This window comes from Metapseudomonas phytobenefica, from assembly GCF_043392685.1.
Classification (GTDB): Bacteria; Pseudomonadota; Gammaproteobacteria; order Pseudomonadales; family Pseudomonadaceae; genus Metapseudomonas.
Map to the genome: position 1 here is coordinate 280,976 of NZ_JBHZGM010000001.1, position 56,417 is coordinate 337,392.

The 56,417-nt window shown below is 65.3% G+C and carries 50 protein-coding genes and 1 other RNA gene (2 of these 51 running past the window's edge); 17 read left to right on the plus strand and 34 right to left on the minus strand.

Annotated features, from left to right (window positions below; all coding sequences use genetic code 11):
* The 4 genes from ACFW0B_RS01295 to rlmF all read left to right on the plus strand — a co-directional run.
* Positions 1–757, plus strand: partial view of a valine--tRNA ligase gene (locus ACFW0B_RS01295; RefSeq protein WP_449146148.1) — the end only. 2,093 nt of this gene lie to the left of the window's left edge; 757 of the gene's 2,850 nt are visible here — the last part of the coding sequence; its start codon lies beyond the left edge, outside the window; the stop codon is at positions 755–757.
* Between the two features lie 53 nt (positions 758–810).
* A complete protein-coding gene (locus ACFW0B_RS01300) occupies positions 811–1,107 on the plus strand; it encodes a winged helix-turn-helix domain-containing protein (RefSeq protein ID WP_449146149.1) in 297 nt (98 codons plus the stop codon).
* A 41-nt stretch (positions 1,108–1,148) separates the two neighbouring features.
* Positions 1,149–2,978 carry an SLC13 family permease gene (locus tag ACFW0B_RS01305; protein ID WP_449146150.1) on the plus strand — a complete coding sequence of 610 codons (1,830 nt, stop codon included), beginning with the start codon at positions 1,149–1,151 and terminating at the stop codon, positions 2,976–2,978.
* Between the two features lie 171 nt (positions 2,979–3,149).
* A complete protein-coding gene (gene rlmF / locus ACFW0B_RS01310; protein WP_449146296.1) occupies positions 3,150–4,139 on the plus strand; it encodes a 23S rRNA (adenine(1618)-N(6))-methyltransferase RlmF in 990 nt (329 codons plus the stop codon).
* A gap of 90 nt (positions 4,140–4,229) precedes the next feature.
* Here rlmF and ACFW0B_RS01315 read toward each other — a convergent pair whose 3' ends face one another.
* Both ACFW0B_RS01315 and sbcD read right to left on the minus strand, forming a co-directional pair.
* Positions 4,230–7,658: an AAA family ATPase gene (locus ACFW0B_RS01315; protein WP_449146151.1), complete on the minus strand. Its 3,429-nt coding sequence runs from the start codon at positions 7,656–7,658 to the stop codon at positions 4,230–4,232.
* The gene (gene sbcD, locus ACFW0B_RS01320) at positions 7,655–8,875 is read right to left on the minus strand and encodes an exonuclease subunit SbcD (protein WP_449146152.1); all 1,221 of its coding nucleotides are present in this window, start codon (positions 8,873–8,875) and stop codon (positions 7,655–7,657) included. Before sbcD ends, ACFW0B_RS01315 begins: the two co-directional genes overlap by 4 nt.
* Positions 8,876–8,986: 111 nt before the next feature.
* Here sbcD and ACFW0B_RS01325 point away from each other — a divergent pair, with 111 nt between their 5' ends.
* Both ACFW0B_RS01325 and yejK read left to right on the plus strand, forming a co-directional pair.
* Positions 8,987–10,321: a TAXI family TRAP transporter solute-binding subunit gene (locus ACFW0B_RS01325; protein WP_449146153.1), complete on the plus strand. Its 1,335-nt coding sequence runs from the start codon at positions 8,987–8,989 to the stop codon at positions 10,319–10,321.
* Between the two features lie 63 nt (positions 10,322–10,384).
* Positions 10,385–11,392, plus strand: coding sequence for a nucleoid-associated protein YejK (gene yejK / locus ACFW0B_RS01330; RefSeq protein ID WP_449146154.1), 1,008 nt, complete (start codon positions 10,385–10,387; stop codon positions 11,390–11,392).
* A 101-nt stretch (positions 11,393–11,493) separates the two neighbouring features.
* Here the strand turns inward: yejK and ACFW0B_RS01335 are convergent, their stop codons facing one another.
* The 8 genes from ACFW0B_RS01335 to ACFW0B_RS01370 form a co-directional block, all read right to left on the minus strand.
* Complete coding sequence (locus tag ACFW0B_RS01335) at positions 11,494–12,429, minus strand: glutathione S-transferase family protein (RefSeq protein WP_449146155.1); 936 nt, start codon at positions 12,427–12,429, stop codon at positions 11,494–11,496.
* Between the two features lie 36 nt (positions 12,430–12,465).
* Positions 12,466–12,783, minus strand: a complete 318-nt coding sequence (locus ACFW0B_RS01340) for a GIY-YIG nuclease family protein (protein ID WP_449146156.1) — start codon at positions 12,781–12,783, stop codon at positions 12,466–12,468.
* Between the two features lie 48 nt (positions 12,784–12,831).
* On the minus strand, positions 12,832–13,317 hold the full coding sequence (locus ACFW0B_RS01345) for a nuclear transport factor 2 family protein (RefSeq protein WP_449146157.1): 486 nt from the start codon (positions 13,315–13,317) through the stop codon (positions 12,832–12,834).
* A 368-nt stretch (positions 13,318–13,685) separates the two neighbouring features.
* Positions 13,686–14,318 (minus strand): helix-turn-helix transcriptional regulator, encoded by a 633-nt coding sequence (locus ACFW0B_RS01350; protein WP_449146158.1) that lies wholly within the window; start codon positions 14,316–14,318, stop codon positions 13,686–13,688.
* A 79-nt stretch (positions 14,319–14,397) separates the two neighbouring features.
* Positions 14,398–15,522, minus strand: coding sequence for an NAD(P)/FAD-dependent oxidoreductase (locus ACFW0B_RS01355; RefSeq protein ID WP_449146159.1), 1,125 nt, complete (start codon positions 15,520–15,522; stop codon positions 14,398–14,400).
* A gap of 10 nt (positions 15,523–15,532) precedes the next feature.
* Complete coding sequence (locus tag ACFW0B_RS01360; RefSeq protein WP_449146160.1) at positions 15,533–16,489, minus strand: ornithine cyclodeaminase family protein; 957 nt, start codon at positions 16,487–16,489, stop codon at positions 15,533–15,535.
* A gap of 173 nt (positions 16,490–16,662) precedes the next feature.
* Positions 16,663–17,667: a DUF481 domain-containing protein gene (locus tag ACFW0B_RS01365; RefSeq protein WP_449146161.1), complete on the minus strand. Its 1,005-nt coding sequence runs from the start codon at positions 17,665–17,667 to the stop codon at positions 16,663–16,665.
* 128 nt (positions 17,668–17,795) lie between these two features.
* A complete protein-coding gene (locus ACFW0B_RS01370) occupies positions 17,796–18,794 on the minus strand; it encodes a DUF481 domain-containing protein (protein WP_449146162.1) in 999 nt (332 codons plus the stop codon).
* On the opposite strand from ACFW0B_RS01370, the gene ACFW0B_RS01375 reads away from it, so the two are divergent.
* A complete protein-coding gene (locus ACFW0B_RS01375) occupies positions 18,793–19,179 on the plus strand; it encodes an MGMT family protein (protein ID WP_449146163.1) in 387 nt (128 codons plus the stop codon). The genes ACFW0B_RS01370 and ACFW0B_RS01375 overlap by 2 nt on opposite strands.
* Before the next feature lie 87 nt (positions 19,180–19,266).
* Entirely contained in the window at positions 19,267–21,006 is a 1,740-nt protein-coding gene (locus ACFW0B_RS01380) for an AmpG family muropeptide MFS transporter (protein WP_449146164.1), read from the plus strand.
* A 57-nt stretch (positions 21,007–21,063) separates the two neighbouring features.
* Here ACFW0B_RS01380 and ACFW0B_RS01385 read toward each other — a convergent pair whose 3' ends face one another.
* Both ACFW0B_RS01385 and ACFW0B_RS01390 read right to left on the minus strand, forming a co-directional pair.
* Positions 21,064–21,891: a mechanosensitive ion channel family protein gene (locus ACFW0B_RS01385; RefSeq protein ID WP_449146165.1), complete on the minus strand. Its 828-nt coding sequence runs from the start codon at positions 21,889–21,891 to the stop codon at positions 21,064–21,066.
* 116 nt (positions 21,892–22,007) lie between these two features.
* On the minus strand, positions 22,008–22,487 hold the full coding sequence (locus ACFW0B_RS01390) for a YajQ family cyclic di-GMP-binding protein (RefSeq protein ID WP_449146166.1): 480 nt from the start codon (positions 22,485–22,487) through the stop codon (positions 22,008–22,010).
* 224 nt (positions 22,488–22,711) lie between these two features.
* Between ACFW0B_RS01390 and ACFW0B_RS01395 the strand changes: the two genes are divergently transcribed.
* Genes ACFW0B_RS01395 through ACFW0B_RS01410 form a run of 4 tightly spaced genes read left to right on the plus strand, consistent with a single transcriptional unit; the run spans position 22,712 to position 27,224 of the window.
* The gene (locus ACFW0B_RS01395) at positions 22,712–23,674 is read left to right on the plus strand and encodes a GGDEF domain-containing response regulator (RefSeq protein WP_449146167.1); all 963 of its coding nucleotides are present in this window, start codon (positions 22,712–22,714) and stop codon (positions 23,672–23,674) included.
* Positions 23,671–24,582, plus strand: coding sequence for a putative 2-dehydropantoate 2-reductase (locus ACFW0B_RS01400; protein ID WP_449146168.1), 912 nt, complete (start codon positions 23,671–23,673; stop codon positions 24,580–24,582). The genes ACFW0B_RS01395 and ACFW0B_RS01400 overlap by 4 nt, the downstream gene beginning before the upstream one ends.
* Positions 24,583–24,628: 46 nt before the next feature.
* Complete coding sequence (locus ACFW0B_RS01405) at positions 24,629–26,647, plus strand: sensor histidine kinase (protein ID WP_449146169.1); 2,019 nt, start codon at positions 24,629–24,631, stop codon at positions 26,645–26,647.
* A 1-nt stretch (position 26,648) separates the two neighbouring features.
* A complete protein-coding gene (locus tag ACFW0B_RS01410; protein ID WP_449146170.1) occupies positions 26,649–27,224 on the plus strand; it encodes a cob(I)yrinic acid a,c-diamide adenosyltransferase in 576 nt (191 codons plus the stop codon).
* 119 nt (positions 27,225–27,343) lie between these two features.
* Here ACFW0B_RS01410 and ACFW0B_RS01415 read toward each other — a convergent pair whose 3' ends face one another.
* The 4 genes from ACFW0B_RS01415 to secA all read right to left on the minus strand — a co-directional run bounded on the left by ACFW0B_RS01415 (position 27,344) and on the right by secA (position 33,171).
* Entirely contained in the window at positions 27,344–28,288 is a 945-nt protein-coding gene (locus tag ACFW0B_RS01415; RefSeq protein ID WP_449146171.1) for a Nudix family hydrolase, read from the minus strand.
* Entirely contained in the window at positions 28,285–28,923 is a 639-nt protein-coding gene (locus tag ACFW0B_RS01420) for a glutathione S-transferase family protein (protein WP_449146172.1), read from the minus strand. Before ACFW0B_RS01420 ends, ACFW0B_RS01415 begins: the two co-directional genes overlap by 4 nt.
* Positions 28,924–29,094: 171 nt before the next feature.
* Positions 29,095–30,312 carry a bifunctional glutamate N-acetyltransferase/amino-acid acetyltransferase ArgJ gene (gene argJ, locus ACFW0B_RS01425; RefSeq protein ID WP_449146173.1) on the minus strand — a complete coding sequence of 406 codons (1,218 nt, stop codon included), beginning with the start codon at positions 30,310–30,312 and terminating at the stop codon, positions 29,095–29,097.
* 117 nt (positions 30,313–30,429) lie between these two features.
* A complete protein-coding gene (secA, locus tag ACFW0B_RS01430) occupies positions 30,430–33,171 on the minus strand; it encodes a preprotein translocase subunit SecA (protein ID WP_449146174.1) in 2,742 nt (913 codons plus the stop codon).
* Between the two features lie 267 nt (positions 33,172–33,438).
* Here secA and ACFW0B_RS01435 point away from each other — a divergent pair, with 267 nt between their 5' ends.
* Positions 33,439–33,894 carry a DUF721 domain-containing protein gene (locus ACFW0B_RS01435; protein ID WP_449146175.1) on the plus strand — a complete coding sequence of 152 codons (456 nt, stop codon included), beginning with the start codon at positions 33,439–33,441 and terminating at the stop codon, positions 33,892–33,894.
* 71 nt (positions 33,895–33,965) lie between these two features.
* Here ACFW0B_RS01435 and lpxC read toward each other — a convergent pair whose 3' ends face one another.
* The 18 genes from lpxC to rsmI form a co-directional block, all read right to left on the minus strand.
* A complete protein-coding gene (lpxC, locus tag ACFW0B_RS01440; protein WP_028628442.1) occupies positions 33,966–34,877 on the minus strand; it encodes a UDP-3-O-acyl-N-acetylglucosamine deacetylase in 912 nt (303 codons plus the stop codon).
* A gap of 112 nt (positions 34,878–34,989) precedes the next feature.
* Positions 34,990–36,177, minus strand: coding sequence for a cell division protein FtsZ (gene ftsZ, locus ACFW0B_RS01445; RefSeq protein WP_449146176.1), 1,188 nt, complete (start codon positions 36,175–36,177; stop codon positions 34,990–34,992).
* A gap of 47 nt (positions 36,178–36,224) precedes the next feature.
* Positions 36,225–37,475, minus strand: a complete 1,251-nt coding sequence (gene ftsA, locus ACFW0B_RS01450) for a cell division protein FtsA (RefSeq protein WP_449146177.1) — start codon at positions 37,473–37,475, stop codon at positions 36,225–36,227.
* 21 nt (positions 37,476–37,496) lie between these two features.
* On the minus strand, positions 37,497–38,360 hold the full coding sequence (locus ACFW0B_RS01455; protein WP_449146178.1) for a cell division protein FtsQ/DivIB: 864 nt from the start codon (positions 38,358–38,360) through the stop codon (positions 37,497–37,499).
* Between the two features lie 4 nt (positions 38,361–38,364).
* A complete protein-coding gene (locus ACFW0B_RS01460; RefSeq protein WP_449146179.1) occupies positions 38,365–39,312 on the minus strand; it encodes a D-alanine--D-alanine ligase in 948 nt (315 codons plus the stop codon).
* A complete protein-coding gene (gene murC / locus ACFW0B_RS01465) occupies positions 39,309–40,763 on the minus strand; it encodes a UDP-N-acetylmuramate--L-alanine ligase (protein ID WP_449146180.1) in 1,455 nt (484 codons plus the stop codon). The genes ACFW0B_RS01460 and murC overlap by 4 nt, the downstream gene beginning before the upstream one ends.
* Entirely contained in the window at positions 40,756–41,826 is a 1,071-nt protein-coding gene (gene murG, locus ACFW0B_RS01470) for an undecaprenyldiphospho-muramoylpentapeptide beta-N-acetylglucosaminyltransferase (RefSeq protein WP_449146181.1), read from the minus strand. Before murG ends, murC begins: the two co-directional genes overlap by 8 nt.
* Positions 41,823–43,031, minus strand: coding sequence for a putative lipid II flippase FtsW (gene ftsW, locus ACFW0B_RS01475; protein WP_449146182.1), 1,209 nt, complete (start codon positions 43,029–43,031; stop codon positions 41,823–41,825). Before ftsW ends, murG begins: the two co-directional genes overlap by 4 nt.
* Positions 43,031–44,377, minus strand: coding sequence for a UDP-N-acetylmuramoyl-L-alanine--D-glutamate ligase (gene murD / locus ACFW0B_RS01480; protein ID WP_449146183.1), 1,347 nt, complete (start codon positions 44,375–44,377; stop codon positions 43,031–43,033). The genes ftsW and murD overlap by 1 nt, the downstream gene beginning before the upstream one ends.
* A 6-nt stretch (positions 44,378–44,383) precedes the next feature.
* A complete protein-coding gene (mraY, locus tag ACFW0B_RS01485) occupies positions 44,384–45,466 on the minus strand; it encodes a phospho-N-acetylmuramoyl-pentapeptide-transferase (protein ID WP_449146184.1) in 1,083 nt (360 codons plus the stop codon).
* A gap of 2 nt (positions 45,467–45,468) precedes the next feature.
* On the minus strand, positions 45,469–46,833 hold the full coding sequence (locus tag ACFW0B_RS01490; RefSeq protein ID WP_449146185.1) for a UDP-N-acetylmuramoyl-tripeptide--D-alanyl-D-alanine ligase: 1,365 nt from the start codon (positions 46,831–46,833) through the stop codon (positions 45,469–45,471).
* A complete protein-coding gene (gene murE, locus ACFW0B_RS01495; protein ID WP_449146186.1) occupies positions 46,826–48,289 on the minus strand; it encodes a UDP-N-acetylmuramoyl-L-alanyl-D-glutamate--2,6-diaminopimelate ligase in 1,464 nt (487 codons plus the stop codon). Before murE ends, ACFW0B_RS01490 begins: the two co-directional genes overlap by 8 nt.
* Positions 48,289–50,022, minus strand: a complete 1,734-nt coding sequence (locus ACFW0B_RS01500) for a peptidoglycan D,D-transpeptidase FtsI family protein (RefSeq protein ID WP_449146187.1) — start codon at positions 50,020–50,022, stop codon at positions 48,289–48,291. Before ACFW0B_RS01500 ends, murE begins: the two co-directional genes overlap by 1 nt.
* Positions 50,019–50,312, minus strand: a complete 294-nt coding sequence (ftsL, locus tag ACFW0B_RS01505; protein ID WP_449146188.1) for a cell division protein FtsL — start codon at positions 50,310–50,312, stop codon at positions 50,019–50,021. The genes ACFW0B_RS01500 and ftsL overlap by 4 nt, the downstream gene beginning before the upstream one ends.
* Positions 50,309–51,256: a 16S rRNA (cytosine(1402)-N(4))-methyltransferase RsmH gene (rsmH, locus tag ACFW0B_RS01510; protein WP_449146189.1), complete on the minus strand. Its 948-nt coding sequence runs from the start codon at positions 51,254–51,256 to the stop codon at positions 50,309–50,311. Before rsmH ends, ftsL begins: the two co-directional genes overlap by 4 nt.
* On the minus strand, positions 51,253–51,708 hold the full coding sequence (mraZ, locus tag ACFW0B_RS01515; protein WP_449146190.1) for a division/cell wall cluster transcriptional repressor MraZ: 456 nt from the start codon (positions 51,706–51,708) through the stop codon (positions 51,253–51,255). The genes rsmH and mraZ overlap by 4 nt, the downstream gene beginning before the upstream one ends.
* Positions 51,709–52,028: 320 nt before the next feature.
* Positions 52,029–52,387: RNase P RNA component class A (gene rnpB / locus ACFW0B_RS01520), an RNA gene on the minus strand.
* Between the two features lie 40 nt (positions 52,388–52,427).
* The gene (gene rsmI, locus ACFW0B_RS01525) at positions 52,428–53,300 is read right to left on the minus strand and encodes a 16S rRNA (cytidine(1402)-2'-O)-methyltransferase (protein ID WP_449146191.1); all 873 of its coding nucleotides are present in this window, start codon (positions 53,298–53,300) and stop codon (positions 52,428–52,430) included.
* Positions 53,301–53,420: 120 nt separating this feature from the next.
* On the opposite strand from rsmI, the gene ACFW0B_RS01530 reads away from it, so the two are divergent.
* The 4 genes in view from ACFW0B_RS01530 to ACFW0B_RS01545 are tightly spaced (at most 28 nt apart) and all read left to right on the plus strand, a layout consistent with a single transcriptional unit that may run on beyond the window.
* A complete protein-coding gene (locus tag ACFW0B_RS01530; RefSeq protein ID WP_449146192.1) occupies positions 53,421–55,232 on the plus strand; it encodes a penicillin-binding protein activator in 1,812 nt (603 codons plus the stop codon).
* Positions 55,229–55,597: a YraN family protein gene (locus ACFW0B_RS01535; RefSeq protein WP_449146193.1), complete on the plus strand. Its 369-nt coding sequence runs from the start codon at positions 55,229–55,231 to the stop codon at positions 55,595–55,597. Before ACFW0B_RS01530 ends, ACFW0B_RS01535 begins: the two co-directional genes overlap by 4 nt.
* Positions 55,598–55,625: 28 nt before the next feature.
* Positions 55,626–56,219 carry a phosphoheptose isomerase gene (locus tag ACFW0B_RS01540; protein ID WP_016490999.1) on the plus strand — a complete coding sequence of 198 codons (594 nt, stop codon included), beginning with the start codon at positions 55,626–55,628 and terminating at the stop codon, positions 56,217–56,219.
* A protein-coding gene (locus tag ACFW0B_RS01545) for a BON domain-containing protein (protein WP_449146194.1) crosses the window boundary here: on the plus strand, positions 56,216–56,417 show its start. 329 nt of this gene lie beyond the right edge of the window; the window shows 202 of its 531 coding nt (coding positions 1–202); the start codon lies at positions 56,216–56,218; its stop codon lies off the right edge, out of view. The genes ACFW0B_RS01540 and ACFW0B_RS01545 overlap by 4 nt, the downstream gene beginning before the upstream one ends.

The window sequence follows — 56,417 nt, forward strand, 5'->3', positions numbered from 1 at the left end:
GACCCTCTACGAGTTCATCTGGGACCAGTACTGCGCCTGGTACCTGGAGCTGGTCAAGCCGGTGCTGTGGGACGAGAACGCCTCCATCGAGCGCCAGCGCGGCACCCGCCGCACCCTGGTCCGCGTGCTGGAAACGGCCCTGCGCCTGGCTCACCCCTTCATGCCCTTCATCACCGAAGAAATCTGGCAGCGCATCAAGGGCCAGGCCGGCAAGAGCGGCGACACCCTGATGCTGCAAGCCTGGCCGGTGGCCAACGAGAGCCGCATTGACGCCGCTGCCGAAGGCGACATCGAATGGGTCAAGGCGCTGATGCTCGGCGTGCGGCAGATCCGTGGCGAGATGAACATCTCCATGGCCAAGCGCATCGACCTGCTGCTGGCCAACGCCAATGACGAAGACCGTCGCCGCCTGGCCGACAACGAGCCGCTGCTGAAGAAGCTGGCCAAGCTGGAGAGCATCCGCGTGCTGGCCGCGGGCGAAGAAGCGCCGATGTCCGCCACCGCCCTGGTGGGCGAGATGCAGGTCCTGGTACCGATGGCCGGCCTGATCGACAAGGACGCCGAACTCGCCCGCCTGGACAAGGAAATCCAGCGCCTGGAAGGCGAAGTGAAACGTGTCGGCGGCAAGCTGGGCAACGAAGGCTTCGTCGCCAAGGCGCCCGCCGAGGTGATCGAGAAGGAACGCGCCAAGCTGGCCGAGGCCGAACAGGCCCTGGCCAACCTGACCGAACAGCGCGCGCGCATCGCCAGCCTGTAACCCCCGACGAGGCCCGCAATTGCGGGCCTCGTTCCATCTGCTGAAGGACATCCATGGAAACCAGCAAGACCAAGACCAGCTTCTACCGCCGCCTCTACGTCGCCTGGCTGATCGACAGCGGCACCGCCACCAGCGTCCCGGCCATCATGGAAGCCACCGGCATGCCTCGCCGTACCGCGCAGGACACGCTGCTGGCCCTGGGCGAACTGGACATCGACTGCCAGTTCCAGCAGGAGGCCGGCGAGCGCAACAACGCCGGGCACTACGAGATCCGTGACTGGGGCGCCATCGACAAGCGCTGGATCGCCGCTAACCTGCAACAGATCAAGGCCGTTCTGAACTACCCCTGACAGACTGCCGCTCCCCGCCAAGGAACCTCCGGGAGTACTGCTTGAACCACGAATTGATCCTGGTGCTGGCCCTGCTGCTCGCCGCCATCACCCTGTTCGTTCTCAACAAGCCACGCATGGACGTGGTTGCCCTGCTGGTCATCGTCGCCCTGCCGCTGACCGGCGTCCTCGATATTAGCCATACCCTGGCCGGATTCAGCGACCCCAGCGTGGTGCTGATCGCGGCTCTTTTCGTCATCGGTGACGGCCTGGTCCGAACCGGCATCGCCTACCGCCTCGGCGACTGGCTGGTGGCGCGCGCCGGCAGCAGCGAAACGCGCCTGCTGGTGCTGCTGATGCTGGCCGCCGCCGGCCTCGGCTCGGTGATGAGCTCCACGGGCGTGGTGGCCATTTTCATTCCCGTCGCCCTGGGCGTCGCCGCGCGGCTGAAGATCCCCCCTGCGCGGCTGATGATGCCGCTGGCCTTCGCCGGCCTGATCAGCGGCATGCTCACCCTGGTCGCCACCGCCCCCAACCTGGTGGTGCACAGCGAACTACGCCGCGCCGGCCTGGACGGTTTCGGCTTCTTCAGCCTGACCCCGGTGGGGCTTGCGGTTCTGGCGCTGGGCATCGTCTACATGCTGTTGACCCGGCACTGGCTCACGCCCCGGGGCGCGGACGAGGCCGCTGCCGCGCCGCGCCTGACCCTGTCCGACCTGGCCTCGGCCTACGCGCTCAACGAACGCGAGCGGCGCCTCAGGGTGCGCGCCGACTCGCCCCTGGTGCGCCAGTCCCTCAACGAACTGGAGCTGCGCAAGCAGTACGGTATCAACGTGATCGCCGTCGAGCGCCAGCGCCGTTTCCGTACCCTGCTGCTGATGGCCACCGGCAATACCCTGCTGGAGCCCGGTGACGTGCTCCTGGTAGATCTCGCCAGCCCCGCCATTGGCCTGATCGGCGCCTATCAGGAGCTGGGCCTGGAACCCCTGCCGCTCTCCTCCTCCTACTACAGCCTGCACGCCCACCAACTGGGGCTGGCCGAAGTGGCGCTGCCGCCGGAATCGAAGCTGCCGGGCAAGACCATCCAGGAACTGGGCTTCCGCTCCCGCCACAAGCTCAATGTGGTGGGTCTGCGTCGCCACGGACAGGCGCTGGACGGCGTGCTGGTGGACGAAAAGCTGAAGGCCTCCGACATGCTGCTGGTAGCCGGCGAATGGAAGGCCATCCACCAGTTGCAGGGCCAGAGCCGCGACTTCCTCGTGCTGAGCCTGCCCGCCGAGGTGGACGAGGTAGCGCCCACCGCGCGCAAGGCGCCCTACGCGCTGCTCAGCCTGGCGGTGATGATCTTCCTGATGGTCAGCGGCCTGGTGCCCAACGTGATGGCCGCGCTGATCGGCTGCCTGCTGATGGGCGCCTTCCGCTGCATCGACCTGGACAGCGCCTATCGCGCCATCCACTGGCCGACCCTGATCCTCATCGTCGGCATGCTGCCCTTCGCCCAGGCCCTGCAACAGACCGGCGGCATCGACCTGGCGGTGAAGGGGCTGGTGGCGGTGCTGGGCAACGCAGGCCCCTACGCCATGCTCGCCTGTCTGTTCACCGTCACGGCACTGATCGGCCTGTTCATTTCCAATACCGCCACTGCCGTGCTCATGGCCCCGGTTGCCGTCGCTACCGCCCAGCAACTGGGGATGTCGCCCTACCCCTTCGCGATGATCGTCGCCCTGGCGGCCTCGGCGGCTTTCATGACGCCCATCTCCTCCCCCGTGAACACCCTGGTGCTGGGCCCCGGCCAGTACCGCTTCGGGGACTTCGTGAAGGTCGGTGTGCCCTTCACCATCCTGGTGATGATCGTCAGCGTGCTGCTGGTGCCGCTGGTGTTCCCGCTCTGACCATCCGCAAGGCAACCGCAGGTTGGGCTGAGGTACGAAGCCCAACACCTCGGAGCCGGGACCCGCTCGTTGGGCCTCGCCGGGCTCGGACCAACCTACAGGCACACCGCAGTGCCCACTGGAGGCCTCGGCTGTGGGAAAATGCCGCGTTTTCCTGCCGACGCCACCAGCATGCCGCAACCACCCAAGAGCCCCCGTCCCGCTCCCGCCAAGCCGCCCGCCGCCAAGGGCCAGTTGCACCCGCGCAACCGCCACCAGGGCCGCTACGACTTTCCCCGCCTGATCCAGCGCAGCCCGGAGCTGGCACGCTTCGTCATCACCAACCCCTACGGCAAGGAGAGCATCGACTTCGCCGACCCGGAGGCGGTCAAGGTTTTCAACCGGGCCCTGCTGCGGCAGTTTTACAGTATCCGCCACTGGGACATCCCTGCCGGCTACCTCTGCCCGCCCATTCCCGGACGCGCCGACTACCTGCACGGCCTGGCCGACCTAATGGCCGAGGGCAACGGCGGGCAGATTCCCCGTGGCAAGGGCATCCAGGCGCTGGATATCGGCGTTGGCGCCAACTGCATCTACCCGCTGATCGGCCACGCCGAGTACGGCTGGCACTTCACCGGCGCCGATATTGACGGCACGGCCCTGGGTTCGGCCCGCGCCATCGTCCAGTCCAACCAGTTGGACAGTGCCATCGCGTTGCGCCAGCAGCTCCAACCGAAAAACATCTTCAAGGGCCTGATCGCACCGGGCGAGCGCTTCGATATCAGCCTCTGCAACCCGCCCTTCCATAGCTCGCTGGAAGAGGCCACCCGCGGCAGCCAGCGCAAATGGAAGAACCTCGGCAAGCTCGACCCCAAGCGCAAGCTGCCGGTGCTGAACTTCGGCGGCCAGGGCGCTGAACTCTGGTGCGAGGGCGGCGAAGCCGGTTTCCTTCAACGAATGGTCGACGAGAGCGTGCAGTTCAAGGACCAGGTGCTGTGGTTCAGCAGCCTGGTGTCCAAGGGCGCCAACCTGCCCGGCATGCAGGCCCGCCTGCAGCGCAGCGACGCCGTGGACATCCGCGTGGTGGAAATGGCCCAGGGCCAGAAGCAGAGCCGCTTCGTCGCCTGGACCTTCCTCGATGCCGCGCAGCGCGAGGCCTGGCGCAAGGAGCGCTGGGCATAACGACTCCTACAACGCGGGCACATGTCGCGGCTCTTCCTGTGGGGGCGAATTCATTCGCGAATAAATTCGCTCCTACATTGACCGACTGACCTACGCGCCCACCGCGAAGCAGGCATCCAACCGGCTGTAGCCCATGCCGACGCCCTTGTGCACCTTGAGCTGCACCGGGATACGCTCCTTCATCGCTTCCACATGGCTGATCACGCCGATCATCTTGCCGCTGGCGTTCAGGGCATCCAGGGCGTCGAGGGCGACCTCCAGGGTCTCTCCATCCAGGGTGCCGAAGCCTTCGTCGAGGAACAGCGAATCGATGCTGGTCTTGTGGCTGACCAGATCGGATAGCGCCAGGGCCAGTGCCAGGCTGACCAGGAAGCTCTCGCCGCCGGACAGTGTCTTGCAGTCGCGGACGACGTCGGCCTGCCAGGTGTCCACCACTTCCAGTTCCAGTTCGCCACCCTGGCGCCGCGCCAGCTGGTAGCGGCCATGCAGGCGCTGCAATTGCAGGTTGGCCAGGTGCACCAGGTGGTCCAGGGTCAGGCCCTGGGCGAACTTGCGGTACTTGGCGCCGTCGGCAGAGCCCACCAGGCCGTTGAAACGCTGCCAGAGGTCGTACTCGGCTTCCTGTCGCCCGATCTCGGCGAACAGGGCCTGCTGGCTCTGCCGGCGCTGCTCGTCGCCACTGAGCTGGGCACGGATTTCCCCCTGGCGCTGGCTCAACCCGCGCATCCGTTCGGCCAGGGCCTGCCATTCAGCCTCCAGCCGTTCGCAGTCCAGCTCGCTCTGCGGCGCAGCCTGCAAGCGCTCTGCCTGGGCACGCGCATCGGCCAACAGGGCCTCGGCATCCCCCAGCTCGCGATTCAGGCGCTGATGCAATGCCAGCAAGGCGTCGCGCTCGGTATCGTCCAGCAATGCGGCCAGGAAGGCCGCCTCGTCGGCAAAGGGGCTGCTCGCCAGGCCCTGGCGCCAGGCATCCAGTTGCAAGTGCAGCTGGTGCCGGGATTCCTGGACCCGCTGATCCTGGCTGCGCTCGCTGCCCTTGAGCTGGTTGAGCCGCTGCTGCGCCGCCTCCAGCTCGCCCTCCACAGCGGCAAGCGCCGCCTGGGGATCGTCAACCGGCGCCAGGGGCGTCTGCCCGGTGTGGCCGGACGCCTGCCAGCGCCCCTGCCACAGGCGCGCCTGTTCGCGAGCGGTTTCCAGTGCGTGCTGCTGGTCACGCAGCTGGCCGTCCAGTCGCTGGCTCACCGCCTGGTCCATCTGCCACTGCTGCCATTCGGCCTCGCGCTCGGCCAGCCAGGCATCTCCGGCCTCCGGCAGGCTGTAGCCCAGGGGCGCCAGGCCAGCGGCCAGCTGTTCTCGAGCCTCGCGCTGCTGGGCGTCCAGCTGTTCCAGGCGCTGGCGGGTGGCTTGCTCCTGCTGGTGCAGGCCCTGTTGTTCCTTTTCCAGCAATGCAAGCTGGCTGGTGCAGTCATGCAACGCCTTGCCGCGCTGCTGGCGCAGATCACGGGCCGCAGCCAGCGCGGACTTGAGCGCGTCCAGTCGGGACAGACGGTCCTGCAGCGCCTGCAGCCGTTCGGCATGGCCCAGCAGCTCGGCCTGCAAGGCGGCCAGGTCGGGTAGTTGCAGTTGCAGCGCCTGGCACAGTTCGCGCCAGCGCTCGACAACTTCGCGCTGCTCTGCCTCGCCGCCTTGCAGCGTCTCGTTGAGCTGGGCCACCTGGGCATCCAGAGCGGCCAGGCGGCTGCTCAGGGTTTCGCCCTGCTGGCGCACCTCGTCCTGGGCGGCCTTGCAGTCCTGCAGGCCCTGCTGGGTGGCCGACAGGTTGAGCGCCTGGTATTCGGCGATGGCCGGGTGTTCGTGGGAGCCGCACAGTGGACAGGCTTCGCCGGGTTGCAGGGCCGCGCGATAGGCCTCCAGCTGCTGGATGCGCTGTTCCTGTTCGAGGAGCTTTTCCTTGTCGGCAATCTGCTGCTTGAGCTCGGCGAAGCGACGACGCAGGCCATCGCGCTGTTCGCTCAAGGCCTTCTGCTCATCCTGCAAGGGCAGCAATTGCTCGCGCGCCCGCGACTGCCGCTCAGCCAGTTGCCGGCGCTGCTGGGAAAGCTGTTCCAGGTGCTCCAGCTGGCGGCCACGTTCCAGCAATTGCTGCCACTGGTTGCGCAGGGCAGCATCGTCCTGACCATCCAGCAGCGCGTCGAGCCGGCCCTGGGCTTCGGCCTCCGCCTGCTGAGCCTGCGCCTGCTCAGTGCGGGCGTTTTCCAATGCGCTACGAGCCAGTTCGAGGCGAGCCGTCAGTTCACTGGCCTGGCGAGTCAGGCCAGACTGCGCAGTGCGCTGCTCGGCCAGCTCCGCCTCGCGCCGGGCCAGGACGCCGAATTCCGCCTTCCAGGCCCCCAGATACTCGCCCAGGCGGGCCCGCTGAGGTTGCTCGGCCAGACGCCTCTCCAGGGCTTCTCGCTCGTCCTGGAGGCTTTCTAGGGCATGCTGCCGAGTCTGCACCCATTGCGCGCCCAGCTGCGCCCCCTGCCAGAGCTGGTCGAGGATGCGTTCGGCCAGCCCCTGCAGGTCGTGGCGGGTGACCCGCAGCTCGCTTTCATGCTGGTTCAGCTGCTGCTGCGCCCGCTGCCAGTCGCGGTGCAGCGGCAACAGCCTGCTGGCCGGCTCGCTGGCGGCAAGACGCGCCAATTGCGGCTGCGCCTGCTCCAGAGCCGCGCGGGCCGCAACACCCTGCTGCAAGGCCGCCTGCTGGCGGGCCAGCGCCTTGTCCAGCTCGTCGCGCCATTGTCGCTGGCGCTGCAGGACTGTCTGTTGGACCTGCAGCTTCTGTTCTTCCGCCGCGAGGGTTGTGGACTCCTGCTGCAAGGCCGCGCGCGCCTCTTCGCTGAGCAATTCCACGCCTTCGGCGCGGGCGCGCAATTGATCCAGCCCGGCCTTCACTTCACGGGTCCGTTCGAACACCCGCTGGGAAATTCGCCCGTAGATTTCGGTGCCGGTCAGTTCTTCGAGCAGTTCCGCGCGCTGGTTGGCGCTGGCTTCGAGGAAGGCGGCGAAGCCGCCCTGGGCCAGCAGCATCGATTTGGTGAAGCGCTCGAAGTCGAGCCCGGTCAGGCTTTCGGTCAGCTTGAGCTTGTCGTTGATCTTGTCGGTGAGGATTTCGCCATCCAGCACCCGCGCCAGCTCAACCTTCGGCGGCTGCAGGCCGCCATCGGCCTTGTCGCGGGCGCGGCGCTGGCTCCAGAAGGCGCGATAGGCCACGCCCTTCACTTCGAACTCCACTTCCGCCAGGCAGTCGGCGGTGTGCCGGGTCATCAGCTCGTTGATGCTGGCCGACACCGTGCCCATTCGCGGGGTGCGGTGGTAAAGCGCGAGGCAGATGGCATCCAGCAGGGTGGTCTTGCCGGCTCCAGTGGGGCCGGTGATGGCGAACAGGCCGTTGCCGGCGAAGGGCTCGCCGGTGAAATCGATCTTCCACTCGCCCTTCAGCGAGTTGAGGTTCTTCAGGCGCAGGCTGAGGATCTTCATGCCTGTTCCTCCCGCAGCCCGGCCAGCACTTCACGGTGCAGCCCCAGCAGGTTGCGGCGCAGGGCGTCGTCCAGTTCCTCGCTCTCCAGGCGCTTGTCGAAGACCTCCTCCGGGTTCAGCTCATCGAGGGTCTCCCGCCCTTCGCGGACCAGGCCCGGCTGGGCGTTGCCACGCTCGCGGCGGATGCGCAGCACCTCCACCGGCAGGCCCTCGTACAGGGACGCCAGGCGCGCCTGCAGGTCGCTGAGGTAATCGTCGGCACTGAGCAGCACTTCCAGCCACACCGGGCGCTCCGGCGTCCCCTCGCGGGCCACCTCGGCCAGTTGCGCAGGCAGCTCCGCCAGGGCGCCACGCAGGGAATACAGGGCCTGGAAACGCGGTACCGGCAGCGCTTCCACCTTGTGCAGGCCGATGCTGTCCAGGTCCACCAGCAGCACCTCCTTCTGCTGCCGCGCTTCGTCGAAGGACAGCGGAATGGGCGAGCCGCAGTAGCGGATGTGTTCCAGGCCACCGACCTTCTGCGGCCTGTGGATATGTCCGAGAGCGATGTAGTCCGCCGCCGGGAAGGCGCTGGTGGGAAAGGCTTCCAGGGCGCCGACGTAGATCTCCCGCACCGACTCGCTGGCGCTGGCGCCCACAGTGGTCAGATGCCCGGTGGCGACGATGGGCAGGCCGCCGCCCAGCTCGGCGCGACGCTGCTCGGCCAGGGCGAACAGGCGCTGGTAGTGATCCTGGATCGCCTGCTGCAGGGACAGCTGCTTGTCCGCCGCGCTCTGCCCGGCCTGGCTTTGCAACACATCGCGCGGGCGGATGAAGGGAATCGCGCAGAGGATCGCCCCCGGCGCGCCGGAACGGTGTTTGAGCACCAGCACCTGCTCGTCGAGTTCGCCCCCTACTGACGGCACTACGCGGGTATCCAGCTGCGCCAGCAGAGTGCGGCTTTCACCGAGCATGGCCACCGAATCATGGTTGCCGCCGAGCACCACCAGGCTGGCGCCGGCCTCGCGCAGTTCGACGATGAACTGGTTGTACTGCTCGCGGGCGTAGCTGGGCGGCGCGCCGGTATCGAAGACATCGCCGGCGATCAGCACCGCGTCCACCTGGCGCTCGCGTACCTGTTCGATCAGCCAGCGGCAGAAGGCCTGGTGCTCGGCCTGGCGGGTCTTGCCCATGAAGTGCTGGCCCAGGTGCCAGTCGGAAGTGTGGAGGATGCGCATCGTGGATCACTGTGGTGGAACGGAAATGCCGGCAACCCTGTCATTTCCGTGGCTGCCTGGCAACCGCAGAGCCGCTATCCTTCCCAGCATCCGCTGCAGACAGGGACTGACATGCAACGCATCTTCCGCGACCTCAAGATCATGATCCTGGCCAACCTCTGGTTGATCCCGGTAATGGCGGCGCTGGTGGGCGCCCTCTTCTATTTCGTCGCCCCGCCGCCGCCCATGCACGCGCGGCTGGCCACCGGCGGCCCCTCGGGCGGTTACAACGCCTTCGGCCAGAAACTCAAGGAAGAACTGGCAAGGCAGGGGTTCGAGCTGGAACTGGTGCGCAGCCGCGGCTCGCTGGACAACCTGGCCAAGCTGCAGCGCGGCGAAGTGGAAATCGCCCTGGTGCAGAGCGGCCAGGAACTGACCCTGAGTGCGAAGGAGCGCGAACACCTGCACGGCCTCGGCGTGATGTACCAGGAGCCGCTCTGGCTGTTCAAACGCAAGGGGCTGGAGATCGACCGCATGGCCGACCTGCTGCAATTGCGGGTCGCCATCGGCGCCGCGAACAGCGGCACCCGCTCGGTCAGCGACGCGATCCTCGCCGCCAACCAGATCAGCCCCGAGCGCTACCCGCCGCAGTGGCAGGCCATCAGCGGCAGCCCCGCGGCCAGCGCCCTGCTGGCCAGCGAACTGGACGCCGGCTTTTTCCTCGGCCCGGCGGAAAGCGCCGTGGTAAAGCGCCTGGCGGCCAGCCCCGAGCTAGATCTGGTCAGCCTGCGCCGCAGCGCCGCCTACCGCGCGCGCCTGCCCCACCTGACCAAGCTGGAGGTCGGCGAAGGCCTGCTCAACCTGGCCAGCAACAGCCCCTCGCGGGACATTCGCACCCTGGCGCCGGTGGCCACCCTGGTGGCCAACGACGAATTCCACCCCTCACTCACCCCGCTGATTCTCGAAGCGGCGCGCGAGGTGATGAAGAACGGCACCCTGCTCGACCCGCCCGGCACCTACCCCAGCCCCAAGCCGCAGACGCTCTCCAGCCTGAGGGAAGCCGATTACTACTACGAGAAGGGCCTGCCGATCCTGCAGCGCTACCTGCCGTTCCGCATCGCTTCCCTGGCTGACCGCTACATCATCCTGCTGATCCCGCTGATCGTGATCATGATCCCGCTGTCCAAGGCCGTCGGCCCGATCTACCGCTGGCGCATCCGTGCGCGCATCTACCGCTGGTACAAGTACCTGCGCGAGATCGACCGCAAGCTGGACAAGGGCACGCCGCCGGAAGAGCTCGCCAGCGAGATCGAGCATTTGGAGAAACTGGAGCAGCGCCTGGCCAAGGTGGAGGTGCCGCTGTCCTACTCCAACGAGCTGTACGACCTGCATCTGCACCTGCGCCATCTGATCGAACGGCTGCAGGCGGTGCAGAGACGGCAGGCAGCCGGGGAACAGGTCGGGTAAACTGGCGAACTTTTTCCACCCGGCGCGTCATCGCGCCGGCTGTGCCCCCGAGAGCGAAGATCCATGCCCATCCGCCACTGCATCGTTCACTTCATCGACAAGAAGCCCGACGGCAGCGCCGCCGTGCTGCATGCCCGGGATAGCGAACTGGGCGAGTCCCAGGCCATGGAAAACCTCCTGGCCGACCTCAATGAGAGCTACAACGCCAAACAGGGCAAGGCCTGGGGATTCTTCCATGATGAATCCGGCGCCTACCCCTTCAGCGGCTGGCTGAAGGAATACCAGGACGGCGCCCGCGACTTCACCGCCTTCAGCCGCCAGGCCGTGGAGCACCTGCAGAAGCTGATGGAGGAGTCCAACCTCTCCACCGGCGGCCACGTGCTCTTCGCCCACTACCAGCAAGGCATGACCGACTACCTGGCCATCGCCCTGCTCCACCACAGCGAAGGCGTGGCGGTGACCGACGCCCTGGAAGTGACGCCGGCCAAGCACCTGGACCTGGGCCAGCTGCACCTGGCGGCCCGCATCAACCTGTCCGAGTGGCAGAACAACCAGCAGTCGAAGCAGTACATCTCGTTCATCAAGGGCAAGAACGGCAAGAAGGTGTCGGACTACTTCCGCGACTTCATCGGCTGCCAGGAAGGCATCGACCCGCCGAGCGAAACCCGCACCCTGCTCAAGGCCTTCAGCGACTTCGTCGAAAGCGAGGACCTGGCCGAGGAACAGGCCCGCGAGAAGACCAGGACCCTGGTGGACTACGCCACCACCCAGGCCAAGCTGGGCGAGCCGATCACCCTCGACGAACTGTCCGGCCTGATCGACGAAGACCGCCCACGCGCCTTCTATGAGCACATCCGCAACAAGGACTACGGCCTGTCCCCGGAGATTCCGCCGGACAAGCGCACCCTCAACCAGTTCCAGCGTTTCACCGGCCGCGCCGAAGGCCTGTCGATCAGCTTCGAAGCGCACCTGCTGGGCTCGAAGATCGAGTACGACGAAGGCCGCGACATGCTGATAATCCGCCAGCTGCCGACCCAGCTGAAGGATCAGCTGAAGCGCCGCAAGGACTGACGCTCCGCCCCCCAATGAAATAAGCCCGGCGATTGCCGGGCTTATTTCTTTTCTGTGTGAGCGAATTCATTCGCGAATGAATTCGCTCACAAGAGCAGCGATCACACTGCCTCTATGCGGAACCCCAGCCGTGGGAAGTGCACATGCACCACGCCGGCGCGTTCGTCCTCGCGGCGCAGGATGATTTCCTCGCGGCCGGCGAACAGCAGCTCGCCCTCCACCGGATCGACACCATAGTCGGTGGCCGCCACCCGCACCTGCTGGCCCGGAACGAAACCATTGGGGTCGCGGAAGTCCTCGCTGGGCAGCGTCGCAGGCGCAACGCTCCGGGCGATTTCGATCGCCTCCGCGGCAGACAACGGACTGCTCGCCCCCTCACCGAAACCCAGTACCCGGCCTAGCCAGGCAGCCACCTCCGGATAGTCGTCCACCAGCGGCGCGGTCACCGGCGTGCCCTTGAGGAACCACAGGCAGTGGGCCAGGGAGAAATCGGCGACCGAGGGCGCGCCAAAGAGGAAGTCGCCTTCACTGCGCTCCAGTTGCTGTTGCAGCCGCCCCATCAGCACCGGCCAGTTGCTGCGGGCCTGCTCCAGCGGCACGCGGGTGCTGCTGCCACCGGAGAACAGCCTGGCGCGGTCGGCGAGGAAGGCCTGTTGCGCAGCCGGCGGTAACTGGCCCATGCGCACGGCGATGGATTCGGGCTGGAACACCAGGGCCACGGCGTGCTGGAAGATCACCGAATCCGCCCACAGGGCGAAGCTGGCGACGTTGAACTCCTGGCCTTCCGGGAACAGCGCGGGGCCGGCCTTTTCCTGTTCCAGGCGACGGGCGATCAGTGCGGTGTCGCAGTAGATATCGGCCCCCACCTGCAGCACCGGGGTCTTGCGGTAGCCGCCGGTCAGCGCCATCAGGTCGGGCTTGGGCATGATCCGCGGGATCTCTACCGAGCGCCACGATAGCTGCTTGTAACCGAGCATCAGCCGCGCCTTCTGGGCGAAGGGCGACTGCTCGTAGTGATGCAGGATGAGTTCGGACATGGCAGGTCTCCGCTGCGATTGAGATAAGGCCGGAGCTTATCCGGCCACTTCTTCGGAGCCTATACCTTCGGCACGCGCCCAACCCTCTATCAGCGACTCTTTGACTGCCTTCTTCATGCGCTTGATAGCGATTTCGCGGCGCAAGGCCTCGCGCTTGTCGGCGCAGGCTTCGACAAACACCAGGGCGCGGGCCGGGCTGGAATGGAAGAACCGCGCGCCCTTGCCGCTCTGGTGCTGGGCAAAACGCCGCTGCGGGTCGTCGCTGATGCCGCAGTAGAGGGCACCGTTCTCGGCACGCACCAGATACACGTACCAAGGCTTGGCGGCGGGGGCGGATTCGGTTTGTTCGGGCATTGCGGGGTCCTGATGGGGGGCCGCCGCATTAGGCATTGCCTCGCCTCGTCAAGACAAGTTCTTCAGCGCGCCGGCGCGGTAAGCCGCCAGGCCCCGCGCAGCCTGTTTGCGAATGGCCTCCTGCACAGGCGGCGCCCAGCCCAGCAGCAACCCCTTCACGCCCAGGGCCTGACGGGCCCAGCGCCAGAGATCGAAGCTGTCGTGGTGCTCGATGATCTTGCCGTCGGAGAAAAGGAATCGCGCATGGATGCGGTTTTCCACCATGCGCCCGGTCTGGCTGAACAGGTAGGTGGCGACCCAATTGGCACGACCGTAGAGGTCATCGGCTTCGACGCCATCGAAGGTCAGGCTGAACTGCTGGGCGCGGCTGGCGAGCATGCGCCACATATCCCCGGCTTCCTGCCCGTTGAGGTCGGTGAACACCGGGTCGCTGAAGTGCACGTCGGGGCTGTAGCAGGCGACCATGGCCTCGGCGTCGAGGCGCTGGAAAGCCTGGTAGAAGCGGGTGATGAGCTCGGCGTTGGGATGGGCCATGGACTACTCCGGCAAGGACTGTATGGCTAGCAGTATTGACCCGAATGGTTCAGGTTGCGATTAGCGGCCGGGCGACCTTTGCCAGTCTGTTCAAGCAGTTATTTCCCGTTGGAGCGAGCTCTGCTCGCGAAGGGGGGCGCAATCGCGAGCAGAGCTCGCTCCTACAAGGTCGGCGCCTGATTCCGCAAATTCGTGGGCCACGCTACATCGGTCCACCACCGGAGGCGGGCTCTGCTTCGAATGGTGGAAGTGAATAGCGACTTCCACCCTACAAAAAGCCATCCTGCCTGCCGTCAGATCGCCCCATCCCGCTTCAGTCGGGCAGGATGGGATGCAGCCCACCAGCACGGCGCAGAGCCAGGATTGCCCTAGACCGACTCTTCCTTCAGTTCCTTGAGGTGCTTGTAGACCGTGGCGCGGCCCATGTTGAGGACGTTAGCCACATAGTTAGCCGCGCTCTTGCCCTTGAAGGCGCCTTCGGCGTGCAGCGCCAGGACCAGCTCACGCTTGTGCTCTCGGGTCAGCAGGTTGAGGCCGAGCTGGCGCTGGCGCAGCCAGTTGTGCAGGAAGGTGTTGATGCGTTCCTGCCAGTCGTCGCGGAACAGGGCATCGGGCTGGGGAATGACCTTGCTGGAGGAGAGGAACAGGTCGAGGGCCGCCTTGGCCGCCTCGAACATGGAGATGTTCAGGTTGATGCAGAGCACGGCGACCGGCGCGCCCCGGGCGTCGCGCAGCACGGTGCTGATGGAGCGGATCTTCTGCCCGTCCCAGTTGAGCTTCTCGTAGGGACCGATGTTCCGCTCGTCCACGTCTTCGCCGAGCATGTCTTCCAGGGCTGCATCGTCGCCGACGCAGCGCTTGGAGATGTTGTTGGCGATGTAATCGATCTTCTGCGTGCGCAGGTCGTGCAGCACCACCTCGGCGTGGGGGAAGAACAGCGTGGCGATGGCGTCGGCAATGGCCCGGTAGTTATCCAGGGCGAAGTCTTGGCGGGCGGTCATGGAGCGGCTCCGGGAGCGGGAAGAACGGTGCCGGGCGCAGGGCCCGGCGCAGCGAGTGTGGCGCAAAGCGCCAATGTCGTCACCCCAGCCGCGCGGGGGACAGCATCGCCTCGCTCAGGCCGAAGCGCGCCAGGTGCTCCGGCAGCGGCTGGCGCAGGATCAGGCAGGCGCTGGCCTCGCCCATGGCGGCGGACGTCTGGATGCCGTAGCCGCCCTGCCCCGCCACCCAGTAGAAGCCCTGGCTGCGCGGGTCGTAGCCGGATACCAGGTCGCCATCGGGGAAGAACGAGCGCAGGCCGGCCCAGACGCGCGTGGGACGGCGGATGCTCAGGGTGGTGTGTTCCTCGATCCGGTAGATGCCGAGGGCGATGTCCAGCTCCTCCGGCTGTACGTCGTGGGGTTCCACCGGGTCGGCGTTGGCCGGCGACCCCAGCAGGGCGCCGGCGTCCGGCTTGATGTAGAAGGACTCGTCCAGGCTCACCAGTGCCGGCCACGCGTGCGCGTCCACGCCTTCGGGCGGCGAGAAGATGAAGGCAGCGCGGCGCCTGGGTTGCAGGCCCAGGGGCTGGACGCCGGCCAGTCGTGCGAACTGGTCGCACCAGGCGCCAGCGGCGTTGATGAGCGTCGGCGCCTGGAAACTGCCCAGGGCGGTTTTCACTACCCACTGCTCACCCTCGCGGCGGGCCGCGGTCACTTCGCAACCAAGGCGCACCTCGCCGCCGTTGCGGCGGATACCGCGCAGGTAACCCTGGTGCAGCGCGTCGGTATCGATATCGGCAGCGCTGGGGTCGAGCATGGCGCCCTGCACCAGGTCGCGGCGCAGGACCGGAACCAGTGCGCAGGCCTGGTCCGGGGTGAGCATCTGCATGTCGGGCACGTTTTCCAGCGCGCTGTCGAACTGGCGCTGCAGTTCTTCGGCATCGCCGGTGAAGTCCACCACCAGCTGGCCACGCGGCGTGAGCAGCGGGTGTTCGCTGAAACCTGCCGGCGGCACATCGAAGAAGGCCCGGCTGGCGGCGGTCAAGGCACGCACCTGGGGCGTGCCGTAGGTCACGATGTAGAGGGCGGCGGAGCGGCCGGTAGAGTGATAACCGGCGTATTCCTCACGTTCCAGCACCAGCACGCGGCCGTGGCGGGACAGCCAGAAGCCGGTGGAAGCGCCGGCGATTCCGGCACCGATGATGATGAAGTCAGCCTGGTTCATGGCCTCTGCCTCACTGCCCTTGGCACTGAAGATGATAGAGGGCGTTGGCCAGGGCCATGTCTTCGAGGCCCAGGCCGATGGAGCGGAAGAATACCGGGCGGCGGTAATCCGGGCGCGAGGCCTTGCCGCTCAGCAGTTCCGGCAAGTCGCCACGGATGGCCTCGCGACTCCAGCCGTGGTGCTCGGTGGCCAGCAGCATCTCGCCCGCGGAGCCGGGGGTGGTGGCGCGGTAGTCGCAGTAGACGTCCATGGCACCCAGGGCTTGCGGCGGCACTTCGTGGGCGCGCGGGGCATTGGTGCTGATGGAGGTGACCAGGGCGGTCTTGCCCAGGCTGCGCGGGTCCAGCACCGGGCCGGCGGAAGAGGTGCAGAGCATCACCACGTCGGCTTCGGCCACGGCATCCTCCAGGCTGGCGCAGATTTTCACGCGCGGGTCCTGGGCGCGCAGTTGCGCCTGGACTTCCACATCCGCCGCCAGGGATGGCGAGTAGGCGGCGATGCACTGCCAGTCACGCAGGCCTTTCACGTAGTGCAGGTGGGCGCGGGCCACCAGGCCGCTGCCGATCAGCGCAAGCCGGCTCGCCCGTTCCGGCGCCAGGGCCTCCACCGCCACCGCCGTGGTGGCAGCAGTGCGCGCGGTGGTCAGCTCGCTGGCATCGCAGAGCAACAGGGGCTGGCCGCTGTCCATGGACATCAGCAGGGTCCAGGCGGTCACCAGGGCGCCGTCGGGCTTCCTGATATAGGGCGAGGTCTTGACCCCGTAGACCCCGTCCTTGCCCAGCACACCCAGGTAGTTGATGAAGTCGCCGGCGCCATTGGGGAATTCCACCAGTTGCTGGGCCGGCTGCACGGCTTCGCCAGCGGCCAGGTCAAGGAACATCTGGCGCATGGCCTGATACACGTCGACCTGCTGGAGCAGGCGGCGGGCTTCGGCTTGCGCGAGAACGAGGGGCGAAGTGCTGGACATGGGGGCGCTCCCGGAGCTGAACATAAACATTTTGTCCATCTTGGACTTTAAAGTTTATATCAGCAAGGGGACGGCGACCCGCCTATACGGGAATGGCGCCTGGGTATAAAGGCACCGGGAGAGGGAGCGATTTCAATCGCGAATGAATTCGCACCACACCTTGGGCCGGGCTACTACCAGCCGACGCCGAATCCGACGGTGTAACGGGTTTCGTCGACGTCGCCCTCGGCGCCGCTGACCTGGTCCTTCTCCGCCTTGACGTTGAGCGAGGCCCAGTCGGTGACCTTGTAGCGCAGGCCCATTTCAGCATCCAGGGAATAGTCGGCGGTGTTGTCCAGAGGTCGGCCGATCTCGCCGGTGGTGAAGAACTCCACGGTCTTGCCCACCAGGTAGCGGTTGTAGTCCCACTTGGTGCTGAGGGAATAGAAGCTTTCCTTCTCGCCGTTGGAGAAGTCGTAGTCGGTCCGGTTGACCAGGCCGGCCAGGGAGAAGGCGCCCAGTTCGTCGTCCCAGAACTGGTAACCGGGGCCGGTACCCAGGGTGCGCTGGCGCTCGAGGTCTTCGATCTTGTCGCGCTTGTACTCGCCCCGGCCCTGCCAGAAGAACTTGTCGGTGATGAAGCGATCGAGTGCGTACTCAGCTTCCCAGTTGTCCGTGGTCTTCACCTCGTCGGTGAATTCACGGTTGTACTCGCCACTGGCATTGTGCCGCCAACGACCGTGACGGGCCTTGGTGTTGAAATCGACGTCGTAGTCGTCGGTGTCCTTGTCTGCACGCTTGTAGTCCAGCGACAGGTCGACGTTACCGGTCCAGGTCAGGTCCTCGACCAGCGGCTTGGGCTTCATGATCTGTTCGATGCTCGCCAATTCCACTTCCTTCGGCGCATCGCCGTTGGCCAGAATGACCTTGCCATCCTCGGCGCGTTGCAGCGACTTGGCGCGCTCGCCGTCGAAGTCGCCCTGTTTGATCAGCAGCTCGCGGTCGCTTTCCAGGGTGGCGACCTTCTTCCAGTCCAGCGGAATGGTTCCGCCATAGTCGGTCTCCAGCACCAGCTTGCCACCGTCGAAAACGCGGATGGTGCCGGTGAGCCGGTCGCCATTCTTCAGCCAGACGGTGTCGGCGAAAGCGGTGGTGGAAGCGGCGGCGAGCGCCATGCACAGCAGGGATCGGGACAGCATAAAACGGCTTCTTTGCTCGGGCTCTCGAAAAAGCCGGGCATTATCCTTATGACCGACAGCAGAGCAAGGACTGACCGGCCCGCGTCTGCCGAGTTCCGCAAAATCGATGGGCGTGACTCGGCGGGACGCTACCAGCCGACGCCGAGACCGATGAGGTAATGCCGGTCCGAGCTGCTCTGGCCCAGGCCCCGTATCTGGTCCAGCTCATAGAGCAGCGAGAGCCGCGCCCAGTCGTTGAGGCGATAGCGCAGGCCGAACTCACTGTCGAGTACGTAGTCGATCTCGTTGATCCGTGGAACCTGCAACTGAGCCTTGGAATAGAGCTCGAAGCGGGTGCCCCAGATCAGCCGCTTGAAGTCCCACTCGAAGGAATAGGCGTTGAAGCGGAGGTCTCCGGCATCGCTTTCCAGCTCGAAGCGGGTGAGTTGGGCGATCAGGTCGAAGCGGCCCAGTTCGCTCTCCCAGAAGCGATAACCGGGGCCGACGCCATAGGAACGCTGGCGTTCGAAGAACTGGAACTCGTCGTTGTCCTGGTCATAGCTGCCGCGCACGAACCAGTGCTCGGTGAAGAAGCGGTCGAGGTCGTACGCCAGCTCCCAGTTGTCCTCCGTGCGTTCGCCGTCCTTGGTCTCCTTCTCGAACTGGCCGCTCAGCACGTGGCGCCAGCGGCCATGCTCGACGCGGGTATCGCCCTTGAGCTTCCACTCGTCCTTCTTGTTCTCGTTGCGCTCCATATCCAGCCGGGCGTCGAGGTTGCCCTCCCAGACCCGATCCTCGATGAAGGGGCGGGGCGGCACCATCTGGCGGATGCTCGCCAGCGCCACCGTCTCGCCCTCGCCGTTCTGCAGCCGCACCATACCCTTGCCCGCCGCAGCGAGGCTCTGGCTATGCTGGCTGTCCTGGCCTTCGCGCTTGATCAGTAGCGGTTTCTCGGAACTCAGGGTGTCGATATCCTTCCAATCGATCAGCACCTGGCCGGCGTATCGGGTCTTCAATGCCAGCTTGCCGCCATCGAGCAGAGTGATTTCACCGGTCAGGCGGTCACCGTTGTTCAACCATACGGTGTCGGCCCGGAGCGGCGAGCAGGCCAGGCACACAAACAGGGCACATAGGCTACGGAGCAGCATGGTCGGTAAGAAGAAGAAGGAAGAGGCGCCAGAGCATGCATGGGGGGACCTGCCGACAGCAAGCGCGGACGTGCGTCGCGAGGCCCTCTACCTGACCCTGGCCCAGGTGCCGGAGGGCAAGGTGGTGACCTATGGCCAACTGGCCGATCTCGCGGGCCTTGGCCGCGCCGCGCGCTGGGTCGGGCGCACGCTGAGCCACCTGCCGACGGGCACCCAGCTGCCCTGGCATCGCGTGCTGGGCGCGGGCGGGCGCTTCAGCCTGGCGCTGGGCACGCCTTCCGGCGACGAGCAGCGGGCACGATTGCGTGCCGAAGGGGTCAGTATCCACAACGACCGGGTGGACATGCGTCGGCACGGCTGGCATCCCATGGCATCCAAGGGTTAGAGTGCGCCCTGCCCTGTTTTCAGCCCCCACTCCGGACGCCGCGAGCAGCCCGATGCCCAGCACCACGCTATTTGGACCCAACCTCTGATGTCCCCTCGTTCCTGGCGCGCAGCCGTCGCCGCCTATGCCTCGCCGGCCACTCTTTCGCTCTTGCTGCTGGGCTTCGCCGCCGGCCTGCCTTACATGCTGGTGTTCTCCACCCTCTCCGTCTGGCTTCGCGAGGCCGGGGTATCCCGCGAGACCATCGGCTTCGCCAGCCTGATCGGCCTGGCCTACGCCTTCAAATGGATCTGGTCGCCGCTGCTCGACCAGTGGCGCCTGCCGCTGCTGGGCCGCCTCGGCCGCCGACGCTCCTGGCTGGTGCTCTCCCAGGCGCTGGTGGGCCTCGGGCTGGTGGGCATGGCCCTGTGCGACCCGCAGACGCATCTCACCTGGCTGATCGCCCTGGCCGTGGTGGTGGCCTTCGCGTCGGCCACCCAGGACATCGCCATCGACGCCTACCGCCTGGAAATCGCCGAGGACAGCCGGCAGGCCGCCCTGGCTGCCAGTTACATGACCGGCTACCGGGTCGCCGCGCTGCTCGCCACGGCCGGTGCGCTCTACTTCGCCGAGTGGTTCGGCTCCACAGCCAGGCTTTACGAGTACGGTGCCTGGGCCGGCACTTACCTGCTCTTCGCGCTGCTGATGCTACCGGGCCTGATCACCAGCCTGTGGATGCGCGAGCCGTTGGTGGACCTGCCGACCCAGGGCAGCAATTCCCGCTTCAAACTCAAGCACCAGCTCTCTTCGGTACTGATCCTGCTGGTGATGCTGATTTCCCTGCCGGCGATGATCACCGGCCTGCTCGACCGCGCCTGGCCGCGCGCCGCGCTCTACGCCATCTTCCTGATCACCTGCCTGTCGCCCTGGGGCATGCGCCAGATCCTGCCAGTGCGCGATCTGCTCAGCCAGCAACGCCGCCAACTGCTGGTGGCCGCTCGCGGCAAAGTCATGCCCAACTTCGACTTCGTCCACCAGGCGGTGTCGATCATCGTGCTGATCGTGATCCTGGTGACCATCGCCGCCGCGGTGAAGGCCTTCTCTTCCGGTGCCTGGCCACGCGGCACGCTGTTCCTGCTGATCACCCTGGCCTGCTTCTCCGCTGCCGGCCGCCTGCTGATGGCGCCGGTGCTGACGCCGATCAGCGAGTTCGTCCAGCGCTATCGCTGGCAGGCGCTGCTGCTGCTGGGCCTGATCGCCACCTACCGGATGTCCGATACCGTGATGGGCGTGATGGCCAACGTCTTCTACATCGACCAGGGCTTCACCAAGGACCAGATCGCCAGCGTCAGCAAGCTGTTCGGCCTGGTGATGACCCTGCTTGGCGCGGCGGCCGGTGGTGTGCTGATCGTGCGCTTCGGCATCCTGCCGATCCTCTTCATCGGCGGCGTCAGCTCGGCGGCCACCAACCTGATGTTCGTGGCCCTGAGCGACATGGGCGCGCACCTGAACATGCTGATCCTGACCATCTCCTGCGACAACTTCAGCGCAGGCCTGGCCACCTCGGCCTTCGTCGCCTATCTCTCCAGCCTGACCAACCTGAAGTTCTCCGCCACCCAGTACGCCCTGCTCAGCTCCATCATGCTGCTGCTGCCACGCCTGATCGGCGGCTACTCGGGGGTGATGGTGGAAAGCGTCGGCTACCACAACTTCTTCATGCTCACCGCGTTGCTGGGCATCCCTACCCTGGTGCTGATCGCCATCCAGTGGGGCCGCGACCGCCAGCATCCGAAGGAGAACGGCTCCCCCGACGCGCCGGCGGCGCCCGGTTCCCCCGAGCAGCCCTGATTATCCACAGGCATGAAAAAGGCCGGCGAGATTGCCGGCCTTTTTCGTCGGTCTGTATCAGGCGCTCTGCACCAGCTTCACCACGCGATGGGGGAACGGGATGCTGATTCCCGCTTCGTCCATCTTCTCCTTGGCACGCTCGATGAAGTCGAAGGTTACCGGCCAGTAATTGGCGGTTTCGACCCAGACACGCAGGGAAATATCGATGGCGCTTTCGCCCAGCCCGGTGACGAAGACCACTGGCGCGGGGTTCTTCAGCACGCGGGGATCGCGAGCGATCTCCAGCATCACCTGGCGGGCGCGTTTGATGTCGCAGTTGTAGTCGATGCCGATGTTGATATCGACACGACGGGTCTTTTCCCGCGAATAGTTGGTGATGTTGCCGTTGGACAGGCTACCGTTGGGCACGATCACCACCTTGTTGTCACCGGTCTTCAGGGTGGTGTGGAAGATGTGGATGGCATCCACCGTCCCGGCCACGCCCTGCCCTTCGATCCAGTCACCGACCTTGAACGGGCGGAACAGCAGGATCAGCACACCGCCGGCGAAGTTGGCCAGGCTGCCCTGCAGCGCCAGGCCGATAGCCAGGCCCGCCGCACCGATGGCCGCGACGAAGGAGGTGGTCGAGATCCCGACCATCGACGCCACGCTGACCAGCAGCAGCACCTTCAGGACGATGTTGGCCAGGCTGCCGACGAACCCCTGCAGGGTGCGGTCGACGCTGCGGTTCTGCATCAGGGCGCCGACCTTGCCGGTCAGCATGTTGATCAGCCACCAGCCCAGCAGCAGGGTGATCAGGGCCAGGGTCAGCTTGCCGCCGTACTCCAGCAGGATGGGCATCCAAGATTCGGGCATCTTCACCAGTTGCTCGAGGTTCATCTCCATGCGTGTTCTCCCGCGCTATTTCAGCAATGCAAAAACAGGCCGCCATGGACAATCCATGGCGGCAAAGGTTCAAGGGAATCCAGTCTTGCGACGCGAATCGGTCGCGAAGGTTCCGCTCAGTCGCGGAAGTTGTTGAACTGCAGGGGCATGCCGAATTCCTTGGCACGCAGGGCGGCGATGGCCTCCTGGAGGTCGTCGCGCTTCTTGCCGGTGATGCGCACCTGCTCGCCCTGGATGGCGGCCTGGACCTTCAGCTTGGTGTCCTTGATGTGGGCGACGATCTTTTTCGCCAGCTCCTTGTCGATACCCTCGCGGAGCACGACCTCCTGCTTGACGACCTTGCCGGACGCGTAGGAATCCTTGATCTCCAGGCACTGGACATCGACCTTGCGCTTGACCAGGGCCAGCTTGAGGATTTCCAGCATCTGTTCCAGCTGGAAATCCGCCTCCGCGGTCAGGGTGACGGTCAGTTCCTTGAACTCGAAGCTGCCCTTGCCGCGCAGATCGTAGCGGCGATCGAGCTCTTTCATGGCGTTGTCGACAGCGTTGGTGACTTCGTGCTTGTCCAGTTCGGACACCACGTCGAACGAGGGCATGGGATTCCTCCAGATAGACGGCGCGATCTGCATCACGGATATGAGCGCGCCTGGCTTGACGGTAAAAAATGCGGACCCATTATAACCGAGCGACAAGCCGCCTTCCGGGGGCCGTCCCCGGCAGTCCGAAACCGGCAGAACGGTAGGGCGACAAGGCAACCCGGATGAGGCTTGATATCATAACGCCATACCATGCTATTCCACCCTCCTTGTGAGCCTGCCAAATGCCCAACCCTTATCTCAGTATCCTGGTGGTGGACGATGCCAAATTCTCCAGCGCCATGATCGGCCGAACCCTGAGCCAGGCCGGTTACCAGGATCTGCGATTCGCCAGCAGCGCCAGCGAAGCCCTCAGGCTGCTGGAAGAAAAGCCCGCCAACGTCATCCTCGCCGACTGGCTGATGCCCGAAATCGACGGCCTGGAACTGACCGCGCGGGTCCGCCAGCTGGATGAGATGACCGACCACTACAGCTACATCATCCTGCTCACCGGCAAGGAGGGTGAAAACGTCCTGGGCGAGGCGTTCGACCGCGGCGTGGACGACTTCATCAGCAAGGCGGCCATGAGCGAACAGCTGGTCCCGCGCGTCTACGCCGCCGACCGCCTGTGCAACACCTTGCAGCGCCTGCTGCAGGAAAACCGCCTGCTCACGCAGAACATCGCCAGCCTGGAACAGCGCAACCTGGTGGACTCCCTGACCGGCCTCGGCAACCCGCGCTACCTGCGGCAGAAGCTGGCCGACAGCCTGCGCCAGGTAGAGTCCCGTGGCGGCGCCTTGTGCTACCTGCTGATCGGCCTGCTGGACGCACCGCAATTGCGCCAGCAGTACGGAGAGACCTTCTACAACGAGCTGCTGCACGGGGTCGCGCGGCGCCTGCAACAACTGGTGCGCCCGCTGGACGTGCTGACCCGCGTGGATGACAGCCACTTCGGCCTGATCACCCTGCTCGACGACCTCCACGAATGCTCGCCGAGCAGCTTCCGCCGCCTGCACGAAGGGCTGAACCTGAAGGCCTTCAAGACCAGCGAAGGCTTCATCACCCTCAAGGCCGGCATCGCCCTCGTGGGCCTGGACACCAAGGCCCTGCCCCTGGACGTCGAGGAGCTGCTGGAGAAAGCCAGTGCCATGCTGCCCGAAGCCTACGCCAGTGGCCGCGTCACCGCGCTGCGCCTGCCGCAGCCATGACCTGGCACATCCTCGGCGCCGGCAGCCTGGGCAGCCTGTGGGCCGCCCGCCTTGCGCGCGCGGCGCTGCCGGTACGGCTGATCCTGCGCGATCGCACCCGCCTCAAGGCTTACGAAGCGTCCGGCGGCCTGACCCTGGTGGAGCAAGGCCAGGCCCACCAGTACGCCATCCCCGCGGTGCTGCCCAGCACTGCTGGCCCCATCAGCCGGCTGCTGGTGGCCTGCAAGGCCTACGACGCCGAAGCTGCGGTCCAGCCCCTGCTGCCCTATCTGACCCCCGGCGCCGAACTGATCCTGCTGCAGAACGGCCTGGGCAGCCAGGACGCCGTTTCCCTGCGCCTGCCGCACGCCCGCTGCGTACTCGCATCCAGTACCGAAGGCGCCTTTCGCGAAGCGGACTTCCGCGTGGTCTTCGCCGGCCATGGCTTCACTTGGCTCGGCGACCCGCAACAGCCAACCGCGCCGGAATGGCTCGCGGACCTGGAGCGAGCGGGCATTCCCCATGGCTGGACGCCGGACATCCTCTCCCGTCTGTGGCGCAAGCTGGCGTTGAACTGCGCCATCAATCCGCTCACCGTGCTCCACGACTGCCGCAACGGCGGCCTGGCCAATCACCCGGCCGAGGTCGCCGTGCTCTGCGCGGAACTGGTCGAGCTGCTCCGGCATTGCGGCCAGCCGGATGCCGCCGAAGGGCTGCATGAGGAAGTGCTGCGGGTGATCCACGCCACCGCGACAAACTACTCGTCGATGTACCAGGACGTCGCCAACGGCCGCCGCACCGAGATCAGCTACCTGCTCGGCCACGCCTGTGCCACCGCCGCGCGTCATCGGCTCAGTCTGCCGCATCTGGAAAGCCTGCATGCCCGTCTCAGGGCCCATCTGCAACAGCGCGGATTGCCCGTCACCTGACCCCGCGCTAACCTGCCTTTCAGCCCAGCCGCGGATATCTGCCCCCTTGACCAGCCTGCGTCAACGTCTCGAAAACCTCTCGGTCGGCCGCAAACTGCTCGCTGCCCTGCTGGTCCTGCTCGCTACCGTCCTGCTCATCGCCAACCTGGCCTTCATCAGCGCCGCCTACTGGATCTCCCAGGAAAGCGTGGCGCCCCAGGGCCTGGAAACCCTGGGCCGGCTCTTCGCCACTTCGTCCGTCGGTCCCGAGGCGCTGTCTTCGGAAGAAAAGGCCAAGGAGATGCTGCAGCGGCTCGACGGCTATACGCCGCTGCGCGCCGCCGCACTGTACGACGCCGATGGCCGGCTGCTGGCCCAGCTGCAGCGGGGCGAACAACTCGACCTGCCGCTGAAGGCCAGCGACATTGCCAGCTGGCGCCGGCGGGAGTTCCGCACCAGTTACCTCACCGAGGTGCCCATCTCCGGCAAGCCCGCCGGCCACCTGCTGCTGGTGGCTTCCAGCGAGCTGCCCGGCGTGTTCTACACCGGCACCCTGACCGCGAGCCTGGCGATCCTCGCCTGCAGCGTACTGCTCTGGATGCTGGTGGCACGGCAGATCCGGCGCATGATCACCCGCCCCATCCGCCGTCTGGAAGAGCTGTCGCGCCAGGTGACCCGCGAAGAGAACTATTCACTGCGCGCCCCCCGCGGCAACCGCGACGAGATTGGCAGCCTCGCCGACGCCTTCAACACCATGCTCAGCCGCATCGAAGCCCGCGAGCAACAGCTCAAGCGCGCCCGCGACGACGCCCAGGCCGCCTTCGACCAGGCCCACGAACTGGCCGAAGAAACCCGCCACTCCAACCGCAAGCTGGAGCTGGAGGTGCAGGTGCGCAGCAAGATCGAGAAGAAGCTCACCGGCTTCCAGAACTACCTCAACAGCATCATCGACTCCATGCCCTCGGCGCTCATCGCCCTGGACGAACAGCTCTACGTCACCCAGTGGAACCAGGAAGCCAGCGCGCTCTCCGGCACCAGCATGGACGATGCGCTGAACCAGCCGGTATTCCTCGCCTTCCCCTCGCTCAAGCCGTTCCTTCCGCAGATCCGCCTGACCGCCGAGAAGCACAAGGTGGAGAAGGTGGAGCGGGTGAGCTGGCTGGTGGGCGAGAACGTCCAGCACTACGCCCTGACCTTCTATCCATTGATGGGCGGCACCGGGCGCGGCGTGGTGATCCGCATCGACGACATCACCCAGCGCCTGTCCATGGAAGAGCTGATGGTGCAGTCGGAGAAGATGCTCTCGGTGGGCGGCCTGGCGGCCGGCATGGCCCACGAGATCAACAACCCCTTGGGCGCCATCCTGCACAACGTACAGAACATCCGCCGGCGCATCTCCCCGGACCTGGAGCGCAACCAGGAGCAGGCCGCCATCAACGGCGTCAGCCTGGATTCCATCAACCGCTACCTGGAAGCCCGCGAAGTGCCCAAGCTGCTGGACGATATCCACCAGGCCGGTGCTCGCGCAGCCAAGATCGTCAGCCACATGCTCGCCTTCAGCCGACGCAGCAACCGCCAGCTGGCGCCCTGCCAGTTGCCGGTGCTGATCGACCAGGCGCTGGAGATCGCCAGCAACGACTTCGACCTGACCGAAGGCTTCGACTTCAAGGGCCTGCAGATCGTCCGCGAATTCGACGACGAGCTGGGGCCGGTACCCGGAACCGCCAACGAGCTGGAGCAGGTACTGCTCAACCTCCTGAAGAACGCGGCCCAGGCTATCCACCAACGCCAGGACGACGAGGAAGGCCGCATCACCCTGCGTACCCGTCTGAATCCGCCCTGGGCGGAAATCCAGGTGGAAGACACCGGCGTGGGCATTCCCGAGAACGTGCGCAAGCGCATCTTCGAGCCCTTCTTCACCACCAAGGACGTGGGCCAGGGCACGGGCCTGGGGTTGTCGGTCTCGTATTTCATCATCACCAACAACCACAAGGGCCAGATGGAAGTGCAGTCCAAGCCCGGCCAGGGCACCTGCTTCACCCTGCGCCTGCCGCTGACTTCCAACGCCACTGAAGCAGGAGCCTGACATGGGTAACCGCCTTTCCAGGATCTACACCCGCACCGGCGACAAGGGCGAGACCGGCCTGTCCAGCGGCCGGCGCGTCCCCAAGGACCACCCGCGCATCGAGGCCATAGGCGAGGTGGACACCCTGAACAGCCAGCTCGGCCTGCTGCTGGCGGAGCTGGCCGAGAGCGCACGGAACTGCCCGGGCCTGGATGAGGTGATCGGCGTGCTGACGCCCTGCCAGCACCGTCTGTTCGACCTTGGCGGCGAGCTGGCGATGCCGGAATACCAGGTGGTGGACAAGCAGGAGATCGAGCGGCTGGAAGCCGCCATCGACCTGTGGAACGAAGAACTCGGGCCACTGAAGAACTTCATCCTCCCCGGCGGCTCCCGCCTGGTGGCCCAGGCCCACATCTGCCGCAGCTTCGCCCGCAGCGCCGAGCGCCGCACCCAGACGCTGAACGGCGAAGAGCCCCTGCGCGAGGAAGTCCTGGCCTACCTCAACCGCCTCTCCGACCTGCTCTTCGTCGCCGCCCGCCTGATCGCCCGGCGACAGGGCGTCGATGAGGTGTTGTGGCAGGCGGCGAAGAAAGGCTGAGGCCAACGGGTGCCCAATCAACCGCGCGCCGGAATGGTCCGACGTGCAGGTGATTACTCGCTGTGGGACGCCATCTGGCTGTGACCCCGTAGCGAGCTCTGCTCGCGAGAGGCCCCGGCTCAAGCCTCTGGCCAGAACGCCCGGATTCCCGCCACGCCCTGGGCACCGACCTTCCAGGCTTGCTCCAGGTCATCGGGGCCAACGCCGCCCAGCAGATAGGCCGGCTGGTTGAAGCCGCGCAGCAACTCCTCGGCGCGTGCCCACCCCAAGGGCTGGGCGTCGGGATGGGTCTGGGTGGCCTGCAGCGGCGAGAGGGTGACGAAGTCGACTTCCATGGCCGCCGCCAGCTGCAATTCCTCGATGCTGTGGCAGGACGCCGCCAGCCAGCGCTCGCGCGGGAAGGGGCGGCCGTTGGGGGCGTACTTGCGCAGTTGCTCGGCGGTCAGGTGCCAGCCGGCCGCGGGGAAGTCGCCCAGCCACTCCAGCGGGCCTTTGAGCATCAGTTGCGCCTTGCCGGCGCAGAGACCCTGCACGTCGACCGCCAGGTCACGGTACTGGGCGTCGAACATGCGCGGCGCACGCAATTGAACCAGGCGCACACCCTTGGCCAGCGCTGCCTTCAGCCCCGACAGCAGTGCCTGGGGCTCGACGTCGTCAGGCGTGATCAGATAGCGGTCGGGCAGGCGCGCCGCGGCTACGATCGGCTTGTTGGCTGCCGGAAACTCGTAATCCCCCAGCTCACGCGGCGACGCCCAGGCCAGCGGCTGGCCCTCGGCGCCATGGGGTTCGCCGGTGAAGGCGCTGACTTCCCAGACATCCAGCAGCACATGCTTGTCCGGGTAGTCGTGGTGCACCTGGATCAGCGGACGGGCAGCGCTGACGCGGATCCCCAGTTCCTCTTCCAGTTCGCGGGAAAGCGCAGCCTGCACGACCTCGCCCTCCTCCACCTTGCCTCCGGGGAACTCCCAGAGGCCGCCCTGGTGCTTGTCGTCCGGACGCCTGGCGATCAGCACCCGGCCGTCGGCGCCGCGGATCACCGCAGCCGCCACATGCACTCGTTTCATTCGATGATCTCCGTTTCCTGCAAGGCGGCCTGGTACCAGCGCTGGAAGGCCGGCCACCGGTAAATGGTGTCGACGTAGGCCGCGGCGTCCGCCGGCAGCACCACGGCATAGCTGCGCAGGCGGCTGGCCACCGGCGCGTAGAAGGCGTCGGCGATGCTGGCATGGCCGAACAGATAGGGGCCGTCCTGGCCGAAGCGTGTACGGCACTCGGCCCAGATGGCGCAGATGCGGCGAATATCTGCCGCCACCTCGTCCGGGACCTCGGCGAGCGGCTGGTTGCGCTTCATGTCCATCGGCATGTGGCTGCGCAGCGGCACGAAGCCACTGTGCATTTCGGCGCATATCGAACGGGCCATGGCGCGAGCCGCCTGGCCAAAAGGCCAGAGATGCGCTTCGGGGAAGCGCTCGGCGAGGTATTCGGCAATGGCGAGGGAATCCCAGACGCTGCCGTCTTCGCACTGCAGCACGGGCACCTTGGCGGTGGGCGAGTAACCGAGCAGGCGCTTGTGGCTGTCGGCCTGGTAGAGCGGAATGCGGACTTCGTCGTAGGGGGAGCCGGTCAGTTCCATCGCCAGCCACGCGCGCAACGACCAGGACGAGTAGTTCTTGTTGCCGATTACCAGTTTCAGGGACATGCCGACCTCCTTGGTTCCAGTTCCCCAGGGTTTCGCTGGAGCATGGAAGCAGCCTGCGACCCTGGCAAATTCCCGATTTTCATCGGGCGATGAAAATCGGGAATGCCGCTGCACGGCTTAACCCGTTCACGACCTTGCGAGCTGGCCGCTGATCGTGGACGGGTTCTGTGCTCAGGTGCGGTACTCGGCGTTGATCTTCACGTATTCGTGGGACAGGTCGGTGGTCCAGATGGTTTCGCTGCAGTCACCACGGCCCAGCTCGATGCGGATGGTGATCTCTTCGCGAGCCATTACCGCCGCGCCCTGCGCTTCGGTGTAGGTGGAAGCACGGCCACCCTGGCTGGCGATGCAGACTTCGCCGAGGAACACGTCGATCTTGCTGACGTCCAGATTCGGCACGCCGGCATAGCCCACGGCGGCCAGGATGCGGCCCCAGTTGGGGTCGGAGGCGAACAGCGCGGTCTTGATCAGCGGCGAGTGGGCCACGGCGTAGGCCACGTCCAGGCATTCCTGATGGTTGGCACCGCCATTGACCTGCACGGTGACGAACTTGGTGGCGCCTTCGCCGTCGCGCACGATGGCCTGGGCGATTTCCATGAAGACGTCGAACACGGCGTGCTTGAGCTTGGCGAACAGCTCACCGCTGGCAGCGGTGATTTCCGGCAGGGCGGCCTGGCCGGTGGCGATCAGCAAGCAGCAGTCATTGGTGGAGGTGTCACCGTCGATGGTGATGCGGTTGAAGGACTTGTTCGCGGCATCGCGCACCAGCGCCTGGAGCACATCGCGGGCAACCTTCGCGTCAGTGGCGATGTAGCCGAGCATGGTGGCCATGTTCGGACGGATCATGCCGGCGCCCTTGCTGATGCCGGTGATGGTGACGGTCACGCCATCATGCTCGAACTGGCGGCTGGCCCCCTTGGGCTGGGTGTCGGTGGTCATGATGCCTTCGGCGGCCTGGGCCCAGTTATCCACCTTGAGGTCAGCCAGTGCCGCGGGCAGCGCGGCTTCGATCTTCTCGACCGGCAGCGGCTCGCCGATCACGCCGGTGGAGAACGGCAGCACGGCCTCTTCGCCCACACCAGCCAGCTCGGCCAGCCTGGCGCAGGCACGGCGCGCGCGGGCCAGGCCGTCCGGACCGGTGCCGGCGTTGGCGTTGCCGGTGTTGGTCAGCAGGTAGCGTACTTCGCCCGGCAGGCGCTCACGGGTGATCAGCACCGGGGCCGCGCAGAAGGCGTTGGTGGTGGTCACACCGGCGACGGTGGAGCCTTCGGCGCAGCGCATCACCACCACATCCTTGCGCCCGGGGCGCTTGATGCCGGCAGAGGCGATGCCGAGTTCGAAACCGGGAACCGGGTGAAGAGTAGGCAGAGGGCCAAGACCAACAGCCATGGGAAGCGCTCCTTTGTCAGCAGGCGACCGGCTGCGGACGGCGCAGACGGCCAGGGATATCAGGAAAAACGCCGCGAGCGGCAAGGCCGGTCGCGGCGTTCGGGTTACAGCAGCGCCTTAGTTGATCTGACCGTGGCAGTGCTTGTATTTCTTGCCGGAACCGCAGGGGCAAGGCTCGTTGCGGCCAATCTTGGGCTCGGTGCGTACCGGAGCGGCCGCGGTGGCGACAGCCACATCGCCCTGCTCTTCGCCCGCTTCCGGCTCATCGAGGCTCGGCGCGGCGGCATGCTCGAACTGCATGCGACGGGCCATTTCCTCAGCCTCGCGACGCAGTCGGGCCTCCTCCTCGGCCGGGTCTTCGCGGCGGACCTGGACGTGGGAGAGGACGCGGATAGTGTCGCGCTTGATCGAGTCGAGCAATTCCTGGAACAGGGTGAAGGACTCGCGCTTGTACTCCTGCTTCGGGTTCTTCTGGGCGTAGCCGCGCAGGTGAATACCGTGACGCAGATGATCCATGGTGGACAGGTGGTCCTTCCACAGGTCGTCCAGCACGCGCAGCAGCATCTGCTTCTCGAAGGCGCGCAGGGCTTCGGCGCCGGCGAGCTCTTCCTTCTCGTTGTAGGCGGCGAGCAGCTCCGCGAGGATCTTCTCGCGCAGGGTCTCTTCGTAGAGCTTGTCGTCTTCGTCGAGCCACTGTTGCACCGGCAGCTTCAGGCCGAAATCGCTGTACAGGGCGGCTTCCAGGCCGCTGATATCCCACTGCTCGGGCATCGACTGCGGCGGGATATGGGCGTCGATGGTGCTGTTCAGCACCTCTTCACGGAACTCTTTGATGGTGTCGCCGACGTCTTCGGCAGCCAGCAGGCTGTTGCGCATGTGGTAGATCACCTTGCGCTGCTCGTTGGCCACGTCGTCGTATTCGAGGAGCTGCTTGCGGATGTCGAAGTTGCGGCCTTCGACCTTGCGCTGGGCCTTCTCGATGGCATTGGTCACCATGCGGTGCTCGATGGCCTCGCCGGACTGCATCCCTAAGGCCTTCATGAAGTTCTTCACCCGGTCGGAGGCGAAGATGCGCATCAGGTTGTCTTCCAGCGACAGGTAGAAACGGCTGGAACCCGGGTCACCCTGGCGACCTGCGCGGCCACGCAGCTGGTTGTCGATACGGCGGGACTCGTGACGCTCGGAAGCGACCACGTGCAAGCCACCGGCCTCGATCACCTGCTGGTGACGCTTCTGCCATTCGGCCTTGATCTGCGCGACCTGCTCGTCGGTCGGGGCATCCAGGGCCGCCACCTCGGCTTCCCAGTTGCCGCCGAGAAGGATGTCGGTACCACGACCGGCCATGTTGGTGGCGATGGTCACGGCGCCCGGACGACCGGCCTGGGCAATGATCTCGGCTTCCTTCTCGTGGTACTTGGCGTTGAGCACCTTGTGCTCGATACCCGCCTTGACCAGCAGTTGGGAAACGTACTCGGAGCTCTCGATCGAGGCGGTACCCACCAGCACCGGACGGCCGCTGGCCTGGCATTCCTTGATATCGGCGATGATGGCGTTGAACTTCTCTTCCTGGGTCAGGTAGACCAGGTCGTTGAAGTCCTTACGGGCAACCGGGCGGTGAGTCGGGATGACGACCACGTCCAGGCCGTAGATCTGGCGGAACTCGAAGGCCTCGGTATCGGCGGTACCGGTCATGCCGGACAGCTTCTTGTAGAGGCGGAAGTAGTTCTGGAAGGTGGTGGAGGCCAGGGTCTGGCTCTCCGCCTGGATCGGCAGGTTTTCCTTGGCTTCGATGGCCTGGTGCAAGCCTTCGGACAGGCGGCGGCCGGGCATGGTACGGCCGGTGTGCTCGTCGATCAGCAACACCTGGTCGTTCTGCACGATGTATTCGACGTTGCGATGGAACAGGGTATGGGCACGCAGCGCGGCGTAGACGTGGGTCAGCAGGCTGAGGTTGTGCGCCGAATAGAGGCTCTCGCCCTCGGCTAGCAGACCGGTCTGGGTGAGCATTTCCTCGATGTACTGATGGCCCATCTCGTTGAGTTCGACCTGGCGAGTCTTCTCATCGACCGAGTAATGGCCTTCCTGGGTGACCTGGCCTTCCACCTCTTCGATGTGCTGCTTCAGGCGCGGGATCAGCTTGTTGATCTCGATGTAGAGCTTGGAGCTGTCTTCGGCCTGGCCGGAAATGATCAGCGGGGTACGCGCTTCGTCGATGAGGATGGAGTCCACTTCGTCGATCACGGCGAAGTTCAGCTCGCGCTGGAACTTGTCGTCCAGGCTGAACGCCATGTTGTCGCGCAGGTAATCGAAGCCGAACTCGTTGTTGGTGCCGTAGGTGATGTCGGCGGCATAGGCGGCACGCTTCTCTTCTGGCGGCTGGAAGGGGGTGACGATGCCGACGGAAAGGCCGAGGAATTCATACAGCGGACGCATCCAGTTGGCGTCGCGGCGGGCCAGGTAGTCGTTCACGGTCACCACGTGCACGCCCTTGCCGGACAGCGCATTCAGGTAGACCGCCAGGGTACCCACCAGGGTCTTGCCCTCACCGGTACGCATCTCGGCGATCTTGCCCTCGTGCAGGGTCATGCCACCGATGAGCTGGACGTCAAAGTGACGCATGCCCATGACGCGCTTGCCGGCCTCACGCGCCACGGCGAAGGCTTCCGGCAACAGCTGGTCGAGGGTCTCGCCTTTGGCCAGGCGCGCCTTGAACTCTTCGGTCTTGGCACGCAGCTGGTCATCGGACAGGGCCACCATCTGCTCTTCGAACGCGTTGATGGCCTGCACCACTTTCGCCATGCGCTTCACTTCGCGCTCGTTCTTGCTTCCAAAGAGTTTCTTCAACAATGGCGCAAACATATAGAGAGGATCTTCCACACATTGGGATGGAGGGCGGCCTGGAGTCGCCCGCGCAGCCGTCATGGCTACTTGCGAAGGGGGCATTCTACTCGGATTCCTTGTCGAAGAAAGCGGGAGCACTTCCCAGCCTCCGTAGGACGGCGTCCAGACGTCCTGAGCATTGCCCCGATGGATCGACGGCCCGGGCAATCGAATCGAGCGCACAGACCAAGACAAGGAACTGCCTCTGTTAATATGGTCTGACCAGCCCTCATTCAAGCACCCACCATGGCGTTTCGTCCCCTGCCCGCCCGCTCCCCTGCCGCGCTGCTACGCGAGGAAAAGCCATTGCGAGCGCTTTTCAACGAAGCCCAGCGCATCGACCAGCTGCAACAGCTGCTCGCCAGCCAACTGCAGCCCGCCGCTCGCGAACACTGCCATGTCGCCTCCTGGCGTGAAGGCCGGCTACTGCTGATCGTCACCGACGGTCATTGGGCGACCCGCCTGCGCTACCAGCAGGCCCGCCTGCTGCGCCAGCTGAAGGGATTCGAGGCCTTCGCCGGCCTGGAGCGGATCGTCTTCAAGGTCCAGCCGAGTTTCACCCCGAGCAGCGCTCCGGTGACCGAAGGCCGCCTGTCGCCCAGCGCCGCGGAAAGCCTTCAGGCCACGGCAGAAACCGTCAGTGATCCGCGCCTGCGGGAAGCGCTTGAGCGCCTGGCGCGCCACGGCAAGCCGCAGGATTGAGCCGATCGGGAATCCGAAGATAAAAAAGGCCACCCGAAGGTGGCCTTTGAAGTCAGGAAAGAGGGTAATGCTTAAACGGCTGCTACCGGTCGCATGTAGGAGATAGGTGCAGTCCTGGCATCCTCGAAGGTCACCACTTCCCAGGCGTCCTTCTGCTCGATGAGCTGGCGCAGCAAACGGTTGTTCAGCGCGTGGCCCGACTTGAAGCCACGAAATTCGCCGATCAGGCTGTTGCCGAGCAGATAGAGGTCACCGATCGCATCGAGAATCTTGTGCTTGACGAACTCGTCCTCGTAACGCAGGCCGTCTTCGTTGAGCACCTGGTTCTCGTCAACCACGATGGCGTTCTCCACGCTGCCGCCGAGTGCCAGGTTCTGGGAACGCAGGAACTCGATGTCGCGCATGAAGCCGAAGGTCCGCGCACGGCTGACCTCCTTGACGAACGAGGTGCTGGAGAAATCCACGCTCGCACTCTGGGTACGATTGCGGAATACCGGGTGATCGAAATCGATCTCGAAGCTCACCTTGAAACCGTCGAAGGGCACGAAAGTGGCGCGCTTGTCGCCTTCTTCCACTGTCACTTCGCGCAGGATGCGGATGAACTTCTTCGGCGCGTCCTGCTCCTGCAGGCCGGCGGATTGAATCAGGAAGACGAAAGGACCAGCGCTGCCGTCCATGATCGGCACTTCCGACGCAGAGAGTTCGACGTAGGCGTTGTCGATGCCCAGGCCAGCCATGGCCGAAAGCAGGTGCTCCACGGTGTCCACCTTGACCTCACCGTTGATCAGTGTGGTCGACATGGTGGTCTCACCGACATTCTCGGCACGGGCAGGGATATCCACCACGGGGTCGAGGTCGGTACGGCGGAACACTATGCCGGTATCCACCGGTGCGGGCTTGAGGGTCAGGTAGACCTTTTCCCCGGAATGCAGCCCCACGCCAGTGGCACGGATAATGTTCTTGAGAGTGCGTTGTCTGATCATGGCATTGGCCGCTTGTGCGCAAGTTGCGAACTGTTTTCAACAATGGGCGGCGATAATAGCAGAACCGCCCTTTGCTGAACACCAATCACCCTAATGCTCCTGATACAAATCATCAATCAGCCTGGCGACGCAGGAATGCCGGGATATCCAGGTAATCCAGGTCATCCTGAGTATTGAGCTTGGCCGCGGTGGCTGCGCCGCCATGAGCCTGGTTGCGCATCACGGTCGGGCGATCCAGGTCGCGGTAGTTGACGGACGGCTGCTCCGGACGAGCGGCAACGGTGGAAGTGGCCACAGTGGCCGCCTGAACGGTGTTGTCGACCACCTTGACCGGCTTCTCGATGCGCGCGCCCAGGCCAGTGGCCACTACGGTCACGTGCAGTTCATCGCGCATGTCCGGGTCGATCACGGTGCCCACCTTGACGGTGGCGTGCTCGGAAGCGAACTGCTCGATGATGTTGCCCACGTCGGAGTACTCGCCCAGGGACAGGTCGGGACCGGCGGTGATGTTCACCAGGATGCCGCGGGCGCCCTGCAGGTTGACGTCGTCCAGCAGCGGGTTGCGGATGGCCGCCTCGGTGGCTTCGCGAGCGCGATTCGGACCGCTGGCGCAGCCGGTACCCATCATCGCCATGCCCATTTCGCCCATCACGGTCTTAACGTCGGCGAAGTCGACGTTGATCATGCCGGGACGCTTGATGATGTCGGAGATGCCACGTACCGCGCCGGCGAGCACGTCGTCAGCCTTGGCGAAGGCGGCCAGCAGGCTGGCGTCCTTGCCGAGGATCGTCAGCAGCTTCTCGTTGGGAATGGTGATCAGCGAGTCGACACTTTCCGCCAGGGAGCGGATGCCCTCGTCGGCGATCTGCATGCGCTTGCGGCCTTCGAACGGGAACGGACGGGTCACCACCGCAACGGTGAGGATGCCCATTTCCTTGGCCACTTCAGCGATGATCGGCGCAGCGCCGGTACCGGTGCCGCCCCCCATGCCGGTGGTGATGAAGACCATGTCGGCGCCCTGCAGCACTTCGGCGATGCGCTCACGGTCCTCGATGGCAGCCTGACGGCCGACTTCCGGATTCGCGCCGGCACCCAGGCCTTTGGTCACGCCCGGACCGAGCTGCAGCACGGTGCGCGCGCCGATGTTCTTCAGCGCCTGGGCATCGGTGTTGGCGCAGATGAACTCGACGCCTTCGATGTTGCTCTTGGCCATGTGGTTCACGGCGTTGCCGCCGCCACCACCGACACCGATTACTTTGATGACCGCCGTTTGCGGAACATTATCTACGAGTTCGAACATTTCCCCTCTCCTTCCTTTTTTAGTTTTTCGCCTACTGCGTACCGCGGTTAAAAATTGCCCTGAACCCAGCGTTTGAGCCGTTCCAGTACAGGAGCCTTGGCTTCTTCGGCATAGCCGTAGTTGCCAGCGGAGACAGGCATGCCGTCGGACTGCTTCTGCAATCCGTACATCAGCAGGCCTACGCCCGTGGAATAGATGGGGTTGCGCACGACATCGGCGAGCCCCTTCACGCTATGCGGTACGCCCAGGCGCACCGGCATGTGGAAAATTTCTTCGGCCAGTTCCACCGCGCCTTCCATCTTCGCGGTGCCACCGGTGAGAACGATGCCCGCCGGAATCAGGTCTTCGTAGCCGCTGCGGCGCAGCTCGGCCTGGACCAGGGTGAAGAGCTCGTCGTAGCGCGGCTCGACCACTTCAGCCAGGGCCTGGCGCGACAGTTCGCGCGGCGGGCGGTCGCCCACGCTGGGCACCTTGATGGTTTCGCCGGCGCCGGCCAGTTTGGCCAGGGCGCAGGCGTAGCGGATCTTGATCTCTTCGGCGTACTGGGTCGGCGTACGCAGGGCCATGGCGATATCGTTGGTCACCTGGTCGCCAGCGATCGGGATCACCGCGGTATGGCGGATGGCGCCTTCGGTGAAGATGGCGATATCGGTGGTACCGCCACCGATGTCCACCAGGCAGACGCCCAGCTCTTTCTCGTCATCGGTAATCACCGAGTAGGCCGAGGCCAGCTGCTCGAGGATGATGTCGTCCACTTCCAGGCCGCAGCGGCGCACGCACTTCTCGATGTTCTGCGCGGCGTTCACGGCGCAGGTCACCACGTGCACCTTGGCTTCCAGGCGCACGCCGGACATGCCCAGCGGCTCGCGCACGCCTTCCTGGTTATCGATCACGTAGTCCTGGGCCAGGGTGTGCAGGACACGCTGGTCGGCCGGGATGGCCACCGCCTGGGCGGCATCCAGTACGCGCTCGATGTCGGCGCCGCTGACTTCGCGATCACGGATCGCCACGATGCCGTGGGAGTTCAGGCTGCGGATGTGATTGCCGGCAATGCCGACGAAAGCCGAGTGGATGCGGCAACCCGCCATCAACTGGGCCTCTTCCACTGCGCGCTGGATGGATTGCACGGTGGATTCGATGTTCACCACCACGCCCTTTTTCAGGCCACGCGATGGATGAGTGCCAATGCCGACGATCTCGAGTTGGCCATCAGCCGCGACCTCGCCCACCAACGCCACCACCTTGGAGGTGCCGATGTCCAGGCCGACGATCATCTTGCCGCTCTGTACGCTTGCCATGCTTCTAACCTTCTCTCTGATTCACTGCACGGCGACCGTGGTCGCCGCCGGGGCCTCGACCGGCGTCCGCCAGGCCACTGCCAGGCCGTTGGGATAGCGCAGGTCGACGCGCTCTATGTTCGCAATCTGATCCTTCAGCGTTTTCTCGTAGATCGAGATGAAACGTCGCATCTTCTCCACCAGATGATCCCGCCCAAGCAGGAGTTCCACGCCCTGGCCGGTGGACAGGAACCAACTGCCGCGCTCGCGCAGCTCCAGCCGGACTATGGAAAAGCCGAGCGGGCGCAGCATCTGGCTGAGCATCTGGTATTGCTGCATCACCTGCTCCTGGGCCCGCTGCGGTCCCCAGAGCTGCGGCAGCTGTTCGTAGTGGGCCAGTTCGCGCGGGGCGAAGGCCTGGCCCTGGTTGTTCAGCAGTGCCTCGTCGCCCCAGCGGGCGATGGGCAGTTGTTCTTCCAGGCGGACCATCACCTGGTCCGGCCATACGCGGCGTACCTCGGCGTGGGCGATCCACGGCATCTGTTCCAGCTCGCGGCGCATGCCCGCCAGATCGATGCTGAAGAAGCTCGCGGCGATGAACGGCGCGATGCGCTGCTGCACCGCCTCCTGGCTGATGTAGCTCAGGTCGCCCTGGACATTGACCTTGGCGATGGGCCGGTCGGCGTACGGCAATACTCGCTGGGCCGCTTCGTAGGCGCCGAAACCCAGCACCACGAGCATCACCGGCCAGGCCAGCTTGCGCAGGAAACCGAAGCTGGGCTTGGGCAAGCGCCGGCTCAGCGGCTCCTTGGCCACCATCCGGCTGGCGCCACGCGGTACCGGCTTGCGCGACGGAACGACGCGGCCGATTACAGGTTCCTGGCGGCGGATAGTGGCGCTACGCATGGGATCAGCCCCTTGCCTCGACGCTGTCGGTCAGGATCGCCAGCACCAGTTGCTGGAAATCCAGACCCGCAGCGCGCGCGGCCATGGGCACCAGGCTGTGATCGGTCATGCCCGGTGCGGTGTTGACTTCAAGGAGCCAGAAGCGCCCTTCGGCGTCCTGCATGACGTCGGCACGGGCCCATCCCTGGATGCCGAGGGTCTCGCAGGCGCGCGCGGTCAGTTGCTTCAGCTCCTCTTCCTTGTCCGCATCCAGGCCACAGGGGATCTGGTAGCGGGTATCACTGGCCAGGTACTTGGCGTCGTAGTCGTAGAAGGTGTGCGGGGTACCGAGGCGGATGGGCGGCAGCACTTCGCCGCGCAGCCAGGCTACGGTGAATTCCGGGCCGTGGATCCACTGCTCCACCAGCACCTGCGGGTCGTAGACGGCGGCATCGCGCCAGGCCTCGATCAGGGCGTCGACGTCCTCGACCTTCGCCATGCCAATGCTGGAACCTTCATGCGCCGGCTTGACGATCAGCGGGAAGCCCAGCTCAGCGGCGGCCTGGCGGCAGTCCTGCTCGCTGGCCAGCACCGCGTGGCGCGGCGTCGGCAGGCCGAGGCTGATCCACAGCTGCTTGGTCCGCAGCTTGTCCATCGCCAGGGCCGAAGCCAGGACACCGCTGCCGGTGTAGGGGATTTCCAGGCACTCCAGCAGGCCTTGCATGCTGCCGTCTTCACCGCCACGGCCGTGGAGGATGATGAAGGCGCGGTCGATCTTTTCCGCCTGCAGACGTTGCAGCAGGTCGTCACCGACATCGATGCCGAAAGCGTCCACGCCGGCGGACTGCAGGGCTTGCAGCACCATCGCGCCGGAGTTCAGCGAAACCTCGCGCTCGGCGCTCTTGCCGCCGTAGAGCACGGCGACCCGGCCGAACGCTGCCGGTTCGAGGGTGGATTTGAAGTGCGCACTCATTTCGTCTTCCTCTTGGCGTCGGCCTGACCGCCAAACAGCGGGTTCTGGATCAGTTGCGGCGCCAGCGCACCGATGTCGCCGGCCCCCTGGCAAAGCAGGATGTCGCCGGGACGCAGCAACGGCTTGACCAGCGGCGCGAGGTCCACGCCGCGCTCGATATAGATCGGGTCCAGCTGGCCGCGCTGACGGATGCTGTGGCAGAGCTGACGGCTGTCGGCACCGGGAATCGGCTCTTCGCCCGCCGGATAGACCTCCATCAGCAAGAGCACGTTGGCTTCACCCAGCACCTGCACGAAATCGTCGTAGAGATCGCGGGTACGGCTGTAGCGGTGCGGCTGGTAGACCATCACCAGGCGACGCTCCGGCCAGCCACCACGAACAGCCTTGATCACCGCAGCCACTTCACGTGGATGGTGGCCGTAGTCGTCCACCAGCATCACGCTGCCGCCGTCGACCTGCAGCTCGCCGTAGACCTGGAAGCGCCGGCCCACGCCCTGGAAGCCGGACAGGCCCAGGACGATGGCGTCGTCGCTGATGCCCTCGTCGGTGGCAATGGCGATGGTGGCCAGGGAATTCAGTACGTTGTGGTTGCCCGGCATGTTCACCGAGACATCCAGCGGCTCGCGGTCGCGGCGCAGTACGGTGAACCAGGTACGCATGCCTTCCTGACGGATATTGATGGCGCGTACGTCGGCGTCTTCGGAGAAGCCGTAGGTAACGGTGGGGCGCGCCACCTGGGGGAGGATCTCGCGCACCACCGGATCGTCCACGCAGAGCACGGCCAGACCGTAGAACGGCAGGTTGTGGAGGAACTCCACGAAGGTCTTCTTCAGTCGATTGAAGTCGCCCTCGTAGGTGCTCATGTGGTCCGCGTCGATATTGGTGACCACGGCCACCATCGGCTGCAGGTGCAGGAAGCTGGCGTCGCTCTCGTCGGCCTCGGCCACCAGGTAGCGGCTGGTGCCGAGCTGGGCATTGGTGCCCGCGGCGTTCAGGCGGCCGCCGATGACGAAGGTCGGGTCCAGGCCGCCGGCGGCGAAGACCGAAGCGATCAGGCTGGTGGTGGTGGTCTTGCCGTGGGTACCGGCGACGGCGATGCCGTGGCGGTAGCGCATCAGCTCGGCGAGCATTTCCGCGCGCGGCACCACCGGGATGCGGCGCTCCAGGGCGACCGCAACCTCGGGGTTGGATTTGTTCACGGCGCTGGACACCACCAGCACATCGGCGTGCTCGGCGTTCTCGGCGCGATGGCCGATGAAGATCTGCGCACCGAAACTCTCCAGGCGCTCAGTCACGACCGAAGACTTGAGGTCGGAGCCGGAAACCCGGTAGCCCAGGTTCAACAGCACTTCGGCGATGCCGCACATGCCCACGCCGCCGATGCCGACGAAGTGGATACGACGGATGCGGCGCATTTCCGGCTGGGGCATGGCTTTCTGGCTCTCAACCATGGGCCACCTCCAGGCAGATCTCGACCACGGTGCGGGTGGCGGCAGGTTTGGCCAGACGGCGGGCGGTAACACCCATGGCCTTGAGTTTTTCGGGCTGCATCAGGACCTCGGTCAGCTGAGCGGCCAGCGTGGCCGCGTCAGTGGAATGTTGCGGAAGAAGGACAGCCGCGCCCTCCTTCGCCAGGTATTCGGCATTGCGCGACTGGTGGTCGTCGATTGCGTGGGGCAGCGGCACCAGAAACGACGGCAGACCAGCAGCGGCCAGCTCGCTCACGGTCAGGGCGCCGGCACGGCAGATGACCAGATCGGCCCAGGCATAGGCACGGGCCATGTCCTTGATGAAAGGCGCGACCTGGGCTTCGACCGCGGCTTGGCGATAACGCTCCGCGGTGATTTCGTCATGTTTGCGCCCAGCCTGGTGGAACACCTCCGGACGCAGCTCGACCGGCAGCCGGGACAGGGCTTCGGGCAGCAGCTTGTTCAGCGGCTCGGCCCCCAGGCTGCCGCCCAGCACCAGCAGGCGCGGCTTGCGACCGACCAGGGTGTCACGCGGCGTTTCCAGGAACAGTTCTTCGCGCACCGGATTACCGGTGGTGCGCCGCTTGTCGCTCTTGCCGAAGGTATCGGGAAAGGCCTCGCAAACGCGGCTGGCGATCGGTGCCAGGCTGCGGTTGGCGGTGCCGGCCACTGCGTTCTGTTCATGAATGATCAGCGGCACGCCGGACAGGCGCGCGGCCAGCCCGCCGGGACCGGTGACATAGCCACCCATGCCCAGCACGCAGACCGGTTTCAGCTCACGCACGATACGGCGCGCCTGGAACAGCGACTTGAGCAGTTCGAACGGTGCCTTGAGCAAGGACTTCAATCCCTTGCCGCGCAGGCCACTGACATGGATGAGATGCAGCGGCAGGCCGGCCTGGGGAACCAGTTCGTTCTCGATCCCCTTCGGCGTACCCAGCCAGTGCACCTTGAAGCCGCGGGCCTGGAACTCGCGGGCACAGGCCAGAGCAGGGAATACGTGACCGCCGGTGCCGCCGGCCATGATCAGCACGTTGCCGCTCATGGGCGCACCTCCTCATCGAAGAAATCGCTCTCGACGAACTCCACTTCCTCATTGCCGAGGTGAGTGCGCCGCTCCCACTCGATTCGCAGCAGCAGCGCAAGGCTGACGCAGCAGATCACCAGGGAGCTGCCGCCGTAGCTGAGGAACGGCAGGGTCAGGCCCTTGGTCGGCAGCAGGCCGACATTCACGCCGATATTGATCAGCACCTGGCCGATCCAGAGGAAGGCCAAGCCGTAGGCGACGTAAGCAGAGAAGTACTGGCGCGCCTTCTCGGCCCAGAGACCGATATAGAGGGCACGGACGCTGACGAAGACGAACAGGCCGACGGTCGCCAGGGCGCCGATCATGCCCAGTTCCTCGGCCAGCACCGCGAAGACGAAGTCGGTATGGGCTTCCGGCAGGTAGAACTGCTTCTGGATGCTGTTGCCCAGGCCGACACCGAACCATTCGCCACGGCCGAAGGCGATCAGTGCCTGGCTGAGCTGGTAGCCCGCGCCGTACTGGTCGGCCCAGGGGTCGATGAAGTTGGTCAGGCGCTGCATCCGGTAGCTCTGGCTGGTCATCACCAGCACGCCGGCGGCGAGTACGGCAGCAGCCAGGGGAACGAAACGCACCAGGTTGATCCCACCGAGGAACAGCATTGCAATGCAAGAGCCCACCAGTACCACGGTGGCGCCGAAGTCCGGTTCCGCAAGCAGCAAGACGGCGATCGGGCCCAGCACCAGCATCGGCTTGATGAAGCCGGTGAGTTTCTCGCGCACCTCGTCCTGGCGACGCACCAGGTAGCCGGCAATGAACATCACGGTGAACAGCTTGGCCAGCTCGGAAGGCTGCAGGTTGAACAGGCCGAAACCGATCCAGCGCTTGGCGCCATTGACTTCCCGACCGATGCCCGGCAGCAGGACCAGGATCAGCAGAACGAAGGCGGCCAGCATCAGGCGAGCACCATGGCGCTGCCAGAAGGCCATGGGAATCTGCAGCGTGATCAAGCCGGCGACGATACCGATGGCCAGGTAAATCAGGTGGCGGATCATGTGGTATAGCGGGTTGCCGGACAGCGCCGCCGCGACTTCCGACGACGCCGAGGTGATCATCACCAGGCCCAGGCCGAGCAGCGCCAGGCAGCCGGCCAGCAGCGGGAAGTCGATGTCGATGCCGCGGCGGCTGCGCAGCGGCGACGGAGCGGCGAGCAGACGGGCCAGCATCAGGAGAGCCCCTCCACGGCCCGGGCGAACAGACGCCCGCGTTCTTCGAAGTTCTTGAACATGTCCAGGCTGGCGCAGGCCGGCGACAGCAGCACGGCATCGCCAGACTCGGCCAGTTCGGAGCAGCGCAGCACCGCCTCGTCCAGGGTCTTGACCCGAACCAGCGGCACGGAATCCCCCAGGGCGGCGGCGATCAGCTCGGCATCTCGGCCCAGCAGCACCACGGCGCGGCAGAATGCTTCCACCGGGCCCTTGAGGCCGGAGAAATCCGCGCCCTTGCCATCGCCACCGGCGATCAGCACCAGCTTGCCGTCGATATCGGCGCCCAGGCCTTCGATGGCCGCCAGGGCCGCGCCGACGTTGGTCGCCTTGGAGTCGTCGTAGTAGGACACGCCACGCAACTCGCGCACCCACTGGCAACGATGGGCCAGCCCGGCGAAGGTGCGCAGGGTATCGAGCATGGGTTCGAACGGCAGGCCCACCGCGTGGCCAAGGGCCAGGGCAGCCAGCGCGTTGGACTGGTTGTGGGCGCCGCGAATCTTCAGTTCGCGCACCGGCATCAGCTTGTCGAACTGGTAGGCCAGGTACTTCTCGCCGTCTTCCTCGATCAGGCCGAAGGACTTGAAGTCGGGCTGGTTCAGGCCGAATGTCCAGCAGGGCAGCTGGTCGGCCACCAGCGGACGCGACAAGGCATCGCCACGATTGACGACGACCTGGCGCGCACCACGGAAGATGCGGTGCTTGGCGAGGTGGTAGGCCTGCATGTCAGCGTAGCGATCCATGTGGTCTTCGCTGACGTTGAGCACGGTAGCCACCTCGGCATTCAGCCGGTCGGTGGTTTCCAGCTGGAAACTGGACAGCTCCAGCACGTAGAGCTCGACGTCGTCGTCCAGCAGGTCCAGCGCCGGGGTACCGAGGTTGCCGCCCACGGCGACGCGCTTGCCGGCAGCCCGGGCCATATCGCCCACCAGGGTGGTGACAGTGCTCTTGGCGTTGGAGCCGGTGATGGCGACGATCGGCGCCTTGGCGTGGCGGGTGAACAGTTGGATATCGCCGGACAACCTGGTGCCACGCCGTGCCGCTTCCTGCAGGGCGGGCGTGGCCAGGGCCAGGCCGGGGCTCACGTAAAGTTCGCTGGCGCGGCTGAGGAAATCCGGGTCGAGCTCGCCACAGCGCACTTCCACCTGCGGGAACTGGCTCTGGATAGTCGCCAGTTCCGGCGGGTTCGCACGGGTATCAGCCACGGCAAACGGCACGCCCTGGCGCGCCAGGAAGCGCACCAGGGACATGCCGCTCTTGCCGAGGCCGACAACGATGCGGAACTGGTCGGAAGCGATCAGCGTCACTCTCGATTACCTCAGTTTCAGGGTGGCAAGACCAATCAGCACCAGGATCACGGTGATGATCCAGAACCGTACGATGACCCGGGGTTCGGGCCAGCCTTTCAGTTCGAAATGGTGATGAATAGGGGCCATGCGGAATACACGACGACCGGTCAGCTTGAACGAAGCGACCTGGATCATCACCGACAGGGTTTCCATGACGAACACGCCGCCCATGATGAACAGCACCACTTCCTGGCGCACGATCACGGCAATGGTGCCGAGGGCGGCGCCCAGGGCCAGGGCGCCGACGTCGCCCATGAAGACCTGGGCCGGGTAGGTGTTGAACCAGAGGAAGCCGAGGCCGGCGCCCACCAGGGCGGCGCAGAACACGATCAGCTCGCCAGCGCCCGGTACGTACGGGATCAGCAGGTATTCGGCGAATTTGATGTTGCCCGACAGGTAGCAGAAGATCCCAAGCGCGCCGCCGACCATCACGGTGGGCATGATCGCCAGGCCATCGAGGCCGTCGGTCAGGTTCACCGCGTTGCTGGAGCCGACGATCACGAAGTAGGTCAGCACCACGAAGCCGATGCCCAGCGGGACCTCGATGTTCTTCGCCAGCGGCAGGATCAGCGTGGTCTCGGCCGGCGTGCTGGCTGTCATATAAAGGAAGATCGCGGCGGCGATGCCGAACACGGACTGCCAGAAATACTTCCAGCGGCTCGGCAGGCCGCGGGAGTTCTTCTCGATCACCTTGCGGTAGTCATCCACCCAGCCGATGGCGCCGAACGCCAGAGTCACGGCCAGCACCACCCACACGTAGCGATTGGACAGGTCGGCCCAGAGCAGGGTGCTGATGGCGATGGCGGTAAGGATCAGCGCGCCGCCCATGGTCGGCGTGCCGGATTTCGACAGGTGCGATTGCGGGCCGTCGTTACGCACGGCCTGACCGATCTGGCGGACCTGCAGAGTGCGGATCATCCAGGGACCGAGCCAGAGCGACAGCGACAGCGCTGTCAGGACGCCGAGAATCCCGCGCAGGGTCAGGTACTGGAATACGCCAAACCCTTTATGGAACTGTTGCAGGTACTCAGCGAGCAGCAGCAGCATGATTAGTGAGCCTCCCCCGTCCCGCAGAATGCCGCGACGACTTTGTCCATCGCCGCGCTGCGGGAACCTTTGATCAGAATTGTGGTGTTTGCATCCTGCTCGCTGACCAGGGCCTGGATCAGGCTGGCCTGGTCGGCGAAATGGCGCCCCTGGGCACCAAAGGCAGCGACGGCATGCGCCATCAGCGGGCCAACGGCGTACAGGGCACTGACTTTGCCGCGAGCGTACTCGCCAACTTCGCGGTGCCCTTGCTCGGCCCAGTCGCCGAGTTCGCCCATATCCCCGAGCACCAGGACGGTGCGACCGGAAAAGCCGGCGAGTATATCAACGGCGGCCAGCATCGACGCGGGGTTGGCGTTGTAGCTGTCGTCGATCACGCGCATGCCGCTTGTGGCGAGCTGCGCTACGGCGCGGCCTTTGACCGGCTGCAGGCTTTCCAGGCCTGCCTTGATCCCGACAAGCGGCACGCCAAGGACGTGGGCGGCAGCCGCGGCGGCCAGGGCGTTGGCGACGTTGTGCGCCCCCAACAGGTTCAGCTGGATGTCCGCGTCGCCAACCAGGCCGCGAAGGCTGAAGGCCATGCAACCGCGAGCATCGCGGGTCAGGTTCTCGGCACGCACGTCGGCGCGGCCATCGGTCACGCCGAAGCTGATCACACGGCGGCCTGCTGCGCGGGCGTGCCAGACATCGAACGCGCGGTCGTCGCGATTCAGCACGGCGACCCCGTCAGCCGGCAGACCCTCGAGGATCTCGCCCTTGGCTTCGACAATCTTCTCCGGGCCGCCGAACTCGCCCACATGGGCGGTACCGGCGTTGTTCAGGATCGCCACCTGCGGCCGGGTCAGGCCGACGGTGTAGAGGATTTCACCAATGCGCGAGGCGCCCAGCTCGATCACCGCGCTGTCGTGTTCGGCGCCCAGTTCCAGAAGGGTCAGGGGCACGCCAAGGTCGTTGTTCAAATTGCCTCGAGTTGCCAGCACGCTTCCCTGGGTCCGCAGGATGCTGGCGAGCATTTCCTTGACCGTGGTCTTGCCACTGGAACCGGTGACCGCGGCGACACGTCCGCTAAACCGGTCGCGATTGCAGGCGCCCAGGCGACCGAGACCTTCGCGGGTATCGGCCACCACGAGTTGCGGGATGGGCGCATCCGCCACCTTGTGCTGTACCAGGGCCGCAACGGCGCCCTTGGCAGCAACCTCGGCGAGGTAGTCATGGCCGTCGAAACGCGGACCGACCAGGGCGATGAACAGCTGCCCGGCTTCGATCTTGCGGCTGTCGCTGGAAACGCCGGTGAAGGCAGCGTCCGCCCCTACCAGCTCGGCCTGCAGCGGCCCGAGGAGTTCGGAAAGACGGAAGGGCTTAAGCATTGGGCACCTCCCACGCGTCCAATGCCTTGGCCGCTTCATCGAGATCGGAGAACGGATGACGTACGCCGGCGATCTCCTGGTAATCCTCATGACCTTTGCCGGCCAGCAGCACGACGTCATCGACGCCGGCGGAAGCGATCAAGCGGGCGATCGCCTGACCGCGGCCAGCAACGAAATCCACCTTGTCCGCGTCGGCAAAGCCCGGACGGATATCGGCGAAGATCTGCGCCGGGTCTTCGCTGCGCGGGTTGTCGTCGGTCACCAGCACATAGTCGGCCAGACGTTCGGCAACGGCGGCCATCAGCGGACGCTTGCCGCGATCGCGATCGCCGCCACACCCGAACAGACAGAGCAGGCGCCCACGAACATGGGGACGCAGGGCCTGCAGTACCTTCTCCAGGGCATCTGGCGTGTGGGCGTAATCCACCACCACCAACGGCTTCTCACCGCCGCCCAAGCGCTGCATGCGCCCCACCGGGCCTTGCAGCGACGGCAGGACGTTCAGCACATCCGCCAGCGGGTAGTCCATGGCCAGCAACGCACCGACCACGGCCAGCAGGTTGCTCAGGTTGAAGCGCCCCAGCAGCGGGCTGCGCAGCAGGCCTTCGCCCTGATGGGTAACCAGTTGGGCACGCACGCCGTGATCGTCGAAGTGGGCTTCGCGGCAATAAAGGAAGGCGCTGGAATCTTCCAGGCTGTAACTGAACAGACGCGACTCGTGCTGTTCGGCGGCCAGTTGACGGCCGAATTCGTCATCCAGGTTGATCACCCGCGCACGCAGGTTCGGCCAGCTGAACAACTTGGCCTTGGCAGCTGCGTAGGCCTCCATCGAACCATGGAAGTCCAGGTGGTCGCGGGACAGGTTGGTGAACGCTGCGACGTCGAAGTCCAGCGCGGCAACCCGGCCCTGCTCCAGGCCATGGGAGGAAACCTCCATTGCCACGGCACGCGCACCGGCCTGTTTCAGGCCTGCCAGGGTGGCCTGCACGGCCAGCGGATCGGGCGTGGTGTGGCGACCGCTTTCCAGCTCGCCATAGAAGCCGGTACCCAGGGTACCGACGATGCCGCAGCGCTCGCCCAACTGGTCGAGGGCCTGGGCCAGCAGTTGGCTGACGCTGGTCTTGCCATTGGTGCCGGTGACACCCACCAGGCGCAGGGCGCGGCTCGGCTCACCATAGAAGCGGCCGGCGATGGCCGACAGCTGGCCGGCCAGGCCCTTGACCGGGATCAGCTCGGCACCGGCGGTTTCCGGCACCTGCGCATCCACGGCTTCATAGACCACAGCGACGGCGCCACGTGACACCGCATCGGCAATGTGGTCGCGGCCATCGTGCTGAGCACCGGGCACGGCCAGAAACAGATCGCCCGGACGCACCTTGCGGCTGTCCAGGGTCAGTTCACGAATCAGGGTAGCGCCTTGCGCCTGGGGCAATAATTGGTTCAGTGGCATGGGCATCAGATCCGCCCTCCTTTGCCGGTGGCCGCTTCCGCGGTCTGTTGTTCCTCGGCGGGCAGGTTGTCCGGCGCGATGTTCATCAGTCGCAGCGCACCGGCCATCACCTTGCCGAATACCGGGGCCGAAACCAGGCCGCCGAAATAGCCCGCCTTGCTGGGTTCGTCGATCACCACCACCATCGCGATGCGCGGATTGGTGGACGGACCGAAGCCCGCGAAGAGCGAGCGATAGGCGTTCTGGGTGTAGCCCTTGGTTCCTACGCTGGCTTTACGCGCCGTACCACTCTTGCCGGACACGTGGTAGCCCGGCACTTGCGCGCGGAACACGCCGCGCGGCGCCTCGACCACCTGCTGGAGCATGCCCTGCAGGGTCTTGGCCACTTCTTCCGGCAGAACCTGGGCACCTTCAGGGGTGCTGTCCACGCGGGTCATCGACAGCGGCACTGCCTGACCGTTGTTGGCCAGGGTGGCGTAGGCATGGACGAGCTGGATCGCGGTAGTCGACAGGCCATAGCCATAGGACAGAGTGGCGGTCTCGGCCTTGCGCCACTCGCGGTGGTTGGGCAGGTTGCCCACGCGCTCGCCCGGGAAACCGAGACCGGTATCCTGGCCGAGGCCAAGCCTGCGCATGGTGTCGTAAATGGTCTCGCCGCCGATATCGAAGGCGATCTTGCTCATGCCGACGTTACTGGAGTTGATCAGGATTCCAGTCAGGTCAAGGACCGGCCCTTCGGTCCTGGACACATCCTTGATGGTGTAGCGGCCGATCTGCAGCGAACCGGGATAGACCTCGACCTTGTTCTCGGGCTTCCAGCGGCCGGTCTGCAGCGCAGCGGCCATGGAAATCGGCTTGACCGTGGAACCCGGCTCGAACACGTCGATCATCGCGCGGTTGCGCATGGCCGCGGGCTGCAGGTTGCGACGGTTGTTCGGGTTGTAGGTGGGCTGGTTGGCCATGGCCAGCACTTCGCCAGTCTTCACGTCGACGATCACCAGGCTGCCGGCCTTCGCGCCGTTTTCTACCAGGGCATTGCGCAGTTCCCGGTGGGCCAGGTACTGCAACCGCAGGTCGATGGACAGGGCCAGGGTCTTGCCCGGTTTGGCGTTGCGGGCGACCTGGACGTCCTTGATCAGACGGCCACGACGGTCCTTGAGGACCTGGCGTTTGCCGGGAACACCGGCCAGCCACTCCTCGAACGAAAGCTCGACACCTTCGCGACCGCGGTCGTCGACATCGGTGAAGCCCACCACATGGGCGGTCACTTCACCCGCCGGATAGAAGCGGCGGAATTCCTCGATCGCATAAATGCCCGGCAGCTTGTTGGCCAGGATCGCCTGCCCCTGCTCCGGGGTGAGACCGCGCGCCAGGTACATGAACTCGCGATTGGCGTTCTGCTCGATGCGCTGGGCGAAGGCCTTCGGCTCCTGGCCCAGCGCCTGGGCGATGCGCGGCCACTCGTCGCGAACCGCCATCAGATCCTTGGGGTTGGTCCAGAGAGTGGTGACCGGGGTGCTCACCGCCAGCGGCTCGCCATTGCGGTCGGTGATCAGGCCGCGATGGGCGGGAATCGGGATATGCCGCACGCTACGGGCATCGCCATGCGCCTTGAGGAAGTCATGGTCGATCACGTGCAGGTCGACGATACGCCAGGAAATAGCGCCGACCATGATGGCGAGCAGGCCCAGAACGATCCGGAAGCGCCAAGGATAGAGTGCGCCTTCCAGCTTCATCATGGCGCCACCATCCGTACTTCGGCCGGATCGGGGATGCGCATCTTCAGCTGTTCGCTGGCCAGGGATTCGATGCGGTTGTGTGCGGTCCAGGTGCTCTGTTCGAGAACCAGTCGCCCCCATTCGGCCTGGGCCTTGTCGCGCACACTGAGCTCCGCGTAAAGCTCGTTGAGCAGCTTGCGGTTCCAGTGGGCGCTGTAGGAAACGGCAATGGCGGACAGCAGGATGCCGACGAACAGCAGCAGCATCACCAGGCTGCCACCGGGCAGGGGCTTGGCGTAGAGGCGGCTCATCTCAGCTTCTCCGCCACACGCATGACCGCACTGCGCGAACGCGGATTGGCCTTGAGTTCCTCTTCCGACGCGTATTGCGGCTTGCCCACGAGCTTCAGACGCGGCTCGAAGACGGCCTGACGGATCGGCAGGTCGCGGGGCAGCTTGTCGGCTTCGCCCTTGGCATGCTTGCGCATGAATTGCTTGACGATGCGGTCTTCCAGGGAATGGAAGCTGATCACCACCAGACGACCGCCGACGGCGAGTGCCTCGAGCGCGGCATCCAGCCCCTGCTCAAGGTCGCCCAATTCGTTGTTGACGTGAATGCGGATGCCCTGGAACGCGCGGGTCGCAGGGTTCTTGCCTTTCTCCCAGGCCGGGTTGGCGGCACTCAGTACCGCCGCAAGGTCGGCCGTGCGTTCGAAAGGTTTCTCGGCGCGACGCTGCACCACGGCACGGGCCATGCGCTTGGCAAAACGCTCTTCGCCATACTCCTTGAAGACACGGGCGATTTCGTCCTCACTGGCACTGGCGATCCACTGCGCGGCGCTCTGCCCGCGGTCAGGGTTCATGCGCATGTCCAGCGGGCCATCGTTGAGGAAACTGAAACCACGCTCCGGATCGTCCAGCTGCGGGGAGGACACGCCAAGGTCAAGCAGGACGCCGTCCACCTTGCCCTCCAGACCACGCTGGCGTACTTCGTCGCCGAGCTCGGCAAAGCTCCTTTGCACAATGACAAAGCGGCCGTCATCGGCCGCCAGAGCTTGCCCCGTCGCAATCGCTTGCGGGTCCTTGTCGAATCCCAGCAAGCGCCCCCCGGGCCCAAGCCGCTCCAGAATGAGCCGGCTATGCCCACCTCGCCCGAACGTCCCGTCCAGGTAGCAGCCATCCTCGCGCAGGGCGAGGCCTTCCACTGCCTCTTCGAGCAGTACGGTGATATGGCGGAAGCTGCTGGTTGCACTCACAGGATAAGGTCACGTAGTTCGTCCGGCAGACCGCCGGGCTGTTTGATTGCCATGAGGTCTGCCTCGGAAATCGCGTTCCAGGCATCCTCATCCCACAGTTGGAACTTGTTCAGCTGGCCGACCAGCATGGCCCGCTTGTCCAGTCCGGCGTACTCGCGCAGGCGCGGCGGCACCAGAAAGCGACCGGCGCTATCGAGCTCCAGGTCCACGGCATTACCGATCAGCAAACGTTGCAGGCGGCGAGTTTCCTCGCGCAGGGAGGGCAGCTCTCGCAGCTTGGCTTCGATGAGCTCCCATTCAGGCAGGGGGTAGACAGTCAGACAGCGATCGACGGCGTCGATTGTCACGATGAGCTGGCCACCACAACGCGAAACGAGCTCGTCACGATACCGACTTGGCATCGCGAGTCGCCCCTTGGCGTCGAGACTGATGGCGTTGGCTCCGCGAAACACGGCTGCGCTTCCCCTTTGATTGGCTTTCCCTGCCGATAAATCCCACTTCTACCCACTTCACTCCACTTCCGCACACTATAGAAATGCGCCAGCCCCACCGTCAAGGCGCGCAAAAGCGGAAAATTCCTTACAGGACGGCAATTTAGCGAGGGTTTGGAAGGGTTTCGGAGGGTTTTGACGGAACAAAGGAGGAGTAAAATCCAGCACTTACAAGAAGCTGAACTTCGAACTTAAAGTAGTTTGTTAAGAGTAAGAACTTTTCGGCATTTGAAAGGAGGGGAAGACAACACCGAAGAGCTAACGCGAGGAGAAGTGAAAAAGCAGAGAGTCGATCTGTAAGCCGGGTTCTGTCGAGGACAGTCATTCATCTACGGCTGCCATCACTGACAGCCTTTAGCAACCTACCCGAATCCGACGCGGGCCACGCCATGGATTCCTATTTGGTCTTGCTCCGAGTGGGGTTTACCTAGCCACGAACTGTTACCAGTCGTGCGGTGCGCTCTTACCGCACCTTTTCACCCTTACCGGCGCTTACGCGCTTAGGCGGTTATTTTCTGCGGCACTTTCCGTAGGCTTGCGCCTCCCAGGCGTTACCTGGCACTCCGCCCTGTGGAGCCCGGACTTTCCTCCCTCTCAAAATCGTAGAACGAAATGAGACAGCGACTGTCCGATCGACTCTCCGCCGCCAAGGTTAACGGCAGGCGCCTCCGAGAACAAGCTCAGGAATCACCCTGCCGCTCCAGAGCCGCCTGGTAGAGCAGATTCTTGCGCACGCCAGTTATCTCCGCCGCCAGCGCGGCAGCCCGCTTGACCGGCATTTCCGCCAGCAGCAGATCCAGCACCCGCAGGGCTTCGGCACTCAGCGCGCCCTCACCTTCCGGGGCCTGCCAGCCGCCCACCAGCACAACGCACTCGCCCCGCTGCTGGTTGGAGTCCGCCGCCACCCAGCTGCACAGTTCGTCCAATGGAGCGCCCTTCAGAGTCTCGAAGGTCTTGGTCAGCTCGCGCGCCAGCACTGCGGGACGATCGCCACCGAAGACGCTGCGCATGTCCACCAGCGACTCCAGAATCCGGTGGGGCGCCTCATAGAAGATCAGGGTGCGCGGCTCCTCCTTCATTTCCTCCAGCCGGCCGCGACGCGCGTTGGCCTTGGCCGGCAGGAAACCTTCGAAGATGAACCGGTCCGAAGGCAGCCCGGCAGACGACAACGCAGCGATCAGGGCGCAGGCGCCGGGTACCGGCACCACCGCGACACCCGCGGAACGCGCCTGGCGCACCAGGTGAAAGCCCGGATCTGAAATAAGCGGCGTACCCGCATCGGAAATCAGCGCCACATCTTCCCCGGCCTCCAGGCGCGCGAGAAAGCGGCCGCCCTGGTCGCGCTCGTTGTGCTCATGACAGGCCGCCAGGGGGGTTTCGATTCCGAAGTGTTGCAGCAGGCGCGCGGAGTGGCGGGTGTCCTCGGCGGCGATCAGGGCAACTTCCCGCAGCACCCGCAAGGCGCGGGCAGTGATGTCATCGAGGTTGCCGATGGGCGTTGCGACCACATAAAGCGTGCCGTATGCGTTGCCGCTGGCGGAAGAAAGAGTCACAAGGCACCTCGGAAAATACTGAAAGCGCGCATTGTATCCCGATTCACCGGCCCGACATCGCGCCTCAACCGGTGCTTGGGTACAATCGCGTCTTTCTTCAACGAGTTTCGGGACCGATAAATGATCGCTTGCCTGCGTCCGCTCTCCGCCCTCTGCCTCGCCGGCCTGCTGGCTGCTTGCGCCAGCTCGCCCTCGTCAAGCCTTGGCGAATTGCCCCGCACCCCCGAGGCCAGCATCGAGCAGCTGCTGCAGCAGGCCAGCGAAGCCAAGCCGGAACAGGCCGTACTGCTGCGCCTTTCCGCAGCCGACCTCGCCTATAAACAGCAGGACGTTGGCCGATCCGCTCGAATCCTCGAGCAGATCCCGATGGAAAGCCTGAAGCCCGCTCAGCAGATCTTCGCCAGTACCCTGGCCGCCGAACTGGCCATGGCCCGCAACCAGCCGAAGAGCGCTCTCAAGGCCCTGAGCCACCCCAGCCTCGAACACCTCGCCGAACTGCCCGTCGACCAGCAGGTGCGCACCCAGCTCGTCCGCGCCCGCGCCCTTGAGGCCGACGGCCAGGCCCTCGCTGCCGCTCGCGAACGTGTATTCATTGCCCCCCTGTTGAGCGGCGAAGCTGCCAGCAACAACCATGAAGCCATCTGGGCACTGGTTTCCAGCCTGCCGCTGAACCAGCTGCAAGGCGGCGCCGACAAGGACCTGGCCGGCTGGCTGGAACTCGCCCGCCTGACCAAGACCTCCTCCACCCTGGAACAGCAGCAGGCCGCCATCGACAACTGGCGTGCACAGAATCCGGAGCATCCGGCCGCCAAGCAGCTGCCACAGGCCCTGACCAAGCTGAAGGAAATCGCTGGCCAGCCCCTGACCAAGATTGCCCTGCTGCTGCCCCAGGAAGGCCAGCTTGCCTCGGTATCCCGCGCGCTGCGCGACGGTTTCCTGGCCGCCCACTACCAGGCCCAGCAATCCGGCCAGCCGCAACCGGCCATTGAGCTGTATGACAGCACCCGGCTGACCTCCATCGACGACTTCTACCGCCAGGCCCAGGCCGACGGCGTGCAGCTGGTGGTAGGTCCGCTGGAGAAGCCGCTGGTCAAGCAGCTCAGCTCCCGCGAACAACTGCCCATCACCACTCTGGCCCTGAACTACAGCGATGCCGACCAGGAAAGCCCTGCCCAACTCTTCCAGTTCGGCCTCTCCGCCGAGGACGAAGCCCGCGAAGTGGCCCGCCGCGCCTGGGCTGACGGCATGCGCAGCGCAGTGGCTCTCGTGCCTCGCGGTGAATGGGGTGACCGCGTACTGCGCGCTTTCCAGCAAAGCTGGCAGACCGAAGGTGGCCGCCTGATCGCCGCCGAGCATGTCGATCAGCCTGTCGCGCTTGCCCAGCAGATCGCCGACCTCTTCCAGCTTCGCCAGAGCGAAGCCCGCACCAAGCGCCTGCAGAACACCCTCGGGGTTCCAGTAGCCGCCCAGCCGGCGCGCCGCCAGGACGTCGACTTCATTTTCCTCGCTGCCACCCCACAGCAAGCCCAGCAGATCAAGCCAACCCTGGCCTTCCAGTACGCCGGCGATGTACCGGTCTATGCCACTTCCCACCTCTATTCCGCGAGCAACGATCCGGCCCAGTACCAGGACCTGAACGGCATCCGCTTCTGCGAGACCCCGTGGCTGCTGAATGGCGATGATCCGCTGCGTCAGCAGGTCGGCAACCAATGGCCCCAGGCCGGCGGAAGCCTCGGTCGTCTTTATGCGATGGGTGCCGACGCCTATCGCCTGGCACCGCGCCTGACGCAACTGAAGCTCCTGCCGGAAACGCAGGTTGATGGTCTTTCCGGTCGCCTGAGCCTGAACCCCGCTCGTCGAATCGAGCGCCAGCTGCCCTGGGCCGAGTTCCGCGACGGCCGGGTCCAGCGCCTGCAAGATAGCGACTCTTGATTGATCGACGAGTCCGCGGGCAAGCGGCGGAAGCCATTGCCCGCGCCCACCTCGAATCAAATGGGCTTCGTCTGTTGTCCCAGAACTGGCTGTGCCGGCGGGGCGAGCTCGATCTGGTCATGCTCGACGGCGATACAGTAGTATTCGCCGAAGTCCGCTACCGGCGTCATACCGGATGGGGCGGCGCACTCGAGAGCGTCGATGCCCGCAAGCGCGAAAAACTGGCATACGCCGCCCAGCAGTTCCTCCAGCAGGAATCCCGCTGGGCAAAACACCCTTGTAGATTTGATGTGATTGCCGTCGAAGCAATGGACGGTGATTCGCCCCCGCGACTGACCTGGCTGAAGAACGCCTTCGACACCTGATCGGTCGCCCCACTGAAGGTCTTACCCGATGGACATGCAACCCCGTATCCGCCAACTCTTCCAAGCCAGCATCGACACCAAGCTGCAGGCCATGGAACTGCTGGCCCCGCACATCGAGCACGGCAGCATGGTGATGGTCCACGCACTGCTCAATGAGGGCAAGATCCTGTCCTGCGGCAACGGCGGCTCGGCCGGCGATGCCCAGCACTTTTCCTCGGAGCTGCTCAACCGCTTCGAACGCGAGCGCCCGAGCCTGCCGGCCATCGCTCTGACTACCGACAGCTCGACCATCACTTCCATCGCCAACGATTACAGCTACAACGAAGTCTTTTCCAAGCAGATCCGCGCCCTGGGCCAGCCTGGTGACGTGCTCCTGGCCATCTCCACCAGCGGCAATTCGGCCAACGTGATCCAGGCCATCCAGGCCGCCCACGACCGAGAAATGGTCGTCGTCGCCCTGACCGGCCGCGACGGCGGCGGCATGGCCTCCCTGCTCCTGCCGGAGGATGTGGAAATTCGCGTGCCCTCCAAGGTCACGGCACGCATCCAGGAAGTTCACCTGCTGAGCATCCACTGCCTCTGCGACCTGATCGACCGTCAACTGTTTGGGAGTGAAGAATGAACCGTTCCCCCCTGATACTCGCCGGCCTCGCCCTGTGCCTTGCGCTTTCCGGCTGCGGCGGACGCACTGTCGGAAAGGCCATCGACGACCAGTCCACCCCGTCCAAGGTGCGCGCCAAGGTCGAGGCTGCCAGCCCTGACCTGAAGACCAATTCACACATCGTGGTCGCCAGCTACAACGGCGTCGTACTGCTCGCCG

Bases quoted from the DNA above. Each gene is read 5' to 3' on its own strand.
- ACFW0B_RS01300 (WP_449146149.1), top strand. From the start codon at position 811: ATGGAAACCAGCAAGACCAAGACCAGCTTCTACCGCCGCCTCTACGTC.
- rlmF (WP_449146296.1), top strand. From the start codon at position 3,150: ATGCCGCAACCACCCAAGAGCCCCCGTCCCGCTCCCGCCAAGCCGCCC.
- ACFW0B_RS01315 (WP_449146151.1), bottom strand. From the start codon at position 7,658: ATGAAGATCCTCAGCCTGCGCCTGAAGAACCTCAACTCGCTGAAGGGC.
- sbcD (WP_449146152.1), bottom strand. From the start codon at position 8,875: ATGCGCATCCTCCACACTTCCGACTGGCACCTGGGCCAGCACTTCATG.
- ACFW0B_RS01325 (WP_449146153.1), top strand. From the start codon at position 8,987: ATGCAACGCATCTTCCGCGACCTCAAGATCATGATCCTGGCCAACCTC.
- yejK (WP_449146154.1), top strand. From the start codon at position 10,385: ATGCCCATCCGCCACTGCATCGTTCACTTCATCGACAAGAAGCCCGAC.
- ACFW0B_RS01335 (WP_449146155.1), bottom strand. From the start codon at position 12,429: ATGTCCGAACTCATCCTGCATCACTACGAGCAGTCGCCCTTCGCCCAG.
- ACFW0B_RS01340 (WP_449146156.1), bottom strand. From the start codon at position 12,783: ATGCCCGAACAAACCGAATCCGCCCCCGCCGCCAAGCCTTGGTACGTG.
- ACFW0B_RS01345 (WP_449146157.1), bottom strand. From the start codon at position 13,317: ATGGCCCATCCCAACGCCGAGCTCATCACCCGCTTCTACCAGGCTTTC.
- ACFW0B_RS01350 (WP_449146158.1), bottom strand. From the start codon at position 14,318: ATGACCGCCCGCCAAGACTTCGCCCTGGATAACTACCGGGCCATTGCC.
- ACFW0B_RS01355 (WP_449146159.1), bottom strand. From the start codon at position 15,522: ATGAACCAGGCTGACTTCATCATCATCGGTGCCGGAATCGCCGGCGCT.
- ACFW0B_RS01360 (WP_449146160.1), bottom strand. From the start codon at position 16,489: ATGTCCAGCACTTCGCCCCTCGTTCTCGCGCAAGCCGAAGCCCGCCGC.
- ACFW0B_RS01365 (WP_449146161.1), bottom strand. From the start codon at position 17,667: ATGCTGTCCCGATCCCTGCTGTGCATGGCGCTCGCCGCCGCTTCCACC.
- ACFW0B_RS01375 (WP_449146163.1), top strand. From the start codon at position 18,793: ATGGTCGGTAAGAAGAAGAAGGAAGAGGCGCCAGAGCATGCATGGGGG.
- ACFW0B_RS01370 (WP_449146162.1), bottom strand. From the start codon at position 18,794: ATGCTGCTCCGTAGCCTATGTGCCCTGTTTGTGTGCCTGGCCTGCTCG.
- ACFW0B_RS01380 (WP_449146164.1), top strand. From the start codon at position 19,267: ATGTCCCCTCGTTCCTGGCGCGCAGCCGTCGCCGCCTATGCCTCGCCG.
- ACFW0B_RS01385 (WP_449146165.1), bottom strand. From the start codon at position 21,891: ATGGAGATGAACCTCGAGCAACTGGTGAAGATGCCCGAATCTTGGATG.
- ACFW0B_RS01390 (WP_449146166.1), bottom strand. From the start codon at position 22,487: ATGCCCTCGTTCGACGTGGTGTCCGAACTGGACAAGCACGAAGTCACC.
- ACFW0B_RS01395 (WP_449146167.1), top strand. From the start codon at position 22,712: ATGCCCAACCCTTATCTCAGTATCCTGGTGGTGGACGATGCCAAATTC.
- ACFW0B_RS01400 (WP_449146168.1), top strand. From the start codon at position 23,671: ATGACCTGGCACATCCTCGGCGCCGGCAGCCTGGGCAGCCTGTGGGCC.
- ACFW0B_RS01410 (WP_449146170.1), top strand. From the start codon at position 26,649: ATGGGTAACCGCCTTTCCAGGATCTACACCCGCACCGGCGACAAGGGC.
- ACFW0B_RS01415 (WP_449146171.1), bottom strand. From the start codon at position 28,288: ATGAAACGAGTGCATGTGGCGGCTGCGGTGATCCGCGGCGCCGACGGC.
- ACFW0B_RS01420 (WP_449146172.1), bottom strand. From the start codon at position 28,923: ATGTCCCTGAAACTGGTAATCGGCAACAAGAACTACTCGTCCTGGTCG.
- argJ (WP_449146173.1), bottom strand. From the start codon at position 30,312: ATGGCTGTTGGTCTTGGCCCTCTGCCTACTCTTCACCCGGTTCCCGGT.
- secA (WP_449146174.1), bottom strand. From the start codon at position 33,171: ATGTTTGCGCCATTGTTGAAGAAACTCTTTGGAAGCAAGAACGAGCGC.
- ACFW0B_RS01435 (WP_449146175.1), top strand. From the start codon at position 33,439: ATGGCGTTTCGTCCCCTGCCCGCCCGCTCCCCTGCCGCGCTGCTACGC.
- lpxC (WP_028628442.1), bottom strand. From the start codon at position 34,877: ATGATCAGACAACGCACTCTCAAGAACATTATCCGTGCCACTGGCGTG.
- ftsZ (WP_449146176.1), bottom strand. From the start codon at position 36,177: ATGTTCGAACTCGTAGATAATGTTCCGCAAACGGCGGTCATCAAAGTA.
- ftsA (WP_449146177.1), bottom strand. From the start codon at position 37,475: ATGGCAAGCGTACAGAGCGGCAAGATGATCGTCGGCCTGGACATCGGC.
- ACFW0B_RS01455 (WP_449146178.1), bottom strand. From the start codon at position 38,360: ATGCGTAGCGCCACTATCCGCCGCCAGGAACCTGTAATCGGCCGCGTC.
- ACFW0B_RS01460 (WP_449146179.1), bottom strand. From the start codon at position 39,312: ATGAGTGCGCACTTCAAATCCACCCTCGAACCGGCAGCGTTCGGCCGG.
- murC (WP_449146180.1), bottom strand. From the start codon at position 40,763: ATGGTTGAGAGCCAGAAAGCCATGCCCCAGCCGGAAATGCGCCGCATC.
- murG (WP_449146181.1), bottom strand. From the start codon at position 41,826: ATGAGCGGCAACGTGCTGATCATGGCCGGCGGCACCGGCGGTCACGTA.
- ftsW (WP_449146182.1), bottom strand. From the start codon at position 43,031: ATGCTGGCCCGTCTGCTCGCCGCTCCGTCGCCGCTGCGCAGCCGCCGC.
- mraY (WP_449146184.1), bottom strand. From the start codon at position 45,466: ATGCTGCTGCTGCTCGCTGAGTACCTGCAACAGTTCCATAAAGGGTTT.
- ACFW0B_RS01490 (WP_449146185.1), bottom strand. From the start codon at position 46,833: ATGCTTAAGCCCTTCCGTCTTTCCGAACTCCTCGGGCCGCTGCAGGCC.
- murE (WP_449146186.1), bottom strand. From the start codon at position 48,289: ATGCCCATGCCACTGAACCAATTATTGCCCCAGGCGCAAGGCGCTACC.
- ACFW0B_RS01500 (WP_449146187.1), bottom strand. From the start codon at position 50,022: ATGATGAAGCTGGAAGGCGCACTCTATCCTTGGCGCTTCCGGATCGTT.
- ftsL (WP_449146188.1), bottom strand. From the start codon at position 50,312: ATGAGCCGCCTCTACGCCAAGCCCCTGCCCGGTGGCAGCCTGGTGATG.
- ACFW0B_RS01530 (WP_449146192.1), top strand. From the start codon at position 53,421: ATGATCGCTTGCCTGCGTCCGCTCTCCGCCCTCTGCCTCGCCGGCCTG.
- ACFW0B_RS01540 (WP_016490999.1), top strand. From the start codon at position 55,626: ATGGACATGCAACCCCGTATCCGCCAACTCTTCCAAGCCAGCATCGAC.